Here is a 55,482-nt window from a genome sequence, read left to right as displayed (position 1 = left end):
GCTGTTCGGCCTGGAGGAAATGGCCCGAGTCGACCGCCTCGAACCGCCCGTCCGGCAGCGTCTCGACCCAACGTCGCTGATGTTCGGCGAGAGCGGCATGCTGCTGTTCCCGGCCCTTTGCGGGGCGGGTCGCCGAGAGCAGGACCGTTGGGCACTCCGGGAGGCCGGGCGGCTCGGAGCGGAACTGTGGAATGGCCGCCGCCACGGCCTTGAGCTCCTTCCGCGTCTGCGCGATGCCGTCCGGGACGAAGTCTTCGGCGAGCATGGTCGCGTAGGTGTCCGCAGGGAAGACGCGTCGGACATGTCCGCTGGCCATGCGAGCCAACGGGCGGAACCGGACCAGCGCCTGCGACACCCCCATTGCGCGGTCGACCCTCCCGACGGTCTGATCGAACGTGTCGTACGCGGGCGCGGTCTCCGGCGTCGGATCGAGCAGTACCAACCCCCGCAGCCGCGGCCCCAGACTCTCCACCGCACGCCGGGCGACCAGCCCGCCCATGCTGTGCGCGACAAGCACACACCGGCCGGGGACGACCGCCTCGACCAGCGCGACCAGGTCCGCGGCAAGGTCGTCGATACCCAGCTGTGCCGTCGTCCGTCCGCTGCGGCCGAATCCGGCGCGGTCGTACGCCACCAGTCGCGCCCGCCCCGCGAGCAGCGGCAACACCGAATCCCAGCAGGTGCGCCCCAGGCCCTGGCCCGCTTCGAAGACCACCCAGTCCGGCCCGCTGCCCGACTCCTCGACATAGACGGACCGGCCGTTCACCTGGACCGTCCGCCCCTCTGCCTGGCGCATACGCCCCCCTCTGCTGTTTCCAATTTTGGTAATGGTACCGCTCGTGAAACAGTACAGCCATGGACGCTACCGAACTACTCCTCCACCCCGTGCGCCTGCGCGTGCTGCACGCCCTCGCCGGAGAGCGTGTGCTGACCACCTCTCAGCTGCGTGAGCGCATGCCCGAGGTGCCGAAGGTGACCATGTATCGGCATGTCGCCCTGCTCGCCGAGGCGGGCTTCTTGGAACTGGTCGAGGAGCAGCGGGTACGCGGTGCCGTCGAGCGTCACTACCGGCTCCGCCGGGACCGCCCGGTCATCGACGCCGACGCGGCGTCCGCGATGTCGCTGGACGACCATCGCCGGGGCTTCGCCGCCGCCATGGCCGTGCTGATCGCAGAGTTCAACGCCTATCTCGACCGGCCCGGCGCGGCCCCGGTCGCCGATGCGGTCGCCTATCGCCAGGGCACGCTCTGGCTCAGCCAGGACGAACTCGCCGAGATGAACCACAAGATGCTGGAAATCCTGGGGCCCCTGCTCGCCAACCGGCCCGCGCCGGGCCGCGCCCCGTACCTCCTCAGCCGGATCTTCTTCCCGGCCGAGTGCCCACGCCCAGACGCGGAGGAGTCGTGAAGGGCGACCTTAGGGAGCGGCCTCAGGCAGCGGTCTGAGGGGGCGGCCTGAGGAGCAGCCCTAACGAGACGAGCATGGGGGACTCGGTGATGTTCGCGCCCGCGTCCGCTCGGGTCGCATGGGCATGGGTTTCGTCAAACCGGCCTACTTGCAGGGGGCTTGAACCTGCCCGGTCGCCTCAAGGGTGTTGACGGGCGTCTCGTTGACTGATGTAGTCACCGATCACCTCAGCGAAAGAGAAGCCCGATGAGAATTCCGCGATTCCCCGAGCCCGCCGCCATCGGGTCCGTCACGATCCACGCCACCGCGGCCCAGGCGTACGCGGTCATCAGCGATCCGACGGCCATGGCGCGCTTCGCCGAGGAGACGTACCGCGCCCGCTGGCTGGACGGTGGCACCCGTGCCGTGGTCGGCGCGCGCTTCCAGGGTTGGAACCGTAACGGTCTGCGCCGTTGGGTCACCCGCTGCCGTGTCACCGACGCCGCGGCCTCGCAGCGCTTCGCCTACGAGGTGACCGTGACACCGCTCCATGTGCCCATCTCGCGTTGGCAATATGACATAGTGCCCGCCGAAGAGGGCTGCGTCATCACCGAGACCAACTGGATACGGGTGCCCCTGTGGTTCGTCCCCGTCGCCATTCTCGTCACCGGTGTGCGCAACCGCATGGGGGCCAACGGTGTCCACATCGGTACCACGCTCGAACGCCTCAAGGCCCACCTGGAGGCGGTGCCTTCCCCGCGCCCGTGAGCTGTGGGCGACATGAGGCGGCGGGGTGGCTTGCGGCCGGCAGCCGCAGGGCGTGAGTCAGATCCCGTTGCCGAGCGAGCGAAGCTCGTGGGTCACGTCCGCGCCGGACGGTGCGTGTTCCGGGTCCACCAGCCACTGCAGCATCAGTCCGGTCAGCAACGCGAGCGGTACCGAGCCGCCCAGTCCCTCGCGTCCCTGACGCTGCCCCTCGGCGAGGTGCGCGCGCACCTCCGGTGACCGTTGGGCCTGCACTGCGGCCTCTAGTTGAGCCACCCACAGTGCCCGGTGTGTGGTGAAGCTGTCGATCAGTGCCTGCCAGCGCTCTTCCGGCTTGTCCGCCGGGGCGCGTGAGGCCAGTTCATCGCCGAGTTCGTCCACCGCCTGCACCAGTGCCTGGGTGAGCAGCGCGTCCTTGGAGCCGAAGTGGTAGCCGATGGCGGCATGACTGACTCCGGCGGCTGAGGCGATGTCCCGGACGGTGGTGCGTGCCCAGCCGCGTTCGATCAGGCACCGCTTGGCCCCGGCCAGTAGATCTTCTCGGTTTCCCATGCCGCACAGCATAACGGACGATTGCCCATTTGGTTCATCCAGATGGTTTGACCAAATGGGCAAACCCTGTCTACGGTGCTGCCCATGACGCCGAACGCGAACGCGAACACGAAGACGAAGGTGACGAAGGCGGAGAAGGGGAGGGTTCTGATCTCGGGTGCCAGCGTGGCCGGGCCGGCCCTGGCCTACTTCCTGCGGCGCGACGGTTACGAGGTGACCGTTGTCGAGCGTGCGCCCGATCTCCGGGACACCGGGTACGCGGTCGACTTCCGCGGCGCGGCGTTCGACGCGCTCCAGGAGATGGGCGTCCTCGACGAGGTCCGCGGCCAGGACACGAAGATGCGCGGCACCGCGCTGTTGGACGCGACGGGGGCCGAGATCGGACGGCTGCCGGCCGAAGTGTTCGCCGGCGAGCTCGAAGTGCCCAAGCGGGAACTGACCCGGATCCTGCACCGGCTCACCGCGGCCGACGTGGAGTATGTGTTCGACGACTCCATCAACGCTCTCGCCCAGGACGACAACGGAGTCGAGGTCGGGTTCGAGCGAGCCGCGTCCCGCCGCTTCGACCTCGTCATCGGCGCGGACGGCAACTACTCGAAGGTGCGCCAACTCGCCTTCGGCCCGCACTCCGACGTCATACGGCACCTGGGCATGTCCGGGGCCGGATTCACCGCGCCCAACCACCTCGGCCTCGACCACGGCGGAGTGCTGCAGCAGGGCAGGGGCACGGCGATCTACGCGTTCAGCGCCGCCGACCCGAACAGCCTGATGGTCAGCCTGTCCTTCGCCACCGACTCTCCCGCGCTGGACCGGCGGAGTCGGGACGAGCAGGAGCAGGCGGTGCGGGAGGCGTTCGCCGGCAACGCATGGGAGACGCCCCGCCTCCTGGAGGCCATGACGGCAGCGGATGACTTCTACTTCTCCTCCGCCAGTCAGATCCACCTGGACCGGTGGTCGCACGGCCGGATCACGTTGATCGGCGACGCGGGGTACTGCGCTGCACCCACCAGCGGCATGGGCACCTCGCAGGCACTCATCGGCGCGCGCACGCTGGCCCGTCAGCTGGCCGAGGCGAGCGGCGACCACGTGACGGCGTTCGCCGCATACGAGGCGGAGATGCGGCCCTACGTTGCCGAGAACCAGGCAAAGGGCCGAGAGGGCGCGGCGATGTTCGGTGGCTGAGGCGCGTCGGCTGGTTCACCCATCGACTGCGAGGAACTCCAGTACCGCTGCGGTGAGTTCGGCCGGGGCGTCCTCCTGGACCAGGTGACCGGCGCCGGGGATGAGTCGCAAGATGGCTCCGGGAATGGCGGAGGTGAGCTCCCGGCTCCTGGCCACGGGGATCCATGTGTCGTCCTCGCCCCAACACACCAGCACGGGCAGGGCGATCTCCCCGTACCGATCCTGGATCTCGTCGGTGAAGCGCTGGTCGGCCTGGGCGATCTGCCGGTAGAAGGCGGGTTGGCCTTGTTCGCCCAGCCACGGCGCGACAAGCCTGTCCCTCGTCGCCGGGTGCAGGCCCGGGTGGCTCGCGGAGGCGATGTACTCCTGCACCAGGGCCCTGTGCAGGGCCGGCGGCAACTGTGCGAACACCTCGCTGTGGTCGCCGACGAGTCGGAAGAACGGTGAACCCCAGGGAGCCAGCGCGACAGGGTCCACGAGGACCAGTCGACGGTACCGGGCGTCGTGCAACAGGTGGGCACGCAGCGCGACAGCTCCGCCGAAGTCATGCGCGACGACCAGAGGTTCCGCCAGACCCCAGTGGTCCAGCAGGTCCCGGAAGATCCGGCCCTGGGCGGCCAACGACACGTCCTGTCCTTCGTACTTCTCTGACGATCCATAGCCGGGCATGTCCCACACGAACACGCGAAACCGCTGGGCCAGCGACCGCGCGACTGCACGCCAGACGTACGAGGAGAAGGGCGTGCCGTGCAGGAGCACCACCGGTGGGGCCGACGGATCGCCGAGCGCCTCCCAGCTCACCTTGCCCGAACGACTTGCGAAGGTCCGGCTCAACTGCCAATCCCGCACGGGTTCCCTCTCTCCTGTCATCACCAAATCAGTGCTTTGCACCTTACTGGCGAGGGGAGTGCCGGTCCAGGAGCGGATCGCCGACGAGACGTTCCTCTCGGGGTCGAGAGCCGTGGAATTCCGGAGAACTCGGCCCGTGCCTGGCAACGGCCCGGCCTCCGTTCGGGCGAGGCGCGGAGGCCGGGGCGCCGGGGCGCCGGGCCGACCGGTCGGTCGTCAGGCGCGGCAGCGCAGCATCTCCAGCGGAGGGTTGGCAAGGAAGTCCGCCCAGAAGTCCGCACCGAACTTGCGCATACCGGCGTCGGACACCTCCAACGGGACCCAGGCCAACTCGCTGAATCCGGCGGCCTGCAGACACTCCTCATAGACCTCGCGGCGCGGGCAGGCGGTGACGAACGAGATCGGCGGGTCGAGCAGCGCCGTGATCCGCACTCGCGGCCCGGTCTCGGCCTCCTCGTCCGTCGGCTCGCTGAGGAACCCGTACTTGCCCATGGACGGCCCGTCGAAGCGGTAGTCGGGTGTCTGGTTGAGCATGAAGAACTCGGCGCCGGGTGTCAGGTTGCGGTGCACGTTGCGGCACATCCGCTCCATGGCGGCGACGTCGTCCGCGTAGTTGAGCAGTTGGACCGCCGTGGCGATGTCGAAGCGCCGCCCGAGGGGTCGCAGTACGGACACATCACCCACGTCATAGCGCACACCCAGCGGGTCGCGCTCCTCCAACTCCCGTGCCGCCGCGACCATTTCACCGGAGATGTCGATTCCGAGCACCTCCGTGGCGCCACGCCGCTTGAACTCCCGGCTGTAGAAGCCGGTGCCGGAGGCCAGGTCGAGGACCGACTTGCCGCGCACGTCCCCGACCATGGCCAGGAAGCCGGGCACCTCCGCGTAGTGCGCCAGCGGCAGGGACTTGAAGCCCTCGAACGCCTCACCGATCTCGTCGTACTGCTGCACGCCCATCGTGCGGTCCTCCCGTTTGCCTCGTCATGTCCTTGGCCCCGGCCTCCCGATCCCCGGGACCCGCCGCAGCCTTTGGCGGGCAGTCTTCCCGCACCCCGACAGAGCGTCGTACTGGCAGAAACAACAAAGATGCGGATGTTGTCCCGGCCTCGTGTACGAGGGGGCGTTCGGGCTCGACCGGATGAGGGACGACCGTCCATTGGGACATTCGCCGACCTATTGGGCTCCTGGCGTCGAGGTGTCTGGCGGGGCCGCGTCCGCCGAGCGGAGCGGGGCGGCGCTGTCCGTTGCACAGCCCGATCGGTGGCGGGCGTGTGGCCCTGCGCGACGTCCGTTTCAGAAGGATCTTCAGAAGGTTCCGTGGAAGATGAAGGAGGAGGAGCCATCGTGGGCTTCATGGATCCGGGCAATGTCGTCTGGTTCGAGATCAGGACTGCAGTCGGTCAGGCCGTCAAGGACTTCTACGGCGCGTTGCTCGGCTGGGACTTCGCAGTCGACCCCGACTCGTCGGTGGGCGCAGTCACCTACACGCGGATCATGGCGCCGGGCCTGCCGTTCCCTATGGGAGCGATCTACGACAACGCCGACAGCCCCGAGGAGGCGTTGAACGTCTCGATCGTCTCGGCGGACGTCGGCGCCGACCAGGAGCGGCTGGAGAAGCTGGGCCGGCCCGTGCCCGGCTCCTATGCCTGGTTCGAGGTCGGCACCACCGACGCCGAGGCGACCGCGGACTTCTACCGGCAGGCGTTCGGCTGGCGGTGCACGCTGGACGAATCCGCCGGCGGCAAGCCGTACCACAACGTCTTCACCGGCAACCAGTGGCCGTCGGGCGGGTGGACGACCTGGGTGCGGACGTCGTCGACTACCTGATGCCCGATTTCCTGGTCACCGACGTGCCGGCCGTCACCGCCAGGGCCGTCGAGCTGACATGGACCGGCGTTCGAAGGCGACTTCGACCTGGTCGACATCTGCCTGCCGTCGCCGTTGCACGCCCAGTACGCGCCGCGGGCGCTGGACGTGGGCAAGCACGCGCTGGTCGAGCTGCCGTTGGCCGGGAACATGGACGACGCCCGACGCCCGACGCGTGGCCGAAGCCGCCGGACGCGAGGGCACGCAGGTGTTCGTGGGCATGTTCGAGCAGTTCATCCCGGCCAACCAGGCCCTGTTCGACGCCGTCCGCACGGGCATCTACGGCCGCCTGGAGCAGCTGACACTGTGGAACTGGACCGCCCACCTGTGGCCAGGCGTCTCGCTCGGGCTCAGGACGCTTCCGCTGGAGGACATGCACAGCGACATGGACATCATCACGCGCACCCTCGGCCGGCCGCGCAGCATCGACGTCACCACGGTCGCGCGCGACGGCGACAGTGCCGCGATCGAGGCGATGTTGGGCTTCGACGGAGCGTTCGCCCGCGACTGGGGGCTGCGACCTCCCATGGCGAGGAGACCACGCGACCATTCACGACCTGCTGCACCGGTGCACCAGAGGCTGCCAGTACACGACCTCAGCGACCGGATGCGGGCAGCCTTCCCATCCTGTACAGCAGACGCGACTGGAGAGAGGCGTCGCGAGTGAGCGCACCCTCGGGGGCGGCGAAGAACCGATGGGTCGTTTCAGCAGCGGTGGGCGTTTCCGCCAGGCCGGCATAGATGTCCTCCAGATGCTCATCGATCCAGATGACGAGGCCGGCGTCGAGAGCGTCGTCCAAGTCGACGGCCCGTGCGAGATCCCAAGTGTGGACCGTGGTGTCGGTGGTCCTCACAGCGAGTGCCTGCTGCCCGGTCACCGGGCCCAAGGGATAGTCCAGAACCTGCTGCAGAGCGCCTGCCTGGCCGAACGCCCGGGCCAGCTCCTGGACAGACCGGATGTAGGCGTCCAGCGGATCCGAACCCAGTGCGTCAACGTCCCGTAGCCGCAGGAACTCCGCGCTGTCGCCACCGTGCAGCAGACGCAGGTAATTGCGGTTCCCCCGCGCCACGTGGTTGGTCAACTGACGCACATTCCACTCCGTGCAAGGGGTCGGCCAGGTCCACTGTTCGGCTCGTACGGATCGGAGCTTCCGCTCGAACTCGCGGCTGGACAGGAGGAAGCGATCGATGAGCCCGTCAAAAGCATTGGTCACGCGATCCAGCATGCTGGCCGTAGGCGGTCGAGGCTGGCGGGTAGCGGACGGCGAGGTGAAGCGCTTCGATGTCAGCACCGCCGTGTCGGCACCGATCGGGCCGACTGCCCCATCGTGAAGGCAACCGCAGGTGTGCTGATCGGTGGGTGGCGCTCCCGCCGCGCGTCCAAGGCTCGCCCACACAGACCGCAATCGGCGCAGTGCGCGACTGTCGGCCAACTCAGGCGTCGTGTCATCGCGGCCAAAGCGCCGTCTCGCAGCCGGGCGTGCCAGGATGCGATGGACACGACCGCCAGCACGTCGACGGGCAGGAGTCAGCCATGATCAGTGGTGCGCATGTCATCCTCTACAGCCAGGACGCCGAGGCAGACCGTGTCTTCATCCGTGACGTTCTTGGCTTTCGCGGTGTCGACGCAGGCGGTGGCTGGCTCATCTTCAAGCTGCCCCCGGCGGAGGTGGCCGTGCACCCGACCGAGGGCCCGCCCCAGCACGAGCTCTCTCTGATGTGCGATGACCTCGATTCCCAGCTCCGCGAGTTCCGCGAGCGGGGCGTTGAGATCGCCCGTCCGGTCAGCGAACAGCGCTGGGGCAAACTGACGGCGATCCGGCTCCCCAGCGGGGCCGAACTGCCGCTGTACGAGCCGCTCCATCCCCTCGCTCATAGCCTGTGACCGCACCGCACCGCACCGCACCACATGCATCGCACCGCACCACATGCATCGCACCGCACCACATGCATCGCACCGCATCCGGGCTCCAGCAGCGGTGGTGGGTTTCGGTAGTGGGTTTACCTCGGAGGTAATCGCCGCGAGTCGGAGCGCGCGGCTACCTTCGGGTCGGTCGTCCCTCACGGGGTCGCAGACAACCGGCAAAGGAACCCGCCATGCCCGCATATGGCTTCGCGCATCTGCGCAGCCGCCGCCATCACCCCGACATCGTGGAATACTTGGAGCGTATCCAGGCCACGCTCGACCCCTTCCACGGGCGCTTCGTCATCCACGGTCCGCCGGCCGAGGTGGTGGAGGGTGCCTGGCCCGGCAGTATGGTGCTGATCGAGTTTCCCGACCTGGCCACGGCGCATGCCTGGTATGCGTCCCCCGCCTACCAGGAAATCCTGAGCCTTCGGACCGATCACATCGAAGGGGACGTGCTGCTGATCGAGGGCGTTGGGCCCGGGTACGACCCGCGCGAGCGCGCGGCGAAGCTTCGGGCGGGGGAGGCGCGGCCGGGCGGCGACGGCACGGAAGCGTGAGGTGAACGGAACGCCGCCGGAAGTGCGCCGTGCACCTCAATTCCGCCCGAACGGAACCGCCGCTGCCGGTGCTGCGTGATCATGAAACATGGTCAAAAAAACCGAAGCGTGGCGAATAGCCGTCCATCTTGCCGCGGTGGGAGTAGTGGGCTGCGCCTTGACCGCTGCCCAGTTCCAGGTCGTCCTGGTTGCGTTCTTCGGCGACAGCATGCTCGTGGCGATCGCCGTCTTCATCGTCGTGGCAGCTCTCGTCGTCAGCCTCCTCGCGGGCTTCGCCGTTGCCGCCGCCCCGTTCGTACCGCTCGCCCGCCGGAAGCGCGGTCGCTGGGTCTGGGCAGCGGGCGTCTACGCCTTCGGAACCGTCGCCACCATGGGAGCCGCGGCGCTGGAACCGTCATCGGGCGGGCTCAGTCACAGTCTTCTGCTCTTTCCTTGGGGCGGAGTGTGCTACGCGCTCGCCGCGGCGTTCTTCCTCCCGAGCATTCGCACGCGGCTGGCAACCCTCGGCGTCACCGTCGCCGTGGCCGCCGGCATCGGCTACGACGCCTGGGCCGCCGCGCAACCCCCCACACTCGACGCCTGGCTCACCGCCAACCGCGTGGACCGGGCACTCCTGCGCGTCGGCGAACCGCCCACCGGCTACACCCTGCGCATCGACGGAGCCGGCGAGCACACCTTCGGCACCGGGTACGAACGACCAGGCGCCCCCGGCCTCCACCTGGCCGTGGAACACCCGGGTCAGGACACCCGTCGCACCGACGCCGACGGCTGCCCCGTTCCGATCGGCGAAACGATCCAGTGCACCGACGACGGCAACGGCCGCCAACTCATCACGCACAAAGGCCCCTATGAAAGGCAGGAACTCCGTCTGCGTCAGGCCGGCCTGATCCACACCGTCACCCTCGCAGGCCACCCCGCCGACCTGCCTGCTGCCCGCCGGATCCTCGCGACGCTCCGACCGGCAACCGACGCGGAACTCACCCCGCTTCTCACCCTGCCCATGGGGCGGTGACCACCCCGTCCCCCCCCGTCGGCCCGAGCCCCGTACCCACCAGTCGGTCGCCGGGCATCCATCAGGATGAGTGCGGCGGCCTGCCAAGGGACCGGGCCAGGAGGAAGGGGAAACCAATGGGCACCTTCGAGGCGGGACAGCACCAGGCCGTCGGCGCCGCCCGCGCACAGGTCCTCGCCATGCAACGCTCCGGGCCGTTCGCCGATGCCGGTTCCTGGGCGTCCTGGCGATGGGAGTCGGCCTGGTCCGCCCCGCTCCTGCCGCCCGGTCGCCCAACCCAGTGATGGCCACGGCCGGCAACCGGGCTATGTCTCCCGTCTGATCCATTCGCTGCCGCCCAGCGGGTAGTCGTAGCCGGGGCGTCCGGCGTCGGCGCTGGTGCGGAACGGGGCGCCGTTGTCGTTGATGTGCACGGTGCCGTGGCGGTCGCCGCTGGACCAGTCCAGGGTGAGGTCCCAGCGGACGTCGTGCGCCTTGGTGCGGGCGCTGATGTAGAAGACCTCCGGGTCGGACTCGCTGGTCTTGTAGGGGAAGTTGCGCTGGCCGTTCTTGACGGTGACGGTGGGGCTGCCGTTGTCGAGGTCGATGTCGAATGACTTGGTGTCGACGTTGCCGCCGCATCCGACGCCCATCGAGTAGTCGTTCCACGGGAGCGGGGCGCCCTTCGTGATGACGCGCACATGCAGCGCCTCCAGGACGACGGTCTCCTTCCCGGTGCCCTGCACGGTGAGCGCGACGAGCTGCTGTCCCGAGGAGACCGCACCGTATGCGGTGGCCCACCGGGGCGCGTCCTGTTCGCCGGCGGGCGGGCCCACCTGTGCGGGCTCGCTGTCGACGAGGAAGTGTTGGCCGCACGGGCTGTCGTAGACGTAGGGGCGGGTGGCGACGTGGACCGCCGCGTCGCCGGTGCGCTCGACCGCGCCCCCGCCGCCGTGGGCGGCGGACTTCGATGCCGAGGGGTGGGACGTGGCTTCCGACGCCGAGGCGGAGGGTTCGCCGCTCTTCGCGCTCTGGGACGGGGAAGGGGAGGCCGCCGCGGACGGCCGCTTGTCGTCCGCTCGCACCGAACCGGGACCGATGCCGGCGACCCCGGCGGCCCTCTCGTCACCGCCCCCGCCTGCGGAGGACGACAGATTCACGGCGAGCACGACGGTTCCCAGCACGGCGGCCGCGGCGATGGCGGCGATGAGCGCGGTGCGGCGCCGACGGGGCCGCGGGGGAGCGGACGGGACGGTGCCGCTGACGACCGGTTCGTCGCTTCCGGCGGGTTGGCGGAGCTCGCCGTCCACGGGCGACGACGCGGTCCCGTCCGCTGCCTCGGGCGGCCCGTCACCCGAATCGGCAGTGCTCTGAGGACGGTCCCCGGTGTCGGGTGTGGAGGCGTCAGGCGTCGGCGCTTCCTCGGGCTGTTCGGTCCCCACGCCGCGCGCCGCACGGCCCGGCCCCGATCCCTTACGTCCCCGCGCCGCATCCGCCAGAATCCACTGCCGGTGCAGCTCTACCAGTTCCTCGGGGGTCGCCCGGCACACCCGGGCGAGCCGCTCGACCGGGGCGTAATCGGTCGGCACTGCGCTGCCGTTGCAGTACCGGTGCAGTGTCGACGTGCTCATGTGCAGTCGCTTGGACAGTGCCCCGTAGCTCAGTCCCGAGCGTTCCTTGAGCCCCCGCAGCAGCGCCGCGAACGCGTCCCCGTCCCCGGCGGTCCCCGTCGCTTCCGTGGCCCCTGTCGCCCCTGACACCGCTTCTCCCCTTCCCCATGCGGCCCGGCGCGTCCCATTCCCGCGTTCCAGGCCCCTCACGTTCCCCCTGGTCACAGCCCGTTTCCGTGTTCCAGCGTCCCCAATTGCCCGGCATTCGTGGCGGTTGGGACGGATCACTCCACAAGCTTCTGCCATCCAAGCACCACACCCACCGCATCACCGAAGGGGCTCGGCCACATGTCCAGCATCCGCAACTCCCGCACTCGCCTGTTGACCGCCGCCGCCACCGGCGTGCTCGCCGTCCTCTCCCTGACGGCGTGCAACGACGGCTCGGGCGTCCGCAGGGAGAGCGCGGCCGCGAACGCCTCCGCCACCGCGTCGACTTCCGCCGCCACCTCGTCGGGCTCCTCCTCCCACGACGACGCACGAACCGCGCCCGCCGGTTCGCAGCGGACCGACCACACGCCCGAGCGGAAGACCCCCGCGGCGTCGGGGAACGGCAGGACCGGCACCGTCGGCAAGGCCGTCACGTGCCAGGGCTCCAACACCAAGACGGTCGCGGCCCTCCTCAACCGCCCTGTGAACCACATGCTGCTCACGGTCACCAACACCGGCAGCCGCACCTGCTACCTCTACGGCTATCCGGCCGTCCGCTTCGGCGCGGCCCAGTCAGTGCCGCCGGTCATCGAGGCGTCCCAGCCGCAGGCCGTCGTCACCCTCAAGCCGGGCGAGTCCGGCTACGCCTCGGTGAGCCTGTCGGCGACCGACGGCAGCGGCGCCCACGGCAGGACGGAGAAGTCCCTGGCCGTCTACTTCCACGGCCCCTCCGGCAATGAGAGCGTCGGCGCGGCTGCCCACCCCGCACTGCCCGCCAAGGGGGTCTACATCGACGACTCCCTCAACGCCACCTACTGGCAGCAGTCGATGGACGACGCAGTCCGCTGGTGACACCGCCGCCGACACGGCACACCCGCCCACCGCCACCCACCACCAGGTCAACACACCACCGGTTTCCCGTAGATGGCCGGTGCTCTCGGGTGGGCGACCCCGCCTCAGCTGCGGCATGAGCGTCGGCGCAGCCGCTGCTGAGGCATCCGGCGCCCGGTTCACCCCGTGCGATGTTTGGCCAGTCCAGCCATGCGCGGGCTGGTTCTGCCCCTGCTCAGGACAGTCTCCGTCCCGCCGCCCCCGGGCCGGCGGTCTCAAATGGCCGGTTGACCTGGGAAGTTGCCCTTGTGGGGGCATCGGTGAGTTTGGCCGGATGGTGACCGGTGCGGAGGCTGATCCCTTTCCGGTCGGTGCGGTCGAGGGACGTTTTCAGGGGCTCGGGGGGTGGGTGAGCAGGCCGAAATCCTTCTGTCCGGAGTCCTTTGATTTTCAGATCGATAGGTTCAGGGGCTATAAACAGGGGCCGTAAAGCTGAAGGGCAAGGGTTATGCAGACGTGGGAACCGCCGGCTCGCCCGAGTCGCCTTCCGTCATTGACCGGTATGCGGTTCATCGCGGCCTTCGCCGTGCTGGTCTCGCATCTGGCCGGTCAAATCGCCGGACCGACGCACCCTGACCTGTCGAATCTGCTCACGACCCTCGGGCCGGTCGGAGTGGCCTTCTTCTTCGTCCTCAGCGGGTTCATTCTCACCTGGGTCGCCGATCCGAATGACACCGCCCGACTGTTCTGGCGTCGGCGCCTGGTGAAGATTGTGCCGAACCATGTGACGACTTTCGCGGCCACCGTGGTGTTGATGGCCGTCGCCGGCGTGCCGATCATGGTGATCAACACGATCCCGACGCTGCTGCTGATCGAGCCTTGGATTCCCAATTTTGACGCCCTGGGTGGATTGACCGGCATCAACGTGCCGAGTTGGACCCTCGGCTGTGAGATGGTCTTCTATTTCGCCTTCCCCTGGCTGTTCCATTTCATCAGGCGTATACGCCCCTCACGGTTGTGGTCGTGGGCGATGGTCGTCGGCGCGGCGATCGTCGCTGTCCCGTTCATTGCCCTGTTGTTGCCGGAGCAGCCGGTCACCTCGTGGGACCCGACGGTTCCGGAGCTGCAGTCCTGGTTCGCCTACAGCCTTCCCATCACCCGGATGCTGGAATTCGTGCTCGGCATCCTGATGGCCCGCATCGTGATGACGGGAAAATGGATCCGCCTGGGCATGGCGCCGGCACTCATTCTCACGATCCTCTGTGTGGTGGTCCAATCCCTCCTCCCGGGCGTATTCCGCCTCTGTGCGGGGCCGACCGCGTTCGCGCTCGCCCTGGTGATCGCGGAAGGAGCCGGCGCCGATATGCGCGCCGCGCGAACACTTTTGAGCGGCCGCATGATGGTGTGGCTGGGAGAGATTTCGTTCGCCCTCTATCTGGTGCACTACCTCGTGATCCAGTACGGCCCGATCGATGGCGTGCACGCCACGGGCCAGGCAATGACCGCATCCCTGTCGACGAGACTGATCCATATTCTGCTCACCGTCGTGATCAGCATCGCCCTCGCAGCGGTCCTCTACACGGTGGTCGAACGCCCCGCAGTCCGGCGTTTCAGCCGCCCGACCAGCAGGCACGACGAGCCGACCGCAGCCCCCGACATGGTCGACAGGCAGTGACGTTCCGCCACTCGGCAGGTTGCTGCGACCCATTGATGTGATGCATGTCCCTCCCGTCGGCCTGGAGCTGTCCCACATGACGAACACCCGCGTTTCCCGCGGTACCGAAGTCCTCGAATTCCCGGTCACCCGGCCGGATTCCCGCCCCTTCGACCCCGACGAGACCTACACCCGGCTGCGTGCCGAGGCGCCCGTGACGCCGGTCCGCTGCCCGGCCGGGATGGACGCCTGGCTGGTCAGCCGGTACGACGACATCCGCAGCGTGCTCGCGGATCCGCGGATGAGCTCCCGCGGCGCCGGCTCGATGCACATGTTGCCGTCCTACGACATGCGCGACCCGTTGCCCGGCTCGATGATCCAGCTGGACGGCGAGGAGCACACGCGGCTGCGGCGGTTGCTGATCGGCGAGTTCACCGTGCGGCGGATGGAGGCCCTGCGGCCGTACATCCAAAAGATCGCCGACCAGCAGGTCGACGCGATGCTCGCCGGATCGGGCGCCGACCTGGTGCGGGACTTCGCGTTGCCGATCCCCTCGCTGGTGATCTGCGAGTTGCTCGGTGTGCCCTACGACGATCATGCGGCGTTCCAACGCGACAGCGAGGTCCTGATGGGCTTCGAGGCGGACGCGGCCACCCGCGACGCGGCCAGCCGGCGGCTGGAGCACTACCTCGGCGAGCTGATCGAACAACGGCTCGTCGAGCCACGGGACGACCTGCTGAGCCGTCTGATCGCCCGCGGCAATGCGACCGAACGGCCGCTGACCGTACAGGAGTTGACCGTACTCGGCGTGTTGCTGCTGGTCGCCGGGCATGAGACCACCGCCAACATGATGACGCTGAGCACAGTGGCGCTGTTGCAGAGTCCGGAGCGCAGGGCGGCGCTGCTCGGCGCGCCGGACGCGGCCGGCGCCGCGGTGGAGGAACTGCTGCGCTATGTGTCGGTGATTCAGTTCGGGCTGTTCCGATACGCCACCGAGGACGTCACCGTCGGCGGCACCACGGTGCAGGCGGGGGAGTGGGTGGTCGCCGCGATCCCCTCCGGCAACCGGGACGCGAGCGTGTTCACGGCCCCGGACACCATCGATCTCGGCCGGCAGGCCCGTAGACATCTGGCCTTCGGCTTCGGCGCGCACCAGTGCATCGGTCAGCAGCTGGCCCGGATCCAGTTGCAGGTCGCGCTGACCACGCTGCTGCGCCGCGTTCCCGGGCTGCGGCTGGCGAGGCCGTTGGCACCGTCGGAGTTCAAGCGCAACGACATCGTCTACGGCCTGCGGAGCATGCCGGTCGTCTGGTGAGGACCCGACCGGGCCGGCGCGCAGATGCGCCGGCGCGATGTGCGTGTGATGCACATGTGATGCGCAGCCCCTGCGCCCTGCCCTGTGGGTCGGGGCGCGGCGGGTCTCGGGCCCGGCCCGCTGAGCGTGAACCTGGTGATGCGTCACCCCGCGGTGATCGCCTCGTCGATCGCCACGGTCGCAGGCACCGCCCCCGGCCGCACCATGCTGACCTACGGCGCGGGGGTCACGGCCGTCCGGCTGATGGGCCGAAGCCCCGCAACCGTGGCCCGCCTCGCCGACGCGGTCACCCTGACCAGAGAACTCCTGAGGGGGCGGAGGTGGAGGGGCCGGGCGCCGCGCGACGGGCCCAACTGACCCATGCCGCGCCGGTTCCCGTCTGGCATGCAGCCGGCGGGCCGCGCGCGCTGCGGATGGCCGGGCAGGTGGCGGACGGGGTGTTCGTCAGGGTCGGACGCCACCCGGCGAACCTACGGTCGGCCATCGACGCGGTACGGGCAGGGGCGACCCAGGCGGGCCGGAATCCGGACCAGGTCACGATCGGGGCCATCTTCCACACCGTGCTGGACGACGACCTCGAACGCGCCGCCCTGATCAGCCGTTCCATGGCCGCCGGATACTACGAGTACTCGCCTCGACTGTTCGACCCACCCGGCTTCGAGTGGAACGGACCGCCCGTCGAGGAACTCAAAGCAAAATCGTGGCCGGACTTCCACCACGCCGCGGACCTGCGGCAATCCGGCCAGGTGGTGTCCTTCCTCCCGGACGAGGTGGCCGATGCCTTCGCGCTGTACGGGACGCCCACGATGATCACCGGGCAACTGGAGCGGGTGTTCGGGGACGGCCTGCCGATCTCCGTGGCCGTCACGCATCCGATGCCGGCACCGCTGTCGGGCGGCCCGTCACCGTACCTCGACCGTTTCGCCGCCGAGGTGATCCCGCTCCTCCGCGACCGACTCAGCAGCTGACGGCCCCGGCAGGAACCAGGTACGACGCTGGCCCACCGGCCGGCCGACGCCACCTCGTGGCGCCCGGCCCGGAAGGCCCGCTGGGCGTTGCTACAGGTTGACGCCGCCGGTGACGTCGAGCTTGGTACCGGTGATCCAGCGGGCGTCGTCGGAGGCCAGGAAGGCGACCGCGTCGGCGATGTCCGGGACCTGGCCGATCCGGCCGAGGGCGGTCAGGCCGATGTTGCGCTCCATGTTCGCCGGGTCGGCCAGCACTTCGGCGGTCATGTCGGTGTGGGTGAAGCCGACCGCGACGGAATTGACGGTGATGCCACGGGGGCCGAGGTGCTTGGCCAGGGTGTGACTGAACACCTCCAGCGCGCCCTTGGTGAGCGGATACCCGATGCCGTGGGCCGAGGCGATGCGCGTGGAGACGGAGGAGATGTTGATGATCCGGCCGCCGTCGCGCAGCCGTGGCAGCAGCCGTTGGGTGAGGAAGAACGGTGCCTTGACGTTGACCGCGACCATCTGGTCGAACTCCTCAGGGGTGAGGACCTCGATCGGTCGCCCCATGTGGTTGAGACCCGCGTTGTGAACCAGGACGTCGATCGACGATTCCCCGTGCGCGCGAAGTCCGGCCTCCAGGCCCGCCGTGAGGGTGTCCACGTCGTCGGGAACGCCCAGTTCGGCGCCCACGACGAAGGCCCGGCCGCCGGCCGCGGCGATGGCCGCGGCGGTCTCCTCGGCAGCCGCCTCGTTACGGCCGTAGTGCACGGCGACCAGCGCGCCATCCCGGGCCAGGCGTTCGGCGATGCCGCGACCGATGCCTCGGCTGCTGCCGGTGACGAGTGCGATCTTGCCACTGAGGTTTCCCATGCTCACTCCTTGATGGTGTTCGCGGAGCCATCCGAACAACTAAACTTAGCCTTACCTAAGTTGCGTGTCGTTGTCCAGGGTAGATCGACGGACCCTGCGGGGCGCGCACCGTGGGCGACGACTCGCCGCACGACGTACGAAGGCATCGCCCGATGCTCGATCACGGCCCCATGCCCCGTCTCATGAGCTGTCTGGCGCGCGGTCGGAATCCGGAACCGACGAAGCGATGACGGCGGCCCTCCGAGTTGCCTTGCCCCAGCCGAGGCGATGCCCATGGGGGAGGGGAGGGGAGCCGTCATGCTGGTTGTTCTGCATGTCGGTTGTCCTGTACGGGAGATTCACCGGTCGCTCTGGACGACTTCCTGCCCCCGGGAGCCTCACGCCCCGGTGCGCAGGTGTCTCACGACGGTCCGTGAGGCTCCCGCGCACCGCCGCCGCTGCGGCGAATGCGTACCGCCCCGGCGTCCAGATCCACGCGGAAGGGCGGCTCCTCCGTCGGCCTGACGTTCTTGCGCACCCGCTCTTGTCCCAGGGCCCGCTCGGCCACCTGCGCACCAGGAGTGATCTCTTGCGTGAACTCGAAGCCGATGGGCGACAATTGGCACCCGCAACGCTACGAGTTGGAGACGAGGGCAACGCATGCCTGACCACCTCACTCTTCGGCCTGCCCGAGCCGCCGAGGCGGACGCCATCGCCACGATGTGGGGCGAGGCGACGGCGTGGCTCCGCTCCCGTGGAATCGACCAGTGGCAGTACCCGGCGAACCGCGGAACGATCGTGCGTGACATCGAGCGGGGCAACGCCCATGTGGTGCTCGATGGTGCCGTCTACCTGGGGACGATCACCACCGACGAGTGCGCCGATCCCGAATTCTGGCTACCTGCCGATGCCCCGAACGAGGCGCTGTACGTGCACCGGCTGATCGCCCGCCCCCTCGCCCGAGGCGTTTCCCTGGGCAGCGCGATGCTCAACTGGGCGTCGCGGCAAGCGGCGAGGGCCGGCAAGCGCTGGCTCCGTGTCGATGTGTGGAAGACCAACGCTGACCTTGGCCGCTACTACGAGGCACAGGCGTTCTTGAAGGTCCGCACCGTCGATCTGCCGCACCGCCGGTCAGGTGCGCTCTACCAACGGAGAGCGGGAGCGATCGCCGGCGACGGACCCGTGTTGTTCTGAGCGCGTACCGCTCAACTCCAGCCGGGTGCCGGTGGGAGCGGCCAGGCCGGCGGGGAGGGAAGCGGCCGATCCGGCCGGAGGAGCGTGTCGGACCCGCGGCCGCAGAACCAGGCGAGGAGTGCGTGGCCGGGACCGGTGACGGTGGGTCCGGTCGGGGCGAGGGTCCAGGCGCGGTCGAGATCGGTGGCTTCGACGCGTGCGACGGGGAAAGCGCGTGCGGCCAGGGCGGCGACGGTTTCATCGAGTGCCCAAATGACGTATTGGGCAGGCCAGTTGATGGCGGTGTAGCCGAGGTCCAGATCGACATGATGGGTTTCGAGTTCGCGCCAGGCACGGTGGAGGGTGAACCACGCGGGGTGTCGCCAGCCCGCGAGGGCCGAGACGAGGGTGGGCCAGCGATCGCCGGGCATGGCGCCCGCCTCGTCGAACAGGCAGTTCAGACTGCTACGCAGATCGGCGACGAGTTCGGTGGCATCGCGCTCGGCGCCCTCGCGCAGCGCCCGGTCCAGGGTGGCGGCATCCGCCCGCGGTCCGGGCTCGACGCCGGTGCGGGCCAGCGTGAGCAGCCAATGGTAGGCATCGGCACTGCGGGCGAGGTGGGTGAGGACATGGCCGCGGCTCCAGGTGGGAAGCGCGGAGGGTTCGCGGGCCTTGTGGTCGGTCAACGCATCGAGCGTGGTGGCCAGGCGCGCGGCGGACGCGCGGACGTCGTCGAGAAGTGCGGTGATGCCGGCGCGGTCGATGTCGGTGGTGTGGGTCACGGGCCGGCACTCTACAACTGGCCGGCGAGCGGGTGGACGGCTTCCCCAGGATGCCGTTGACGACAGGATGCCGTTGACGACCTGCGGCGATCTCGCACCGGACGGTTCATCCGCACCGGAGCCGGCAACGGCCCGACCGCCAACCAGGATTCATCGGTCAGCTCATGCCGACGCACCGCGACCAACCCAGTGAGTCGACGAGTTTGCGTCAAGGGTCAGGAAGCCGCCTGCCTCACCTTCCCCGGCCGGGTCCTCAGGGCAGACGGGAGTGCGGGGGTCGGGCGCCGTCCGGAGTGTCGTAGTCGCTGGAGACCAGGAGGAGGACCGCGGCGCGCCTGGTTCCCAGGGAGCGGAGCTTTTGGGGTGTGGTGGCCTTGAAGTAGGCGCAGTCGCCGGGGTCGAGGGCGATGGTGCGCGACGGGAGGATCAGTTCGGCCTGCCCCTCGTGGACGAAGATGAACTCCTCGCCGGGGTGGTCCCGGAACGGGGCGGGGTCGACGGGGCCGCGCGGTACGGTGCGTGCCGCCCGCCCTCGATGACACATCGTGTCCTATAGCGAACAATGCTGCGCCGCGACGTCACCGGCACGCGCCCGGGAGGTCTGACGGCTCGAACTCCCTCCGATCCCTGCACCATCGAGTTCTGTGACGGGAACAGGTGCTGGCCCGGGCGCCGGCCTCTGGGCCGAGGCCGGCTCGCGGGCGTCGCCGGCGGCCGCTCCCGGTGACCGGTTTCTGTACGTCAGAGCTTCGGCGGCGGCTTGATCAGGTAGAGCCGGCGGGCGAGGTCCCGCGCCGTCAGCATCACGTTGGCGCCGTTCCAGCGGTACGGGCGCTGCTGCCCCCACACGGAGCGGTTGCCGCCGCTCGGGTCGGCGGTATGCGCGTCCACGACGACCCCGGAACGATCGTTCCAGTCATGGATCTCCGCCTCGTGGTCGCCCACCGTCCAGTTCTGCCCACCCCGGATGTACTGGGCGATCAGCCCGGGAATCAACTGGAACCGCGACCCTTCGGCCAGGGCTACGGCCAGCCTCTCGACACCGTCCTGCAGTCGGTGGTTGCTCGTGCCGGGGTCGTTGTCGAACAGTTGGCGTACGGCATCCCTCAGGAAACCCCGGCCGACTTGGATGGTGGGGAGGTCGCGATAGGTGACGGGGAAGGGGAAGCGCGACCTTTGGGCGCCCTCGTACACCTCACCCGGGACCATGTCTCTCCCGCCCTCGGTGAACGTGTAGACGATCTGGCGGTCCTCCCCGTGACGCACGTAGAAGCCCAGCAGATAGCTGTCGGACCGGCGGAAGAGACCTCGGACCTGGCGGCCCCCGATGTCGTCGCGCTCGGCGAGCCGTCCGATGTTGATCGACTGGAATGCCAACGTGCTCGGCCCCCTGCTGGAACGCGTCGTGAAGCGAGGGGCGAGCAGCGTGAACGGATCGCTCTGACCGTGACGCACGACCTAGGCGCCGACGATCCCCGCGTCGTGGGCGAGGAGGCCGGCCTGGGTGCGGTTGACGCAGCCCAGTTTGTCCAGCATCCGCGAGACATAGCCCTTGATCGTTGCCTCGGTGAGGTAAAGCCGCGCCGCGATCTGCGCGTTCGACAGGCCCTCGCCGAGACCGGCCAGCACCTGGACCTCCCGTTCGGTCAGCGAGCCGACCAGTTCGCGGGCGCGGTCGCGGGCCGAAAGGTTGTCCGTCGACGCGGCGATGAGCCGGCGGGCGGCAGAGGGCGACAGGACGGTGTGCCCCTGGGCGGCGGTCCGCACCAGACCGATCAGCTCCTCCGGCGGCGTGGACTTCACCAGGAACCCGGTCGCTCCGGCCCGCAGCGCCCGCAGCACGTACTGGTCGGCGTCGAAGGTCGTCAGCACCACGATGTTCGGCGGGTCGGCGAGTTCATGGATGCGCTCGATCGCGGTGAGCCCGTCCATGCCCGGCATACGCAGATCCATCAGGACGACGTCCGGGCGGCTGCGCCGGACCGCCTCGATGCCGGCCGCGCCGTCGTGCGCCTCGTCGACGACCTCGACGTCCGGGGCAGAGCCGAGAATGGTGCGCAGGAACACGCACACCATGGGCTCGTCGTCCACCACCACTACCCGGGCCACGCTCACACCGCCGATTCGGAGGTCGGGACGAACGCGGGCAGCGTCGCCTCGACGCTGAACCCGCCGTCGGAACAGGGTTCGGCACGTAACGTGCCGTGCACAATCTCGATGCGCCGCCGCAGATGCGCGATGCCCAGACCGGAGCCGGTCTCGGCGAGGGCGCTGCGGGGACTGCCGGTCGGCGGCGTGTTGTGGACCATCAAACGCACCTGTGTGTTGTCGTACTTCACTCGCACGTGCACCCTGGCGCCCGGAGCGTGCTTGCGCACATTGGTCAGCGCCTCGCGCAGCACGTGGTAGGCGGTGCGCCCGACCACCGGTGAGGCCAGCGACGGGTCGCCCTCCTCGATCAGCTCGGTCGAGATCCCCACCGCCACGGACTCGGCGACCAGGTCGGCGAAGTCCGCCACCGCCGGTGTCCGGTCGCCCTCCGGTGTGGTCCGCAAGATGCCGACGAGGTCCCGCAGTTCCTCCAGTGCCTGGCAGCCCGCGGTGCGCAACTCCTCCGCCGCTTGCCCGGTCGCCTCGTCCGGTGCGGTCACCTTCAGGGCACCGGCCTGGAGAACCATCAGGCTCACTCGATGGGTGACCACGTCGTGCATCTCGCCGGCGAGCCGGGCACGTTCTTCGGTGCGGGCCTGCTCGGCCACCAGATGACGCTCCCGTTCAGCGCGTTCGGCGCGTTCGACCAGTGCCCGCATCAGCCGGCGGCGGGTGTCGAAGTACAGCGCGAGCAGCGGCCCGACCGCCGTACGCAGCAGCCCGATCGTCATGTTCGTGGTGGACGGGTCCCAGGGGCGCATGACGACGAGGGTGAAGGCGGCGAGCGCGAAGTACGCCGTACGGCGGTTCTGTTGGTAGAGGAGCGGGCCGTAAGCGGCCAGCAGGGTGGAGACAGGGGCCCATACGTTCCCCTGGTGGGCCGATGTCAGCAGGCCCAACGGCGAGTTGAGCAGGGAGATCGCGAGCGTGAACGCGCCGAGCACGCCGACGACCGTCAGCGGGGCGATGCGGCGGACGGCGAGCGAGGCGCAGGCGAGTGCCTGGACGCCCAACATGACCCAGGCAAGGGTGCCGGGGCGGTCGGGCCACCAGGTGGCATCGGCCAGTGTCATACCGGTGTCGAACAGCACGAAGCCGACCGCGATCGTCACGTCCACGGCGAGCCGGTGCCGGCGGTGCCATGGTCGGGCACCCGCCGCTCGGTCGTCCGTCATGACACTCACCGTAGGCCATGCGTCGCGCGGACCTGTGCCGGTGGGTAGCACTGCCTACTTCCGCCTCGGACGGACCCTACGAAAGTTGTATGCCAGGCACGGTGAGCCGGCCTTCGCCGGGTGCGGAACAGGCCGTCCCCGAAGTCGGTCCGCGCTGAGCGGGGCGCGGCGCTCGGACGGGCTTCTCACCAGGCGACGGTCCGCCCCAGGCAGTCGAGGAACTGCCGGCCGGTGCGGCCGTGTTGGGCGTCAACCGTTTGGTGACTGGTGGGAGATGCTCTCGTCGATGATGAGGCGGGCCCAGGCCACGGGACGCCCTGATGAGAAGAACGGTCGTGCGCTCCGACGCCGCGCTCATGCACTACTCCAGGACGGGTGTCGTCTTCTCGTCCGATCCGGACGGGGAGGGGTCCAGGCGGTAGAGCGCCTGGGCATTGGCATGCGCGAGCTTGTGCTGGTCCGCGCGGTCGGGGAGCGTGCCGAGGAAGTCGGCGAGCGTCGCGGCGTCGAGCCGATGGAAGGGGTAGTCGCCGGAGAGCAGGATCCGGTCGATGCTGGTGAAGTCCAACGCGTGACGGAGCAGACGAGGGGTCAGCATGCCGCTGGTCGCGATGTGGATGTTGGTCCGGAAGTACTCGGCGACCCGACGATCGAGGCCGGTTGCGACGTTCGAGAGGCTGTCGACCCGATCAAGGGCGAACAGCAGCATCTCGCCCCAGTGTTCCAGCACGATCTGCAGGTCCGGGTGCCGGTCGAAGGTGCCGCGCAGGATCAGGCGGAGTGCCGCGAGTCCCGCTTCGATGTGCCAACCCCAGCCGAAGGTGGCGAGCGCGAGCTCGACGCTCGGGTCGAACCCGCGATACGAGGCGTCCCTGACCGCATGCGGTGGGATCTGGGGATGGAGGAACACCGGCTGCCCCATGCTGGCGGCGGTCGCGAGCAGTTCGTCGTACGCGGGATCGTCCAACGGGCGGTCGCCGCTGCGGCCGTAGGACATGATCCCGACATGCGCGGGTGCGTTCGCGGTGCGTTGCAGCTCGGCGACGGCGGCATCCGGATCCGACATCGGCAACGTCGTCATCGCCCTCAGGCGCGTCGGATGGCGGTCAACGGCCTCGCTGGCGCGGTCATTTGCCTCGCGGCTCAGCGCGATGGCTTCACGGGGCGGAAGCCCGTGGGTCCCTGGCGGGGCGATGGAGAGGATCTGCAGGTCGATGTCTGCCGCGTCCATCGCCTCGATCCTCTGGTCGCCGATGTCGAGCAGACGCGCGGGGATGTCCCCCCGGTCGTTCAACGCCACGCTCTCGTCGCGCGACCGTGTCGACTGCGCGCGTAAGGCCCGGTCGATTCCCGGAGTGGTCCAGTGTTCCTCGATCGCGATGACTCTCATCATGCTCCTGTGGCGCGTTGCTTCGCCGACTCGTTGGCTCATGTTCTGTTGAGTGAAGTTAGCAGCTTCGCTCAACGGTTGTAGAGTCAATTGCGTGGATGAACCGACGACACGCGCGGCCAAGCGCGCCGCCACCGCCCAACGGATCCTCGAAGCCGCACAGGTCGAGTTCGGCGAACGCGGGCTCGAAGGGACCACCGTGCGCGCCATCGCCCAACGAGCCGGGGTCGACCCCTCCCTCGTCATTCAGCACTACGGCTCCAAGAACGACCTCTTCGCCCTGGCCGCCCGGCTCGACCGCGAAAGCACCGACGACGATGTCGCCGCACACCTCTTCGAGGTCCTCGACGTCCGCCTGGGCGAGCTACCGCCCGAAACCCGGGCCCTCGTACGCTCGATGCTGACCGCGCCGGAGGCGACGAGGGCGATGAAGAACTTCCTCGACGAGCGGGTTGTCAACCTGGCGCGCAGCAGCGACGACGGCGACGCCGAGCTGCGGGCGGCGCTGACCGTCAGCAGCATTCTCGGCCTCACCATCGCGCGGCATTTCCTCGAACTCGACGCACTCGCCGACATTTCCGAGCCGCAGATCGAAACGGTCCTTCGGCCATGGCTCACCGCGGCCCTCGGCGACGACACCGCGCTGCCACCCGCCCCTGATCCACGGACGCGAGCAGAGCCGTAGAGAGATCCTGGAGCCGGGTCGGAGGCAACCCCGGCGACCATATCGACGACGTGGCGCTCGCCCGGCCAACTCGTTGTGGTGGGAGTGGGGTTGCGGTCGGGGGAGGGGGAGGGGGAGGGGGAGGGGGAGGAGGCGTGAGGCGGCAGCGTGGCCAACGTCCGTCGCAGTCGCAGCCGCGCCCCGCCCCGGCCCCTCGTCAGACTCCGGGCGCAGGGCGCACGGTGATCCCGTTCCGCTCGAACAGTGCCGCCGTCACCCCGTCCCCGGGCACCAGCTCGCCGGCGAACGACCCGTCGTACACCGCCCCACGCCCGCACGAGGGACTGCGCGGCATGAGCAGCGCCTCGGTGCAGCCGCCGTTACGCGCCGCCGCGAGTGCGCGGTGTGCCCCGTCGACGAACTGTGCCGTCACATCACGACCCGTGTCCTCGACGACCCTCGCCCTGCCGTCGAGCACGTCGTGCCCGTCGCCGCCCACCAGCTCCGCAGGCCGTCGAGGTGTGGCGAGTCCGCCCGCGACCTCCGGGCAGAAGGAGACGACATCGCGACCTGCCACCGCCTCCTCGATCTCGGACGACGCCTTGTGACGTCCGTCGAACCGGCAGGGCACCCCGCGCAGGCACGCGCTGACCAGGATTGCTTCCATGCCGTCAGGTTAGCCGCCGCGGCACGCCGGCGGCCGATCCGTAGGCGCGCTGGCGGCGGTGTGCTGGCCTCGGGGGTGTCCGATGAATCGCCATGGGCGATGGAGGTCAGGCGTCCTGCGGGTACCAGCGCAGTTCGACGGTGTTGCCGTCCGGGTCCTGTACGTAGAGGGAGAGTGCGGTGCCGCGGGCACCGAAGCGTTCACCGGGGCCGTCCAGCACGGTGAAGACGCCGGAATCGACGACCTGCTGCCAGTCCAGCGGTTCGACCACCAGGCAGATGTGGTCGACGTTGGAGCTGTGCGGTCGTTCGTCGGACGCCTTGATGAGGTCGATGAGGGTGGTGGGGCTCACCCGTACGGACGGGAAGGGGGCCTTGCCGGCGCGCCACTCCTCCACCCGCACCGGTTCCAGCCCCAGCGGACCGGTGTAGAAGGCCAGCGAACGCTCGATGTCGGCGACGTTCAGGACGAGGTGGTCGAAAGCGATCACACGCATGGGTGTCTCCGTGGGTTCGGGCGCCGGGGCGCCGGTGGTGGCATGACGGGTCGACGGTCCCGAACCGCACCAGTCCGGTCCGGGCCGCCGGTGACTGGGCGCTGGTTGCTGGTTGCCGACCGCCCGGTCCGTCGTGGACTTCAGCATCGCCCGGCAGGCAGCCATCGGTCCAACACATGCTCGTCATCAATATCCATCGTGTTTCATCATGGATCCATGGATCTGCAGCAGATGCGCTACGTCATCGCGGTGGCGGAGACCGCGAGCTTCACCCGTGCCGCCGAGCGGTGCCACGTCGTCCAGTCCGCACTCAGCCACCAAGTGGCCCGACTGGAGAAGGAGTTGGGTGCCAGGTTGTTCGAGCGGAGCAGTCGCCGGGTGCGGACGACCACCGCGGGGGAGGCGTTTCTGCCCGCTGCCCGCCAGGCGCTGGAAGCGGCCGAACGGGCTCGTGCGGAAGTGGCGGCGGCCACCGGCGAGATACGGGGCAAGCTGACCGTGGGATCGATACCCACGGTGGCGGCGGTGGACCTCCCGGCGGTGCTGCGGGACTACCGCCTCCGCCACCCCCAGGTACGGATCAGCCTGCGGGCCGGTTCCAGCGAGCAGCTCGTCGAGCGGGTGCGCGAGGGCCGGCTGGACGCGGCGTTTCTCGGCGTACAGCCCGGATTCCGGCCGCAGGGCGTCCACGATCGGGAGCTCGCCCACGGGCAGCACGTCGCCGTGCTCGCCCCGGACCACCCACTGGCCACGCGACACGAGGTGGACCTCAGCCTCCTCGCCGAGGAGGCGTTCGTGGACTTCGCCGACGGCAGTGCCGCCCGTGCCCAGTCGGACCTGGCGTTCGCGGCGGCCGGACTGCGGCGCGAGGTCGCCTTCGAGGTGTCCGGGGTCGAACTCATGGCCCGTATGGTCCGCCACGGACTGGGCATCGCCCTGCTGCCCGCGGCGTTCGCCGCCGAGCTCCACGGCCTGCGGACCGTGCCGATCATCGGCGGGCCGGTCCGCGTGGAGCGCCTGGTCTGGAGCCGCTTCCCCCTCTCACCGGCCGCCTCCGCGTTCCTTGCACTGCTGGACGTCGACCCCCAGCTCTAGGTCGTGTCCGCAAAGTCCCGCCTGCCGTTCGGCGCTCGGCACGCACTCGAAAGGTCAGTGGGGGAGCTGCTCCGGGGAGGGCGGCAGGTGGAGTTCGGCGACGGCCCCGCCGTCGGGGGCGTTGGAGAAGCGGAGGTCGGCTCCGAGGACGTGGGCCTGGCCGGCGGCGATGGTCAGACCGAGACCGTGGCCGGTCCGCCTGCCCTCCTCGGATCCGCCCGACTGGCTCCGGAAGCGCTGGGGACCCTGGTCGAGGAGATAGGCGGGGTAGCCGTCACCGTGGTCGCGCACGGTGATGACCGGGGCGTTGACGGTGACCACGACGGGCGAGCGACCGTGTTTGTGGGCGTTGGTGACGAGGTTTCCCAGGACGCGTTCGAGCCTGCGCCGGTCGGTCTCGACCGGGCCGTCCCGCACGATGCGGACCTCTGTCGTCGTTCCGGTGGCCCGTACCGCGCGCTCGGCCAGCGGGCCCAAGAGGTGGATGTCGAGGTCGGCGCTCTCGACCTGGGCGTCGAGCCGGGAGATCTCCAGCAGATCCTCGGTCAGTCCGCGCAGGGCCTGGACACGGTCGCGCACCATGTCCGTCGGGCGACCGGCCGGCAGCAGCTCGGCCGCGGAGTGGAGCCCGGCGAGCGGGGTGCGCAGCTCGTGGGAGACGTCGGCGGTGAAGCGCTGTTCGCTGTGCAGCCGGGCCTGGAGGCTGGCGGCCATCGCGTCGAGGGCGGTCGCCACGGCGGCGGCCTCGTCCTGGGCCCGGTCGGGGCGCAGGGCACGGGGGTCGTTCACACGGGCGTCGAGATCGCCGGTGCTGATGCGCCGGGCGACGCGGGCGGTGTGGTGCAGTCGGCGGGTGATGCGGGAGACGGAGATCAGGCCGGCGGCCAGGGTGAGCGCGATCGCGGCGGCGGAGGAGCCGATGATGGCCCCGTCCAGGCCGCGCAGGGACGCCGCCTGTTCGCTGTAGTCCAGCCGGAGCGCGAGCACCTTTCCGCCGGTGACGGGGGTGGCGGCCCACATCACGGGGTGGCCCTGGTGCGTGGCGAGCTCGGTTCCGCGCTCGTGCCGCTGTACGACCATCGCGCGCAGCGAAGCGGGGAGGTCCGGCGGATTCACCGAGACGTCGCGGTCGAGGGGGTGCCCGGCGACGTACGCGGACATGCTGCGGTCCAGTTCCGCCAGTGCCGTGTGGCGCGCACGGTCCTGGGTCTGCCGGTCGACCAGGACGTGCACCAGGGTGCCGAGCACCGCGGCGAGCAGGCAGCACATGACGGTGATGAAGACGCTGGCCTTCCAATAGAGCGTCGCCGTCCAGGCATGCAGCCACCGCGGCGGACGCGGCTGGGGAGTGCGCATGACTCACCTGCCCGAAGGGGTTGCGGAGGCCGGGGCGCGTCGGCCGTAGCCCACGTCCTGGATGGTCATGACCTGGTGCCGAGGGTCCCAGGCGTAGACCGTGCGGCTCTCGTAGCCGGGCGCGTCACCGGGCTCGTGGATCACCAGCTTGCGGTCGGCGACCTCCACCGACTGCGGGGAACTGGTGGAACCCAGGATCGAGGTCACCACCCCGTCCTTGACCGTGTAGGCGTAGATGATCAGGAGGTTGCTTCCGCTCTGGACGCCGAGGATCAGCTCGTCCTTCCCGTCACCGGTCAGATCGTGGTACTCGGGGGCTCGCACCGGGCAGGAGGCCGATCCCGGCTTGTCGGCACAGGCGCGGATCTTGCGCTCCTCGTCCTTGTCGAAGGCCGACTGGTCGTGGCGCTTGTCCCAGTCGATCTGTGCCAGGAGGACGGAGCCCGCGGACACCTTGCGGATGTCCCCGGACGGCACTCGCGGCAGCGCGGTCAGCGGCTGCGGTTTCTCTTCGCCTCCCGTGGCCGGCGAAGCCTCCGGCGCGGGTTTACTGCCGGGCCACAACGCTGTCGGACCGGTGATGGGCGCGGCGTGCCCCGCGCTCTTGGGCACACCGGCCCCCGCGCACCCGCCCAGCAGCGCCGCCGAGCCCGCCACCACGACCGCCAGCGCCACCGTCCGTACGGCGGCACGGGGCGTGGGCAGGCCACGGGCAGGGGGCACGGTGCTGCTCCCCGAAGGATCGGAAGGTGCAGGGGCTGAGACGTGAGGAGTCAAACGTTCTCTCCGCGTGGGCTCTGCGACGGTCCGACAAGTCCGAAAACGGTAACCCACGGTTTGGGCGACGGGTCGTGGGGCCCGTCACAGGGCGGTTCCCGGCCCGGGCCGGAAGCGGGCCCGGCGCCTCCGCGCGTCCGGCAGGCGGCACGTTGCGGCGGCCGGCACCCGGCCCGTCGGAACCGCCGGCCATCGCGTCGTTCCGCTGCCGGACGGATGCCCGATGGAAGCCTCAGGGAAGCCCGAAAAGAATTCGGCCGGCGATGTCGAGAACCCGCGACCGGCTCCGTCCCAGGGGTGAACGCGACCACAATGGGTCGCACCAGCACCGAGGAGAAACATCATGGCCAAGTACTTGCTGCTCAAGCACTACCGTGGCGCTCCGGCTCCGGCCAACGACGTGCCCATGGACCAGTGGACGCCGCAGGAGATCTCGGCGCACGTGCAGTACATGCAGGACTTCGCGGCCCGGCTTGAGAAGACCGGGGAGTTCGTCGACGGCCAGGCGCTCGCCCCGGAGGGTGCGTGGGTCCGGTACGACGGCGAGGGGCGCCCGCCGGTCACCGACGGACCGTTCGCCGAGACCAAGGACCTCATCGCCGGCTGGATGGTGATCGACGTCGACTCCTACGAGCGCGCCGTGGAACTGGCCGGAGAGCTGTCGGCCGCTCCGGGGGCGGGCGGCAAGCCGATCCACGAGTGGCTGGAGGTGCGTCCCTTCCTGACCGCGCCGCCCACCATCACGGAGTGACCTCCCCGATGAACGAGGCCCTGCTCCGGAGCCTCACGCCGAGCGTGCTCGGCATCCTCGTCCGCCGCGGAGCCGACTTCGCGGCGGCCGAGGACGCCGTGCAGGACGCGCTGGTCGAGGCGGTCCGTGTCTGGCCCGATGCCCCTTCCTCAAGCTCTCGGCTTCGCTCGAGCAGGGGAGACCCCATTCGCGACCCCAAGGGGTGGCTGACCACCGTGGCCTGGCGCAAGTACCTCGACGCGACCCGGGCGGACGCCGCCCGCCGCCGGCGCGAGGACCACGTCGACCAGGAGCCGGCCCCCGGACCCGCGCCCTCGGTGGACGACACGCTCCAGCTCTACTTCCTGTGCGCCCACCCGGCACTGACACCCGCGTCGGCGGTCGCTCTCACGTTGCGCGCCGTCGGCGGCCTGACCACACGTCAGATCGCCCAGGCGTACCTGGTGCCCGAGGCGACCATGGCGCAGCGCATCAGCCGGGCCAAGCGCACCGTCTCCGGCGTGAGGCTCGACCGGCCCGGCGACGTCGCCACCGTGCTGCGCGTCCTCTACCTGGTCTTCAACGAGGGCTACTCCGGCGACGTGGACCTCGCCGCCGAGGCCATCCGGCTCACCCGGCAGCTCGCCGCCGCGATCGACCACCCGGAGGTGGCCGGGCTGCTCGCGCTGATGCTGCTCCACCACGCCCGACGCGCCGCCCGGACCGCGTCCGACGGCAGCCTGGTACCGCTCGCCGAGCAGGACCGCGGCCGGTGGGACACCCGGGCGATCGCCGAAGGCGTCGAGATCCTGCAGGCGGCCCTCGCCCGCGACCGGCTCGGCGAGTTCCAGGCGCAGGCGGCCATCGCCGCCCTGCACGCCGACGCGCCCACCGCCGAGGAGACCGACTGGGTACAGATCGTCGAGTGGTACGACGAGCTCGTGCGACTGACCGACAGTCCGGTCGTCCGGCTCAACCGCGCGGTCGCCGTCGGCGAGGCCGATGGTCCGCGCGCCGGCCTGGCGGCGCTCGCGACACTGGACGCCACACTGCCCCGGTATGCCGCGGTGGCGGCCTACCTCCACGAGCGCGACGGCGACCTGGCAAGGGCGGCACAGCTGTACGCCGAGGCGGCCCACCAGGCACCCAACCTCGCCGAGCGCGACTACCTGACGCGCCAGGCCGCCCGGCTCAACTCCCGCCGGGCTCGCTGACGCTGACGGGTGGGCTCGTCTGCCGTCTGCCGTCTGCCGCCACGGCACTTGGTGCGGTCGTGGCCGGAGCGGTCGCCCCCCAACGGGCAGGGCCGGGGAGGGCGGAGGTGGAGCCTTGAGAAAACGGATTGCTTCGCGCGGAGAACTCACGTTGGCTGGGCGGCATGACCGAGTTGCTCACCGATCGCCTCATCCTCCGTCGATGGCGTGCCGCCGACCTTGAACCATGGGCGGCCATGAACGCCGACCCCGAGGTTCGTGAGCACTTGGGCGACGTGCTCACCCGTGAGCAGAGCGATGCCTCTGTGGCGCAGTTCCAGGCCGAGTTCGACCAGCGAGGCTATGGATGGTGGGCCGTTGAGGCGCGGGCCACGGGCGAGTTCATCGGCTTCGCGGGTCTGGACCAGGTGGACGACGGGATGCCGTTCACCGGAGTGGAGATCGGCTGGAGGCTCGCCCGATCGGCCTGGGGCCAGGGCTACGCCACCGAGGCCGCGACGGCGGTTCTGGCCTACGGCTTCGACACGCTCGGGCTTCCCGAGATCCTCGCGGTGACCACGGCGACCAACCTCCGTTCCCAGGCGGTGATGCGCCGGATCGGGATGACCCGGGACCCGGCCGACGACTTCGACGACCCCGCCGCGCCCGAAGGGCCACTGCGCCCGAACGTACTGTTTCGCATCGCCCGGGGTGCGGGAGTCTGACGTTCTCGGCCGGGTCGCCCGATGAGGCCGGATCGGCGACCGAACGTCCCCGCCAGTTCACGACGTTGCCGATCACGACGTTGCCTCTCCGGGGCGGCCGATGGCCGCGCCCACTGCCTTGGCCACCGGCCAAGTCGGAGTCGCGGGTGTACCGGGGCCGGGACCAGGACCGGCCGGTCAGCCATGACCCTCAGAATGATCGAGTCGAACTACTACAGGGGCAGCCTTCCTCGACCGTCCCTTCGAGTTCGCGGCACGTGGGCAGCCTGATATGGATGGGGCAGCGGGCTGCGCCCGTCTGCAGGTACGCGCTGGTACCCGTGTCGTGCGGGGGCGGGGGCGGGGGCGGGGGCGGGGGCGGACCGGCACAGGCCGTGGCAGGAACAACGCAAAGCCCCAAGGCCGCCGCGATCCCCGCTACGAGAAGACGAGAAGGCTGCATGTTCGTGTGAACGAAGCCGACTGATCCAGGTCACCGGCGCAGTCTCACACCGCACACCCGAACTGCCCCTTGCCGTACTGGTGGCAGGGTTCCTGAGGGCATTCGTTCTGGTCGATCGGCCTGGCAGGCGGGGCGAAGACAGCTGTTTGAGGCCACCCGCTCGCCGTACTGCACTGCTCCGCTGCGCGGGTCAGCCACCGATGATCGCGAGCACGCCGCTCAAACCGATGAACCCCGCGCAAACGGCAAAGATGGCGCCAGCCACGAGCAGCACACAGAGCACGGTGACCACCACGAGGGTCCACGTACAGCCGACCGCCGACGCGTAATCGGCGTCGTCATCCCAGTCGTGTCCTGTCATGTCCGCCCTCCGGACCGTATCGTACCGAGCGGACATCAGGCTGGTCGGTCGGGCCTGGACGGGGCAATGACCGGAGGGGCCTATCCACGGGCAACGTTGCCCGTCAGGCCGTGCCGCCCTGCTCTCGCCGCTACCTTTTCAGGGCGCGGCCGGCCCGTTGCATCCACCGCATGAACCGCATGAACCGCATCCACCGGCATCCATGCAGCCGGGCTGATCGGCCGAAGGTGTGTGGTGTCGCGCCGGTGGTGTCCGGGGGACCGGAAGGTGTCACACCGGGGCGTGGCGGGCGACTCTGGATGTCACGGTAGAAGGCTGGACTTGCGGCGGTAATGTCTGATTCCGGGCTGAGGGAGGCGGGAGCGTTCCACGATGCTCTGGGGAGCCGGAGCTCACCCAGGTCAACTCGATAGTGCTGTACCAGTGATACCCCCCTTCCCGGGTTCACGGGGGCCCGGGAAGGGGGCACGGCCGGCGCCGGTGCGTCGTGAGCCTCCAGGGCGCGTACGGTGTGCTTCCGCTACGGCGCCAGACCTCGGCACAACGCCACGATGTCCGGACGCACTCGGCCCTCCGCCGCCTGGCACAGCGGTCGCATGTGCTGTCCCGTCCACCGCGGCGGAGTTGACGGCAGCCACGGCGGCTTCGGCGCCGGACGATGGTGAACACCCGTCGGAGTGCGCGGAGTCGCCTGCGGTCGCGGCATCGGTCTGCGGGGATGCGTCGCCGACTGGCCCGTCGTCCGCGCAGCCGGGAGACTGCCGGTGGCCCGCACCGGGCGCTCAACTGCCGGCGCCGTGGCGGCTTGCTCGTCCTCGGGTTTCGGGGAGCCGGCCCGGTCCGACTCCGGTGCCCTGGCCACCCACTCGTGTCCGGGCCCCGGTGTGAACGGTGCCGACCAAGAGGGGGAAGGCACCGGTTCCGGTCCTGGTCCCGGTGCCGTCGTCGGCCGCGCCATGGCAGGCGGCCGTAGTTCCACCGTCGTACACCCACACACCCCGGTGGCCAACACTCCGACCAGGGCCAACCAGCCCACCGTACGCCCAGCAGCGATCATGTACTGACCAACGCCGTGTGGCGCCGGACGTCACTGTCAGGCGCACCGGAAGGCCGACGTCGCGTCGCCGGTCGGAGCAGGGACGTGAACGCAACCCTTCGCCCCAGGTGTTGCGCGCACTGGCGGCGGCCCTGCTGCTGAAGGACGAGGAGGCCGTCCACCTGCGCGCGTTGGTCGACCCGCCACGAGCCGGGCGGCCCCGGCCCGCCCGGGAGTACGCCGGCCCCCAACTCGTGTCCCTGTCGGATGCCTGGGCGGACACACCCGCCTTGGTCTACGGCCGGTACCTCGACCTGCTGGCCGTCAACTCCCTGGGCGAGGCGCTGTTCTCCTGGCTCGGCAGCCAGACCGGTCTGCTCACGGCGATGTTCCTCGACCCCGCAGCCCGGGTCTCCTACCGTGACTGGTACGTCGTGGCACAGGGGTGCGTGGCGGCGCTGCGGGCCGCCAACCCCGACCCGGACGATCAGCTCCTGCAGAAGCTGGTGGGCGAACTGTCGGTGCGCAGCCCCGACTTCGCCCGCATGTGGGCGCAGGCTGCCTTCGGGCGGATCGACGTACTGGTCAACAACGCCGGCTACGGCTACCTCGCCGCCAACGAGGAAGGCGAGGACGACGAGGTGCGCGCCTTGTTCGGCACCAACGTCTTCGTGCTGGTCAACGTCACCACGGCCGTCCTGCCGGCCACGCGCGCCCGCCGCGCCGGCCACATCGTGAACATGTCCTCGCCGGGCGGCCGCGCCGGCACCCTGGCCACCTACGGACACCAGCCCGGCGATCCGGCGCGCGCCGCCCGGGCCGTCATCGACGCCGTCACCGCCCCGAAGCCCCCCCGTTGCGCCTGCTGCTGGGCAAGGCCGCATACGACCTCGCCACCACCAAGCTCGACTCCCTCAAAGCCACCTTCGACGACTGGCGGACGGTGACGCTCGGCGCCGACTTCCCCCCGGAGCGGACCGCAGGCTGACGGCGGGCATCACCGACCTCAGGCGCCGGCCCCGCACCCCCACCCGTCCCGCGCTGACGGACGCGCAACGACTTCAGGGCGGAGAACAATCCTGGTCGCTTTCACAGCCCTGCCCGGCGTTCAGTGACACTCTTGATCCCGGTGCAATGCCTGGATGATGCTGAGCACCGGGAATTGGTGCGGGGCTCGGCGTGTGGACGGGGACAGCCGGGCCGGCCTCCGAGAAGGCGCCCGGAAAACCGGTCGACGCCGATCACTTCGCACCGCAGGCGTCGATACGGATGGGCCTGCGGCAGTCCCTCCGGAAGCCCTGCGGCAAGATCTCGCAGTGGATACACCCGGCAGCGCGCGCATGTAAAGAGCGGGGCACGCACTTAACAGGATGCGGGCGCAGGGACCATCGTCCTATAGCGGAACGACTCTGCGGTCGGCCAAAGTAATGACCACGTCGAGGAAATATGCAGAGGCCATGACGGGAGTGATCGTGTCCGCACAGATAACAATTGATCCTGGCCGTTTCAGCCAGTTCGGTGAACCCACCGGAAGCAGCTTCTGCCTGATCACGAATTCTGAGTTGGTCGACCAGATCGAAGTCGTCGAGACGGCTCCCTACCGGGAGTTCCTCACCATCACGATGGACCGGGGAGACGACTTCGCGGAAATCCTCGACAAGAAGATCCCGGAACCCGCGCACGTGCTGGTGGTGTCTCCCCACAGGTTCTTCGAATCACCGGATCCCGATCTGGTGGGGCAGCGCAAGATCATGGGCATGGCGTGCAACTCGACGCCCACCGGCCTCGACGAGATCCGGCACTTCCTCGGTGTGATGGAGCGGACATCGGCGGCCGACCAGGCGGCGTTCTGCGACACGTTCTTCGAACTGGCCGAGGACTCTGAGCACTTGGTGTACGCGGACCCGGTGCACGGCACCCGCGCCACCCTCGACCACCTGCGCGAGGGCCTGGTGTGGAACCAGCAGGCCGGACCGCTGGACTGGGGCGACCAGCAGATCGTCCCGTCCGGTGAGATCAGCGTGTTGCCGGTCGAGATCAGGGAGTTCGACGAGGCCCTGAAGCTGCCCCTGGAGGGCGAGATCACGCTGCGCGGGTACCCGATCCTGCACAACGGCACGCCCTCCTTCTCACGGACCGACCAGGCCCGCATCCACGCCCAGCTCTGGGCGATGCGCGAGGGTGCCATCAAGGCCACCGTCGAGGACGGCAGGATCACGCACCTGGAGGCGCTGGACGCCGCAGCGGCGCCGGCGGTGGCGATGCTGGAGCAGATGTTCGCCGTGGACTCCCGCTATCGGATCGTGTGGGAGATCGGCCACGCCCTCAACGTCACGCACGACATCCTGCCCGGGAACCACGCCATGAACGAGGTGTACGGCGGTACGGAAGGCTGCCTGCACTTCGGCCTCGGGCTCACTCCGTACACCCAATACCACCTGGACATCATCGTGCCCGACACCCGCGTGCTGACCAGTAATGGAGCCCCGGTGATCGGCAACCCGGACCACCCCACCGTCGAGCGGGTCGTTCCCGCTACCTAGCGGGTAACGACCGCCCGAACCGTCGGGGTGAACGCAAGAAAACAAAACAAACAGGAGGTGACTGCCATGAAGAAGATCAAGGTGCAGAAGAACCGCAACTACCTGGGCACGCTCCTGGGCTGAGTACCGACCCACGGCGGGGCATGAAACATGCCCCGCCGTGGGGTTCTCATTGTCTTTTCTAGGGAGTGCGTCCGTGTCACCGCTGGAATTCACGACAAGCGACTTCGGTCAGTTCGGCGAGCCGGCCGAGACATTCTGCCTGATCACGAGCGAACAGTACCGCGAGCCGCTTTCACTGGTTCCCGGAGACGGGTGCTCCCGCGTGCTCCACCTGAAGCTCCCGCCCGGCGCGCGCCTGGGCGAGCTGATCGCGCGGAGCGTTCCCGCGGACGCGCACGTGCTGGCGGTCTGCCCCGGGCGGTTCCTCGACTCGCCGACCGAGCAGGAGCTGGGCGGGCGCAAGCTGGCCGTGCTGCCGGCCGGATCCACGCCGCTGACCGATGAGCACATCCGCTACTTCCTGCGCACCGCCGCCCGCTCCGACGCCCGCCAACACGCGCGGACGGCCGAGGAGTTCTTCGACCTGGTGGGGGCCAGTGCCCGGCTCACGATCGTTGACGACACCTCCGGCACCGAGGCCGAGTTCGACCACGGACTCGGCGAGTGTGTCTGGAACCAGCAGGCGGGCCTCCTGGAAGCGGGCGACCAGCAGATCTTCCCGCCGGGGAAGCTGAGCGTCACCGCCGCGGAGATCACCACCTTCGCACCGGACGCCAGACTGCTCGGCCTCAACGGGGACCTGACCCTGCGCGGATGGCCCATCGTCCACCGCCACGAGGACCCGGCCGACGGCGCCGAACAGCAGCGGCTGTTCGAAGCGCTCTCGCCGCTCGTCGCCAACCCCGTGACGCTGCACATCACCGCCGGCAGCATCGAGGGCGTCACCCCACAGACGACGGCGGCGACACCGGCCGCCGCGGAGCTGGAAAAGCTCCTCACCGACGACCCGCGCTACCGCGTCATCTGGGAACTCGGGTTCGGGATCAACACCACCACGGAGGTCATTCCGGCGAACTGCGGCCCCAACGAGGTGTACGGCGCGACCGGCGGCGTCGTGAACCTCGGACTGGGCGTCACTCCGGCGACGCGCTTCGCCCTGGCCTTCCTCTGCCCCCGCAGCTCGCTGCTGACATCGGACGGGACCGCCGTGCTCGGCGCCCGCAAGGCGATGCGCCGCGGCCGGATGCAGCGCGTCTCCAGCGCCGGCTGCGGCTGCCACTGACCCCAAGGAGGAATGCACGCCATGACGACCAACCCCGAACTGCGCAAGAAGGTCGACGCGGTCCTCGACACCTTCATCAAGGACTTCTACGAGACGGTCCCGTTCGCCCAGCACCAGAAGAACTCCGCCGAGCTGAACCTCGACTACTACAAGCGCCACAACATCGAGACGATCCTGCGGCTGCGCCGCAAGCGGACCGTGGACGCGCTGGCCATCAAGTACTTCACCAAGGTGGACCCGGTGCAGGCCAAGGCGTGGGCGCACTACACCGACGACGAGATGCTGCACGACCGGCTGTTCGCCGCCGACCTCGCCAAGGTCGGGGTCACCAAGGACCAGATCTACTCCACCGAACCGCTGCTCTCCACCAAGCTGCTCACCGGATACCTCCAGTTCGGCATGGAGTTCGAGGACAGCCCGCTGGCGCTGATCACCAGCGTGTACTTCGTGGAGTACGTCACCACCCGCACCCAGCCCGAGTGGCTGGACAACCTGGGCACGGTGCTCGGCGAGGAGAACGTCAAGGGCGCCCGTGCCCACGTCAACACCGACCTCGACGACGACCACGACGACTTCGTGTGGCGGGTGCTGTCCACGCTCATCAAGTCGGAGGCCGACGAGCAGAAGGTCATCGAGCACCTCAACCACATCTACTGGCTGTGGAAGCTGTACTTCGTGGAGCTGCACCAGCTCACCGTGATCGGCAAGAGCGACGCACAGATCCCGCTGCCCACCGCGGCCGACGTCTGAGCGGGGACGGCGGTGGCTGACGACGACCGTGCCATGCGGCCGGACGGGCGGCGGGGAGTGGAGATACTGACCCTGCCGCCCGGCCGGGACCTGCCGACCGAGACCGAGAAGCGGATCGTGGACGGCCTGGTCCTCGCCATGCCGGGGCTGCGCACCCGCCAGCTCTTCACGCTCCGCCGCGACATGCTGACCCAGGCCGACTACGTCGTCGTCGGGGTGGACCGGGAGCGCGACCGGGTTGTCGCGCTGCTCACCTCGCGGTGGGCGGAGCTGCCGTCGGGGCGGACCTGTCTGCACATCATGATCCAGTTCGTGGGCGACGCGTACCGCAACGGCGCGGTCTTCAAGGAGAGCTGGGCGGCGCACTTCGCCCGGCTGCTCGCCGACGGCCGGCCGTTCCCCGAGGTGATCGCGCTCAAGACCTACAACCCCGTGGTGCACTGCGCGATGTCGGCGTTCAGCGGTCATCCGGACATCAGCATGTACCCGGACCTCGCGGGCAAGGACGACAGCCAGGCGGTCCTGGCGGCCGAGGTGGCCGAGGCGCTCGCACCCGGAGCGGCCTTCGACCCGGCTCGCGGAGTCGTTCCCGGCATCGGCCGCCCGCTCGACCTGTACCGGGAGCGGCCGCTGAGCCATGTGCCCGATGCCAACCGGTACTTCGCCGAGCACACGGAGCCGGGCGACCGGGTGCTGTGCCTGCTGCATGTGCCCACACAGGCGGGGGCGCACGCAATCCTCACGGCCCTCGGGGTGCCGCTGCCCTCCGCGCAGCACTGAGCCCCACTCGGCCGACCGGGCCCGGCGCCCCCCTACGGGGCTCCGGGCCCGTCGGCCGTCCCCATCCACCAGGAACTCCATCCACCAGGAACTCCAGGAACGCGAGGCAGCATGTCAGACGAGACCCCCCTCGACTTCCCCCTCGACTACTCCCGGGCACGCGCGGACTTCCTGGGAGCGGCACAGGAGGCGGGCGCACGCCTGAGGACCTTCGTCCTGCCCGGCCACCGCGGGCCCGACGGCGGCGAACTCGGCGTCGACACCGCCTATCTGGGGCCGGCCGACCCGGTGAAGCTGCTGGTGACGGTGTCCGGGACACACGGCATCGAGGGCTTTTGCGGGTCGGCCTGCCAGACCCGGATCCTGCTGCGGGAAGGCGTCGCGAAGGCCGCCGCGGGGCCCACGACCGGCGTGCTGCTGGTGCACGGCCTCAACCCGTACGGCTTCGCCTATCTGCGGCGCGTCAACGAGGACAACGTCGACCTCAACCGCAACTTCGTCGACCACGACGCCCCACCGCACAACGACGCCTACGACGCCGTGCACGACACGCTGGTGCCGCCCGGGGGCGGCGGGTTCGCCCCCGACGAGTTGGTCGCCGACCTCACCGCGCTGCGCGACCGGCTCGGCCCGCAGCGCCTCCAGGAGGCCGTGACCCGGGGCCAGTACCGCCACCCCGACGGCCTGTTCTACGGCGGGCAGGCGCCGACCTGGTCCCGGCGGGTGTTCGAGACGGTGGTGGCCGAGCAGATGGCCGGCGCGGCCCACGTCGGCTACATCGACTTGCACACCGGGCTCGGCGCACGCGGTGTCGGCGAACCCATCTTCCGCGGCGGTCGCGACGCGGACGCCCACCAGCGGGCCCGGCGCTGGTACGGCGAGGCGCTCACCGCCTCGGAACAGGGCACTTCCTCCTCCACCCCGATCGTCGGCAACACGGCGACCGCCGTGGCGGCCGGCCTCGGCGCGGACAGCCGACTGACCGCGATCACCTTGGAGTTCGGAACCCAGCCGGGGCCCCAGGTGTTGCTGGCGCTGTGCGCCGACGCCTGGCTGCACCGGCACCATGCACCGGCCGACGCCGTGCGCTCGGACCTCAAGCGGCTGATCCGCGACGCGTTCCGCCCCGATGACGCCGACTGGCGCGGGCGGGTGTTCCGGCGGGCGCGGGAGGTCTTCGACCAGGCCCTCGTCGGGCTCGCGGACGAGAAGTAGAGCGCCGACCGGACGGCCCGGTCAGGTCGGGGGGACTGCCCCGATCTGACCGGGCCGTCGGCCGTGTCACTGTCCGGCCCGACCGCGCGGATCGATCACCACCTTGGCCTCGATCTCCCGCACCCGCTTGGTGTCCTGGTCGAGGACGTCCTGGTCGGGGGTGGAGAGCAGCACCCAGCCGAGCGTGGTGAAGAGGTCTTCGGTCTTGGGCACCCGGGAGCCGTTGGGGTAGCGGCAGGACAACTTCTGGAACGAGGACAGCTCACGCGCCGCGTCGAGCACCTCCGCATTGCTCATGGCGCCGCTGTTCGCGGCGGAGAGCCACACCACCCGGGTGGGCTGCACGATCTCGAACCCGGGGGTGAAGGCGGAGTCCAGATGGTGCCGCACGGTGCGGTCGATCTGAGAGTCTCCGGTCGCGAGCCGCGCGGCCTGCTGCGCACAGCCACCGTCCAGGCGCGCCGCGATCTCGATCAGCCGGGGACCGTCGTCGGTCAGCATGATCTCGGTGTGGGTGCATCCCGTACGGATGCCGACCGCATCGGCGACCTGGCGCGTGTAGGACTCCAGAACGCCGACCAGCGGATCGTTGGGCAGCAGGTAGTCCTCCGCGTCGTACACCCCGATGCGGTTCCCCCTGGCCGACTTGCTGTACTGGACCACCGCCACCAACCCCATCTGGCCGTCGACGGAGTAGGTGTCCACGACGAACTCGGTTCCCGAGGCGAACTCCTGTATCAGAATGCTGTCGTTGGTCAGGTCGAACATGTTGATGGAGCCCAGCAGCCGCCGGAAGGAGGGCCGCCAGTCCTCGCCGGCCTCCACCTTGTGCACCCCGTCGGTCCCACCGCTGCACCGGGGCTTGAGCACCAGTGCCCGTCCCTCCAGGCCGTTCTGGCGCAACCAGTCGGCGGCCTCCTCCTCGCTCGCGGTGGCGAACGTGCGAAGGTGCGGAACACCCGCGCTCGCCACGGCCTGGGCCATGGGCCACTTGTCACGGCGTGCCGCGGAAAGCTCGGGTACGTTCCCCGTTCCGGGCGCCAGTTCTTCGATCAGCGCGTCCACGAGCCTGACCGCGCACTCGTTGCCGGGGACGACAGCGACCGGATCGTAGCCGCGCACGATGCCGGCGAGCTTTGCGAAGTCGCCGTCGTAGAAGTGCGTCGAGTAGAACGCCTCCGGCTTCCAGCCGTGCAGATACGATTTCAGAGGTGCCGGTGTGCTGAGCACGGCCACCGGTTCGATCCCCCGCGCCCGAAAGGCGTTGGCGTACTCGGCGGCCTCGGAATAGGGGTCGACCAGGACTACGTGGCGTGGCATCTAATTGCTTCCCCTTCTGCGATTGTTCCCGCTGCTTGCGCGGTCTTCCGTTGGTGCGGATACGGCGCCTGTCCTAAGTTCCCGTACGGATCTCCGCATCGGCCGTTTCGGTATCGCCGGTCTCGCCCCTCTTGTCCTCGCCCCCCTTGTCGCTGTTCCTGTCCTTGTCCGCCGCGTCGGCCGGCGGACGCACCCCGCCCCATGCGGCGGCAGCGGCGATCGTCCCCACGATTCCGCAGCCGATCCAGAGCCCTTCCTGGAAGCGGTTCCAGATCATCACTCCGAAGAACGGGCCGATCGCGCTGCCGAGTCCGTACAGCGCGTTCGAGGCCCCCAGATAGCGTCCGCGCAGTCCGGGCGGGCCCGCCTGCGCGGGGTAGGCGAAGAACAGGGACGGATAGCCGATGATTTCGCCGAGCGACCAGACGAGGGTGGCGATCACGAGTGCGGCCACGCCCCAGGGCAGCGCGTACATGCTCATGCCGACGCCGGTCAGCAGCACACCGGTGATCACGGCGGTGCGGATCTTCCAGCGCTGCACCACCTTGGCGACGAGGAGTTCACAGGCGATGACGAGAAGGCCGTTCAGCGCGATCATCGCGGCGTAGACCTCGACGCCCATGTTCAGGTGCTGCACGGTCAGCGGCAGAGCCGAGATGTGCTGGATGTAGATGACGGAGCTGACGAACATCGCCAGCAGGAACAGCAGATAGCGGCGGTCGGCCAGGACCGACAGATACGAGGCTTTGGGCGCGTCCCCGCCGTCCCCCGCGCCGTCGTCCGCCGGCCCGGTCGTGTCCGGTGCGGCACGGTGCGGCAGGGTGGTCGCGGCGACCGCGGAGAAGATCACCACGGCCAGTGCCTCGCCCCAGAACAGGAAGTCCCAGGAGACCTTGACCAGCGCGGCGCCCAGCAGGGGCGCGGCCGTCGTGCCGAGGTTGATCGCCAGCCGGCCCATGGCGAAGATCATGACGTGCCGCTCGGTCGGCGTGAGGTCGCTGATCACGCTGGTGGAGGCGGGCTGATAGGCCATGCTGGCCGCACCGCTGACGCCGATGACCGCGAGGATGGCCCAGTAGTTGTCCAGATAGAGGACGCAGGGGAGCAGCACGGCCGACCCCAGCAGGGTGGACACGATCGTCAGCCGCGGTCCGAGCTTGTCGGACATCCAGCCCCCGACCAGCGTCCCGAGCACAGCTCCTCCGCCGTACACACCGAGCGCCGCACCTGCCTGGGTGTCGGAGAAGCCACGATGGGTCAGGTACAGCACCATGAAGACCTGCACGAAGCCGCCCAGCCGGTTGATCATGGTGCCGGCGAGCAGGGACTTCACCGCTGTGGGGGACTCGCGCCAGACCTGCCGCACTCCCGCGTGCCGTTTCCCGGCCCCGTCCGACGCTTTCGTCGCGTTGTTCTGTGCCATGCGACTCACTGTGCGGAAGGAGCGGCGAGCGCAACAGTGTCCGCACTGACGAGGAACCCCGAATTCCTGCCACTGCCGTACGGCGCGCCTGGTAGGCGTGGGGGAGCGGGAGCAGGGCGTGCCGCGAATCGTTGTCACGAGCTCCCTCCCCGTGGCGCAGTTCGTCAAGCAGTGGACGATCGCGATGTCGATGCCGTGCTGTTGCTGCCGTGGTGCGAACGGATGGCCGGGATCCACCCTTGCCGACATCGGCAGGGGGAGAATCTTGGCGCTGCGATCGTGATCCGGGCCGCGCTCCCGGACCGTGCAACTGCCGCCGCGGAGTGGACAGATGAAGGGCTTTCACGGCCCCCGGTGCACCGTCGGCCGGCCGCGCCGATCGTTGTTCCACAAGATTGTCGACCGTGACACCAGGGTGATCCAGCCATAGGACCAGAGTCCTATGGCGTGACCGAAATCGACTGTCTACCATGTCCTTCATCCGGTCGAATTCAGCATGATCGGCAATAATTTAGCCGAAGTCAGCTGAGATATTCCATTATGCGTCGTTGTACGCAATATTGTCGATCGACCGGAAATCCAAGTTCTAGCGAATGAAGGCGGGGGCGAACCGTGGAGTCGTTCGGGTGGGGCGGAAATGCGCCAGAGCAGGAACGTATCATCAGCTGGCAGGCCCCGCCGCTGAAATTCGGTGTCGGCGCCAGCCGGGAGATCGGCTACGAACTGCGCAAGGCCGGCATCACCTCGGTGCTGTTGGTGACCGATCCCGTCCTGGCCGGCCTCGGTCTGCCCGCCCGCATCGCCAAGCAGATCGAGCAGGAGGGGATCTCGGTCGCGCTGTTCGACCGGGCCCAGGTGGAACCCACCGACGAGAGCTGCGCCGAGGCGGCCCGTGAACTGGCGGCCCTCCAGGTCGACGGCTACGTCGGACTCGGCGGCGGCAGCTCGATCGACACCGCCAAGATGCTGAACCTGCTGTTGAGTTACCCCGGTCGCCCGGTACGCGACTACCTGAACGCCCCGATCGGCGCCGGATCCCCGATACCCGGCCCGCTCAAGCCGCTGATCGCGGTGCCCACCACGGCCGGCAGTGGAAGCGAGTGCACCGCCATGGTCGCCCTCGGCGTCACGGACCTGAACGTCAAAACCGGGATCAGCGATCCGCGGCTGCTGCCCTCCCTGGCACTGGTCGACCCGGCGAACACCCTGACACTGCCCCCGGCCGTCACCGCCTCGTCCGGGTACGACGTCCTGACGCACGCCTGCGAGTCGTACACCGCACGCGCCTACGACCGGCGCCCGCCCTATCCCACGCCGGCGGACCGCCCCCTGTACATCGGCGCCAACCCGATCAGCGACATCTGGGCGGAACAGGCACTGGAACTGGTGGGCCGCTACCTCAGACGGGCCGTGCTCAACCCCGCCGATCTGGAAGCCCGTACGGGAATGAGCCGGGCCGCGAGCTTCGCGGGCATGGGATTCGGCAACGCCGGAACCCACATTCCGCATGCCTGCGCCTATCCCATCGCCGGACTGGTCCGCGACTACCGGCCGGACGGCTACCAAGTCGACCACGCCATGGTCCCGCACGGAGCCGCAGTCGTCTCCACCGCGGCGGCGGCGTTCGAGTTCACCTATCCGACTTCTCCCGAACGCCACCTGCGTGCTGCGGAGTTGCTCGGTGCGAACCTCAACGGAGTGACCACGGCCAACGGTTCGGACGTGCTGCCGGCGACGCTGCTGAGCATCGTGGCGGACACCGGAGGACCCGCAGGTCTGGGGGACTTCGGCTACAGCGTCAAGGACGTGCCCGAACTCGTCGAGGGCGCCCTCAAGCAGCAGCGGCTGCTGGTGTGCTGCCCGCGTGACGTCGCATCGCGCGATCTCGAAAGGGTCATCGTCGGCTCGATGACGGGCTGACGGCGAAGCAACGCCACCACCCCCCACGTCAAGGAGCTGGATATATCCGTGAGTGAAGCAGGATTACCGGAGCACGCGGCTGTCATCGCGGGGAAGAGAGTGCCCACCCAACGGTGGATCGACGTCCTCGATCCGTCGAACGCCCGCCCCTTCGCACGTGTCGCCCGGTGCGGTCCAGCCGAGGTCCAGTCGGCTGTGGACGCTGCCAGGCACGCATACGAGTCGGTGTGGCGGTTCACGACACCGGTGGAGCGCTCCCAGGTCTGCCGGCGCATCGCCGACGCCCTGCGCGGCGAGCGCGAGGAACTGGCCCGGTTGGAGACCCTCGACACCGGCAAGCCGATCAGCCAGTCGCTGACGGACGTCGACGTCGCCGCGCGGTACTTCGACTTCTACGCCAACGCGATCGAGTCCCTCGGTGGCGAAACGATCCAGCAGCGGCCGGACCGACTGGCCTTCACGCTGCGCGAACCATACGGCGTGTGCGGGCACATCATCCCGTGGAACTACCCGCTGCAGATCGCCGCCAGGACCCTGGCCCCGGCCCTCGCCGCGGGCAACTGCTGTGTCCTCAAGCCCGCCGAGGACGCGCCGTTGACCTCGCTCCGCCTGGCCGACCTCGTCGAAGGGGCGGGACTCCCGGCGGGCGTCCTCAACGTCGTACCGGGCTACGGGGCGGAAGCGGGAGCCGCGCTCGCCGCGCACCCCGACGTGGACCGCATCGCGTTCACCGGCTCGCGGGAGGTCGGCGAGGCCGTCATGGCCGCGGCCGCGCGGAACATCGTGCCCGTCACCCTCGAACTGGGCGGAAAATCACCGCAGTTGGTGCTCCCCGACTACGACGCCGCGCGGGCGGTGCCGCAGATCGTGGAGGCGATCACGGAGCACGCCGGACAGAACTGCAGCGCCGGAAGCCGCCTGCTCGTCCACCGGTCCGTGCACGACGAACTGGTGGCCGCCCTCGCGGAGAGGTTCCGCGCCCTGCGCATCGGCCCGGGCATCGACGATTCCGACATGGGACCGCTCATCTCCGCGAAGCAGCGCGAGCGGGTCCTCGCCCACCTGGCCGAGGGCCGCCGGGACGCCGAGGTCGTCGTCGGCGGCGGAGTGCCCGAAGGGGAGGCGTACGCCGAGGGCTTCTACGTGGAGCCCACCCTCCTCGACCGGGTGACGCCCCGGCACCGTGTCTTCAACGAGGAGATCTTCGGCCCGGTCCTGTGCGTGTCGGCCTTCGACACGCTGGACGAGGCGGTCGCACTGGCGGAACACACCACGTACGGGCTGGCCGCCGGAATCTGGACGTCCGACGTGACCACGGCCCACTGGCTCGCCGGGCGGTTGAGGGTGGGCCAGGTGTTCGTGAACGACTACAGCGCGGCCGGGGGAGTCGAGTTGCCGTTCGGCGGCTACCGGCGCTCTGGAATCGGCGTGGAGAAGGGGCTGGAGGCGCTGCGCGAATACACGCGGTGCAAGACGGTGGCGATCCACACGCGGATTCCCGTCTGACCCGTTCCCCCGACCCGCCCGCACCGTCCCCCGAGCCCCGCGGAGAGGCCCGAGCTTTGCGGAGGAACCCGAGCATTACGGAGAAGCGCGATTCGATCCATCCATATCGGCGGAGGGAGTTCTTCGAATGTCACGTGTTGCGCGAGGGCCCGTTGCGGACTTGAGGGATCAGCGGTGCTGCGAGTTCTGCGGTGCACCGTCGCGGCCCGTGGCCGCCCTGACCGAAGCGGTCGCCGACATGTACAAGGCGCTCGGCGAGGCACAGGATGCGCTCGAAGCCCAGGAGCAGCTGATAGAGAACTTACGGGCGGCCGCGGGGTCGTCCCCCTCCGAGGGGGTCCTCGCGGCCCGGGCGGCGCTCGACCTCCTGACGGCCCGTGAGCGCCAGATTCTGGTGCTCATCTCCCAGGGGAATTCCAATCGCCGCGTCGCCAGGGCGCTCGGAATTTCCGAGAAGACGGTGAAGAACCATTTGTCGGCCGTCTTCACGAAGGCCGGCGTATCCGACCGCACGCAAGCTGTCGTATTGGGAATCCGGGGCGGGATCGTCTCCCTCGACGGGGCCTTCAACGACGCCTCACCACCCATGAGACCCACGAGTTCGACTGCGGGAATCCCCACCGATTCAGGTCCATGCTGAGATTATGAGGGCCGATCCGGCCATGGAACAGCGTGAGGACTGTCAGAACCCCACGCATTACTGCCACATTGGGTCCCATGCTGAAGAACGTAGCCGCCGTCCTGCTCGACAACGTTCATCCATTCGAGCTGGGTGTCATATGCGAAGTGTTCGGGATCGATCGACGGGAGGAGGGGCTGCCCGCGTACGACTTCGCGCTCGTCGCCGCGGAGTCCTCGTCGGTGCGGGCGGTGCCCGGATTCACCATCAGCACGCCCTACGGTCTGGACCGGCTGGAGGACGCCGACCTCATCGCCATCCCGGTCGGCGACGACTTCCACACCAGGGACTTCCCTCCCGCCCTGCTGGAGGCCCTGCGCCAGGCGGTGGCCCGCGGGGTCCGGGTGGTGAGCGTCTGCGTCGGCGCCTTCGTCCTGGGCGCCGCCGGGCTGCTCGACGGACGACGCTGCACCACGCACTGGCGGTACGCCGAGGCACTCGCCGAGCGCTACCCCAAGGCCCAGGTCGAACCGGGAGTGCTCTACGTGGACGAGGACCCGATCCTCACCTCGGCCGGCACGTCGGCGGGCATCGACGCCTGCCTCCATCTGGTGCGCAAGCTCCAGGGCAGCGACGTCGCCAACGCCATCGCCCGGCGGATGGTGGTGCCCCCGCACCGGGAAGGCGGCCAGGCCCAGTACATCGAGCGACCGGTCGCCCACTACGGGGAGGACGGCGTACGCGAGGTGATGGTCTGGGCCGAGCAGCACCTGGACCAGGAGATCAGCGTCGAACAGCTCTCGGCACGGGCCTGTATGTCGCCGCGCACCTTCGCCCGCCGCTTCCGGACGGAGACGGGGACCACCCCCTACCGCTGGCTGCTGGCACAGCGGTTGCTCAACGCCCAGCGGCTGTTGGAGAACACCGACGAGACGATGGAGGTGATCGCGGCCCGTACGGGATTCGCCAACGCGGCGGCCCTGCGGTACCAGTTCGTGCGGTCCCTCAACACCACCCCCAACGCTTACCGGCGTGCCTTCCGGGGGCGGTTGTCCGACATCACCAGACAATGAGCCCCGCGTGGGGCCCAACAGGAGGACGTACATGCTGCGCATCGCGGTAGTGGGGGCCACCGGAGCGGTGGGCCGGGAGTGCCTGGCCCTGCTCGACGGCGGGATCGTGCCGGTGGAACAGGTGGTGCCCGTCGGCTCGGCGCGCAGCCTCGGCCGGGACCTGGGCAACGAACTGGGGCTCTCGCTGCCCATGGCGCAGCTGGTGACGCTCGACGACCTGGACCCCGCCGGCCTGGACGTCGCCGTCTTCTCCGCGGGCGCGGAGATCAGCGCCCGCGAGGCGGAGCGGCTGGCCTCGGCCGGGGTACTGGTCGTCGACAACAGCTCCGCCTTCCGGATGCGCCCCGACGTGCCCCTCGTCGTACCGCAGGTCAACCCCGGTGCGCTCGACGACCGGCCGGGACCGAACCTCGTGGCCAACCCCAACTGCTCGACCATCCAGCTGGTGCGCGCCCTGAAGCCGCTGCACGAACTGGCCGGCCTGGAGGACGTCGTGGTGGCCACCTACCAGGCGGCGTCCGGCGGCGGAGTGCGCGGCCTGCGGGAACTCGCCGAGGGGTCCAGGGCCATCCTGGACGACCCCCGGGCGCAAGGCACCCCCGGTGGACGCTTCGGACAGCCGCTGTCCTTCAACCTCGTGCCCGAGATAGGACTTCAGGACGACACCGGGCTCACGCACGAGGAGCGCAAGCTCGTCCGCGAACCGCGCAAGATCCTCGGCCTGCCGGACCTGCGGGTGAGCGCCACCGCGGTGCGGGTACCGGTCTTCGACTGCCACTCCGAGGCCGTGCACGTCAGACTGCGGGAACCGGTCACGACCGAGTCCGTCGAGGCGGCCCTGGCCGCGACACCCGGCTTACGGTCCTACGGCCGGTCGCAGAGCCCCTCGTACCCCATGCCCCGCACCGTCTTCGCCCGACCCGAGGACCGCGCCCTGGTCCACGTCGGGCGCATCCGCGTCGAGCCGGAGGACGACCGGGCGGCGGCGCTCTGGGTGGTCGCCGACAACCTGTGGGTGGGGGCGGCGCTCAACGCGCTGCAGATCGTCGAACTCGGCCTGAAGAACGGGTGGCTCGGATGACGACCCGCCGCACCTCCGACGGGCGTCCGCTGGTGCTGAAGTTCGGTGGTTCGGCCTTCGCCGACCTCGACGGCTACCACCGGGTGGCCCGGTACGCGGTCCGCCGCGTCACCGAGGAGAAGCGCCCGCTGGTCGTGGTGGCGAGCGCCATGTCCGGGACGACGGGCAGGCTCCAGCAGACCCTGGACGCCCTGGTCGAGGACCCGCCGGCGGACGCCGCCGCGATGCTGCTGACCACCGGCGAGACGGTGAGCGTCGCCCTGCTGGCCGCCGCGCTCGACGCCGAAGGCGTGACGGCCCGCCCCCTCCCGGCGGCGGGCACCGGGCTCCTCGCCGAGGGACCGGGCGACCGGGCCAGACTCGTCTCGGCCACCCCCGGGACGCTGGCCGAGGCCCTGGCCGACTGTCCGGTCGTGGTCGTCCCCGGTGGCCAGGCGGTCGACGCGGACGGACGGACGGTGATGCTGGGCCGCAACAGCTCGGACCTCTCGGCGGTGGCGGCGGCCGCCGCGCTGGGCGCCGACACCTGCGAACTCTTCTCCGACGTGCCCGGCGTGTGCACCGCCGACCCCTACCTGGTCCCGGAGGCCCGCACCCTGTCCCGGATCAGCTATGAGGGAGCGCGCCGGATGTCCCGGCACGGCGCCAAGGTCGTCCATGAGGGCGCCGTGGACTGGGCGGAGCGCGGCGGAGTGCGGCTGCTGTGCCGCCCCTTTCCCTGGTACGAGGGCCCGGACGGCGGAACCGCCGTGGGTACGGGCCCGGAGGCGGCCGCCGTCGTCGTACACAAGAACAGCGACGTGTGGTGCTTCAGGTCCGCGCGGGAACGCCGGGCGGCGGGGGGACGCCTGTGGGCCGATGGCCTGGCCGTCGTGGAGTTCGACACCGCGGGCGAGGCATGTCTGACCGTGCCGACCGCAGTGCGGGGCGTGGCCCGGCACCTGCGGGCCGCGCGCCGTCTCGACGACCTGTGCCTGGTCACCACGCTGTGGCCGGACGGCAGCACGGAGCACACCGTGGTCCCGCGCCCCGAGGCCGCGGCCGAAGCCCGCCGGCGCCACGCCCTGCTCTACCCGGACCCCGGGAACACCCCTGGACCGGCCGTCCCCCCACCGGTCAAGGCCCGCTCCCCGCACAGCGACGTCCTGGTCGGCCCGACCCGGCCACGGCCCACCGAGAACTGCCCACTGACCTGACCTGATCTGACCCGACCTGACCTGGCCTGCGCCGGGCCGGGAGAGCACCGCGCGCCACCGGACGCCACGATGATCTGCGCGGTCGAACTGACGGCGGCGACACGGCGACCTGCGCGCCCGCTACCCGGCCCGGTCAGCCCGGTGACACGAATCCGCACTCGTAGGCGGCGATGACCGCCTGGGTGCGGTCCCGGACGCCCAGCTTGGCCAGCACCCCTGCCACATGCGTCTTGACCGTGGCTGCCCCCACTGTCATCCGCTGGGCGATTTCGGTGTTCGACAGGCCCTGCGCCATCAGGTGCAGCACCTCCACCTCGCGCTCGGAGAGGCGCTCGCGCAGCCGCTCCGCCTCTGCGCGCGAGCCCTGCCGATTGGTGTGCGTATGAGCCAGGGCGCGGATGGCGGTGGGGAACAGGAGCGTGTCGGTGCGGGCCACCAGACGTACGGCCTGGACGAGTTCGTCGGCATGCGCGCGTTTGAGGAGGAAGCCGGAGGCGCCCGCGCGGAGTGCGTCGTATACGTAGCTGTCGTTCTCGAAGGTGGTGAGGACGATGATGCGTGGCGGGTTGTCGGTGCCTGCCAGGATGCACTCGGTGGCGCGGATGCCGTCGATCTGGGGCATGCGCACGTCCATCAGCACGATGTCCGGGCGCAGTTCGCGGACGAGGGGGACTGCTTGGGCGCCGGTGGCGGCCTCGCCGACGACCTCGATGTCCGGTTCGGTGCCGAGGATGGCGCGCAGGGCGGTGCGGACCATCTGCTCGTCGTCGGCCAGGACGATCCGGATCGGCGGTGTGTCCGGCCGGGTCGGGGCGGTCACTGGGCGCTGCCGCTCAGGGGGAGGCGTACGGCCAGTCGCCACACACCGCCGTGCTCGCCGAAGAGGGCTTCGCCGCGCAGCAGTCGGGCTCGTTCGGCGATGCCGGGCAGCCCCCGGCCGCCGCCGCGACGGCGGGGCGCGGGCCCGGTGGTGGGCTCGATCGGGTTTTCCACGTCGATCTCCAATGCGTCGTCGTGCACTGCGATACGCAGTCGGATGGGTGCCTGGTCCGCGTGGCGCAGGGCGTTGCCCAGTCCTTCTTGGACGATGCGGTACGCCTCGCGGGAGACGACCGGTGGTATCCGGTCCAGGGCCGTGGGCGCGTCGAGGGTGAGGGCGGCGCCTGCCGCGCGGGTGCGTTCGAGCAGCGCGTCCAGGCCGGTGAGGGTCGGTGCCGGTGCGGTGTCGGTCGGGCCTTCCTCGCGCAAGAGCCCCAGTACGGTGTCGAGTTCGCCGACCGCCTCGCGGGTCGTGGTCTCGATCGCGGCCAGTGCCTGCCGGACGAACTCCAGGTCGACGTCGAGGACTCTGCGCGCTGCGACTGCCTGTAGCGTCACCGCGCTGAGCGCATGTCCGACGGAGTCGTGCAGTTCCCGCGCCAGTCGGTTGCGCAGCGCCAACTGCATCGCGTGCTGCTCGGCCGCCGCCAGTCGGTCGGCGGCCGTCGGCCCCAACAGGACGGGCGCGCAGCGCGCCAGCAGCGCACCCGCCGCCCAGGACAGGGCCACGACCCCGGCCAGCAGCCCGATGCCGGCCAGCGGCGCCAGCAGCCACCACGACGCTCCCGAGCGCCCCAGGCCCCACGGCATCCGTCCGCCGCCCAGCATCCCGGTGACCGGCACCGCGATCAGCATCAGGGCCAGGGGCGGCACGGCCAGCGACACTCCGCTGACGAGGCCGCCAGTCAGCAGGTGCAGTGTGTACCACAGGGCCGTCCGCCCCCTGGCCGCCCAGGATCTGCTCGGCCCCGTCTCCAGCCCGGCTCCCGGCACCCCGCACAGTGCCCGCGCCGGCCCGCTCACAAGGGGCCGCACCAGCGGGTGGAGTGCGGTGGCGGCGCCGGGTATCAGCGCGAGCGCGAAGGTGGTGAACTGCCAGCCCAGGGAGGTGGAGAGGAAGCCGCCCGACTCCGGCCAGACGACCGCCACCAGGACGTTCGTCACGAGGTAGTACGGCATCAACAGTGCCCCGCCCAGGAGCAGATGCACCCAGCGCAGCCGTGCGCGGCGGCCCAGGGCGGCGGCCACCAGGCCCTGCACGGGTCGTGTCACGAGGTACGCGGGGCGCCGGCCCGCCCGTTGAGGAAGCGGGCACCGGCCGTGAGTACGAGCAGTCCGACGAACATCTGCACAGCGTAAGTGAGGAGCATGAGTGGAGTGGCGGCCCGATCGCCGTGCGAGGGCCCGGTCACCGCCGCAAGCAGCAGCCAACCGCCCCAGCAGCCGGTCGCCGCCGAACCCACCCCCGCGAGCAGCAGCGGTACACGCAAGGCCAGCGCCGCCCCCGCCCGCCGGGCGAGGAGCAGCGCCAGGCCCGCCACGGTGGCACCCGTGTACAGCACATAGGCCGCGTCCTGCACCGCGGAATCGGCGTCGTACTGCGCGGCCAAGGTGTCCGGCAACCCCGTGTGCACACCGCACGCCCACAGCAGGTGCACCGCCATCGGCAGCACCGCCAGACCAGCCGCCACCAGCGCCGCCGGCCGCTGCCCTCGCCCGACCGGCCGGGCACCCACGTCGCCGAGCCGCCCCTGCCACATGTGTCCCCAGCGCTCGCAGGCATACAGCACGAACAGGGCGCCCAGGGCCAACCCCTGGAGGATGAACCCGCCGTACACGAGGTCGAAGACCCAACCCTCCAGGAACGCACCGTTGTCCCCGGACGATCCCGAAGCGGTGCCACCGAGCGCCCCGACCAGCAACTGGGCCGGGAATCCCACCATGATGGGCGTCAGCAGCCCAACCGCGCCCCACATCGGCAGGGCCAACAGCCACGACGGGACGCGCCTGCCCCAGGGCTTGGTGAGGACCAGGGCCAGGACGACGACGGAAACGTCCATCAGCACCGTGGCCGCATTGACCAGCCTGAGCGACGTGCCGTCGCTGAGCAGCGCACTGCCCTCGGGGATGCCGACGGTACTGCCCGCGATCCAGGCGACCTTGAGCGACAGATAGGGCACGCAGGCGGCGATGGCCACCCAGCGCAGGATCCGGCGGACGGCGGCCCGGCCGGTACGGGGAACGGTCTGTGTCATTCGACTCATGCGTCCAGCCTTCCGCGCTGCCGCACCGTGCGCCTCGACTCGCAGGACCAACCCGCTCCGCCGCACGGCGGAAGACCCCTCATCCCCACAGCCGACGAATCTCGTACCGACAGAGGGCAGTTGACCGAGCACGACGCCGGGACGCCCCTCCTGTGCGACGTGGCAACGGCGCTGCCGCCGACATCACCACCGCGCCTTCCCGAACTCATACCGCCGAGGGGAGTCGACCGGGCCGACGATGCGCTCAGTCCGGCGCCGTTGACGATGGCGCCCCGGCTGAAGCCCCCGAGCCGGCCCCTGCAGCTGGAAAGCGAGGCCCGCCTCGAACAGCTCGCCACGTCCGCGTTGCCTTCGCTCCGGCGACGAAGAACTCCTGGCCGCCGGGCGGCTCACGCGCGCCCGACGCGACCAGGAGATCTCTTCAAGACACGCGCCCCGCCTCACACTCCGACGACGTCCCGGACACCCCGCCGACCAACGTGTGCCCGGCCTCCGAACCGGGTCCGCACCGTTTTCTGATCCACGGTGTGCCCGTCACCCAACGTTCGACGCGACCGCTCAGGCTTCGCTGCGAGCGGCCGCCTCGGTGGCGCGCTCCGGAGCGCCGCGTCGCGTGAACGCCCACAGCACGAGCCCCAGGCAGCTGAAGGCGGCCCCCAGCGCGCAGACGGCGCCCCAGCCGGCCGCCGTGTAGAGGGAGGTCGCGGCGATGGCGCCGGTGGCGCTGCCGATCGAGTAGAAGACCATGTATCCGCCGATCAGTCTGCTGCCCGCCTCCGGGTGCAGCGCGTAGATCAGGGTCTGGTTGGTGACATGGACCGCCTGCACGGCGAGGTCGAGGAGGATCACCCCGACGACCAGGGCCCACAGCGAGCTGCGGGTGAAGGCCAGCGGCAACCACGAGGCGGCGAGCAGCGCCAGGGCAATGCCGGTGGTCCGCCGGGAGAGTCCGCGGTCGTTCAGGCGGCCCGCCACGGTCGCGGCCAGGGCGCCGGCGACTCCGATCAGCCCCAACGCCCCGATCGCACTGTGCGGCAGGAAATACGGGGCCTCGCTGAGGGGCAGCGCGATGCTGCTCCACAGGGTGCTGAAGGCGGCGAAGACCAGCAGGCCGAACAGGGCCCGGAGCCGCAGCAGTCGTTCCCGTGCGAACAGGGTGAGGGTGGAGCGCAGGAGCTGCCCGTAGCGCAGGGTTGTCGGCGGAGCGTCACTGTGGCGCGGCAGCACCCGGTACAGGACCAGGGCGAGCACGGCGGTGAACGACGCCGAGGCGAGGTAGACGGAGCGCCAGCCCGCGAGATCGGCCATGAGGCCGGATACGGTGCGGGCGAGCAGGATTCCGATGACCACGCCGCTGGTGACCAGACCGACGACCCGTCCGCGCCCGGCGGGCGGGGCCAGTGACGCCGCGAAGGCCACCAACGTCTGTGTGACGACTGCGAGAAGTCCCGTCGCGGCCATGCCCGCGAGCAGGATCGCCGCAGTGTGGGCGGCGGCCACCACGGCCAACGCCACCACCAGGAGCAGTAACTGGGCCACGATGAGCCGTCTGCGGTCGGTCACGTCGCCCAGCGGCACCAGGAAGAAGAGTCCCAGCCCGTATCCGACTTGCGTGAGGGTCACCACGCTGCCGACAAGCGCCGGGCTCATGGCCAGGTCGTGGCCCATGGTCACCAACAGCGGCTGGGAGAAGTAGACGTTGGCCACCGCGGCCCCGCAGGCGACGGCGAACAGTATGACGACGCCACGGGACAGGACGAATGAGGAACGTCCCCCGCTCGGAGCCTCGGTCTGTTGTGTCACAGCCTCACCATTGCCAGGCATCAGCACTCCTCCGGATATCTGGTTTCAACTTGCTACCAGCGCAGACGGTAGCTTTCTTGGTAGCATGTTGCAACCAATGTGAGAGCGAGGGACGCCATGGTGACCAGGACGCGCTTCGACGACAGTGAATGTCCCGTCGCCCGGTCGGTGGACGCGATCGGCGACTGGTGGTCCC

At 69.8% G+C, this 55,482-nt stretch carries 57 protein-coding genes and 1 pseudogene (2 of these 58 running past the window's edge); 33 read left to right on the top strand and 25 right to left on the bottom strand.

Annotated features, from left to right (window positions below; genetic code table 11):
• Positions 1-796, bottom strand: the 5' portion of a protein-coding gene (locus JNO44_RS33415; protein WP_205367603.1) for an alpha/beta fold hydrolase. 71 nt of this gene lie to the left of the window's left edge; only the first 796 of its 867 coding nucleotides appear in the window; the start codon lies at positions 794-796; its stop codon lies beyond the left edge, outside the window.
• Between the two features lie 59 nt (positions 797-855).
• Here JNO44_RS33415 and JNO44_RS33410 point away from each other — a divergent pair, with 59 nt between their 5' ends.
• Both JNO44_RS33410 and JNO44_RS33405 read left to right on the top strand, forming a co-directional pair.
• Positions 856-1,407: a helix-turn-helix domain-containing protein gene (locus JNO44_RS33410; protein WP_205367602.1), complete on the top strand. Its 552-nt coding sequence runs from the start codon at positions 856-858 to the stop codon at positions 1,405-1,407.
• A gap of 246 nt (positions 1,408-1,653) precedes the next feature.
• The gene (locus JNO44_RS33405; protein WP_205367601.1) at positions 1,654-2,154 is read left to right on the top strand and encodes an SRPBCC family protein; all 501 of its coding nucleotides are present in this window, start codon (positions 1,654-1,656) and stop codon (positions 2,152-2,154) included.
• A gap of 57 nt (positions 2,155-2,211) precedes the next feature.
• Here the strand turns inward: JNO44_RS33405 and JNO44_RS33400 are convergent, their stop codons facing one another.
• Positions 2,212-2,703 carry a TetR/AcrR family transcriptional regulator gene (locus JNO44_RS33400; protein WP_039639882.1) on the bottom strand — a complete coding sequence of 164 codons (492 nt, stop codon included), beginning with the start codon at positions 2,701-2,703 and terminating at the stop codon, positions 2,212-2,214.
• An 84-nt stretch (positions 2,704-2,787) separates the two neighbouring features.
• Here JNO44_RS33400 and JNO44_RS33395 point away from each other — a divergent pair, with 84 nt between their 5' ends.
• Positions 2,788-3,885 (top strand): FAD-dependent monooxygenase, encoded by a 1,098-nt coding sequence (locus JNO44_RS33395; RefSeq protein WP_205367600.1) that lies wholly within the window; start codon positions 2,788-2,790, stop codon positions 3,883-3,885.
• A gap of 15 nt (positions 3,886-3,900) precedes the next feature.
• On the opposite strand, the gene JNO44_RS33390 is transcribed toward JNO44_RS33395, so the two are convergent.
• Both JNO44_RS33390 and JNO44_RS33385 read right to left on the bottom strand, forming a co-directional pair.
• Entirely contained in the window at positions 3,901-4,734 is an 834-nt protein-coding gene (locus JNO44_RS33390) for an alpha/beta fold hydrolase (protein WP_205367599.1), read from the bottom strand.
• 216 nt (positions 4,735-4,950) lie between these two features.
• On the bottom strand, positions 4,951-5,691 hold the full coding sequence (locus JNO44_RS33385) for a class I SAM-dependent methyltransferase (protein ID WP_205367598.1): 741 nt from the start codon (positions 5,689-5,691) through the stop codon (positions 4,951-4,953).
• A gap of 387 nt (positions 5,692-6,078) precedes the next feature.
• Between JNO44_RS33385 and JNO44_RS33380 the strand changes: the two genes are divergently transcribed.
• Together JNO44_RS33380 and JNO44_RS33375 are read left to right on the top strand one after the other, a co-directional pair.
• Positions 6,079-6,561, top strand: a complete 483-nt coding sequence (locus tag JNO44_RS33380; RefSeq protein ID WP_205367597.1) for a VOC family protein — start codon at positions 6,079-6,081, stop codon at positions 6,559-6,561.
• Between the two features lie 214 nt (positions 6,562-6,775).
• Positions 6,776-7,267 carry a hypothetical protein gene (locus JNO44_RS33375; RefSeq protein WP_240167768.1) on the top strand — a complete coding sequence of 164 codons (492 nt, stop codon included), beginning with the start codon at positions 6,776-6,778 and terminating at the stop codon, positions 7,265-7,267.
• Here JNO44_RS33375 and JNO44_RS33370 read toward each other — a convergent pair.
• Positions 7,197-7,814: a TIGR03086 family metal-binding protein gene (locus JNO44_RS33370; RefSeq protein ID WP_240167767.1), complete on the bottom strand. Its 618-nt coding sequence runs from the start codon at positions 7,812-7,814 to the stop codon at positions 7,197-7,199. The genes JNO44_RS33375 and JNO44_RS33370 overlap by 71 nt on opposite strands.
• Before the next feature lie 320 nt (positions 7,815-8,134).
• Between JNO44_RS33370 and JNO44_RS33365 the strand changes: the two genes are divergently transcribed.
• The 4 genes from JNO44_RS33365 to JNO44_RS33350 all read left to right on the top strand — a co-directional run bounded on the left by JNO44_RS33365 (position 8,135) and on the right by JNO44_RS33350 (position 10,362).
• Complete coding sequence (locus JNO44_RS33365; protein ID WP_205367594.1) at positions 8,135-8,485, top strand: VOC family protein; 351 nt, start codon at positions 8,135-8,137, stop codon at positions 8,483-8,485.
• 212 nt (positions 8,486-8,697) lie between these two features.
• Entirely contained in the window at positions 8,698-9,066 is a 369-nt protein-coding gene (locus JNO44_RS33360; RefSeq protein WP_205367593.1) for a DUF1330 domain-containing protein, read from the top strand.
• A gap of 157 nt (positions 9,067-9,223) precedes the next feature.
• On the top strand, positions 9,224-10,078 hold the full coding sequence (locus JNO44_RS33355; RefSeq protein WP_205367592.1) for a hypothetical protein: 855 nt from the start codon (positions 9,224-9,226) through the stop codon (positions 10,076-10,078).
• Positions 10,079-10,194: 116 nt separating this feature from the next.
• On the top strand, positions 10,195-10,362 hold the full coding sequence (locus tag JNO44_RS33350; RefSeq protein WP_205367591.1) for a hypothetical protein: 168 nt from the start codon (positions 10,195-10,197) through the stop codon (positions 10,360-10,362).
• Positions 10,363-10,383: 21 nt separating this feature from the next.
• On the opposite strand, the gene JNO44_RS33345 is transcribed toward JNO44_RS33350, so the two are convergent.
• Complete coding sequence (locus JNO44_RS33345; RefSeq protein ID WP_205367590.1) at positions 10,384-11,817, bottom strand: transcriptional regulator; 1,434 nt, start codon at positions 11,815-11,817, stop codon at positions 10,384-10,386.
• Between the two features lie 198 nt (positions 11,818-12,015).
• Between JNO44_RS33345 and JNO44_RS33340 the strand changes: the two genes are divergently transcribed.
• The 5 genes from JNO44_RS33340 to JNO44_RS33320 all read left to right on the top strand — a co-directional run bounded on the left by JNO44_RS33340 (position 12,016) and on the right by JNO44_RS33320 (position 16,642).
• Positions 12,016-12,726: a DUF4232 domain-containing protein gene (locus JNO44_RS33340; protein ID WP_205367589.1), complete on the top strand. Its 711-nt coding sequence runs from the start codon at positions 12,016-12,018 to the stop codon at positions 12,724-12,726.
• Positions 12,727-13,267: 541 nt separating this feature from the next.
• Entirely contained in the window at positions 13,268-14,380 is a 1,113-nt protein-coding gene (locus JNO44_RS33335; protein ID WP_205367588.1) for an acyltransferase family protein, read from the top strand.
• Between the two features lie 76 nt (positions 14,381-14,456).
• Positions 14,457-15,674 (top strand): cytochrome P450, encoded by a 1,218-nt coding sequence (locus tag JNO44_RS33330; protein ID WP_205367586.1) that lies wholly within the window; start codon positions 14,457-14,459, stop codon positions 15,672-15,674.
• Positions 15,675-15,812: 138 nt separating this feature from the next.
• A complete protein-coding gene (locus JNO44_RS33325) occupies positions 15,813-16,031 on the top strand; it encodes an LLM class flavin-dependent oxidoreductase (RefSeq protein WP_275695817.1) in 219 nt (72 codons plus the stop codon).
• Complete coding sequence (locus JNO44_RS33320; RefSeq protein WP_205367581.1) at positions 15,995-16,642, top strand: LLM class flavin-dependent oxidoreductase; 648 nt, start codon at positions 15,995-15,997, stop codon at positions 16,640-16,642. Before JNO44_RS33325 ends, JNO44_RS33320 begins: the two co-directional genes overlap by 37 nt.
• A 90-nt stretch (positions 16,643-16,732) precedes the next feature.
• Here JNO44_RS33320 and JNO44_RS33315 read toward each other — a convergent pair whose 3' ends face one another.
• Complete coding sequence (locus JNO44_RS33315) at positions 16,733-17,497, bottom strand: SDR family NAD(P)-dependent oxidoreductase (RefSeq protein ID WP_205367579.1); 765 nt, start codon at positions 17,495-17,497, stop codon at positions 16,733-16,735.
• 639 nt (positions 17,498-18,136) lie between these two features.
• On the opposite strand from JNO44_RS33315, the gene JNO44_RS33310 reads away from it, so the two are divergent.
• Entirely contained in the window at positions 18,137-18,670 is a 534-nt protein-coding gene (locus JNO44_RS33310) for a GNAT family N-acetyltransferase (protein WP_205367578.1), read from the top strand.
• 11 nt (positions 18,671-18,681) lie between these two features.
• Here JNO44_RS33310 and JNO44_RS33305 read toward each other — a convergent pair whose 3' ends face one another.
• The 7 genes and pseudogenes from JNO44_RS33305 to JNO44_RS33280 form a co-directional block, all read right to left on the bottom strand.
• The gene (locus tag JNO44_RS33305) at positions 18,682-19,431 is read right to left on the bottom strand and encodes a maleylpyruvate isomerase family mycothiol-dependent enzyme (RefSeq protein WP_205367577.1); all 750 of its coding nucleotides are present in this window, start codon (positions 19,429-19,431) and stop codon (positions 18,682-18,684) included.
• Positions 19,432-19,449: 18 nt separating this feature from the next.
• Positions 19,450-19,643, bottom strand: a pseudogene (locus tag JNO44_RS45270) (hypothetical protein); the annotation flags it as partial.
• 41 nt (positions 19,644-19,684) lie between these two features.
• A complete protein-coding gene (locus tag JNO44_RS33300) occupies positions 19,685-19,975 on the bottom strand; it encodes a cupin domain-containing protein (RefSeq protein ID WP_205367576.1) in 291 nt (96 codons plus the stop codon).
• A gap of 197 nt (positions 19,976-20,172) precedes the next feature.
• A complete protein-coding gene (locus tag JNO44_RS33295) occupies positions 20,173-20,808 on the bottom strand; it encodes a ribosome-inactivating family protein (RefSeq protein ID WP_205367575.1) in 636 nt (211 codons plus the stop codon).
• Positions 20,809-20,889: 81 nt separating this feature from the next.
• Positions 20,890-21,546, bottom strand: coding sequence for a response regulator (locus tag JNO44_RS33290; RefSeq protein ID WP_443033120.1), 657 nt, complete (start codon positions 21,544-21,546; stop codon positions 20,890-20,892).
• Complete coding sequence (locus tag JNO44_RS33285) at positions 21,543-22,757, bottom strand: sensor histidine kinase (protein WP_205367573.1); 1,215 nt, start codon at positions 22,755-22,757, stop codon at positions 21,543-21,545. Before JNO44_RS33285 ends, JNO44_RS33290 begins: the two co-directional genes overlap by 4 nt.
• Positions 22,758-23,118: 361 nt before the next feature.
• A complete protein-coding gene (locus tag JNO44_RS33280) occupies positions 23,119-24,147 on the bottom strand; it encodes an amidohydrolase family protein (RefSeq protein ID WP_205367572.1) in 1,029 nt (342 codons plus the stop codon).
• Positions 24,148-24,241: 94 nt separating this feature from the next.
• Here JNO44_RS33280 and JNO44_RS33275 point away from each other — a divergent pair, with 94 nt between their 5' ends.
• Positions 24,242-24,832 (top strand): TetR/AcrR family transcriptional regulator, encoded by a 591-nt coding sequence (locus tag JNO44_RS33275; RefSeq protein WP_205367571.1) that lies wholly within the window; start codon positions 24,242-24,244, stop codon positions 24,830-24,832.
• 196 nt (positions 24,833-25,028) lie between these two features.
• Here JNO44_RS33275 and JNO44_RS33270 read toward each other — a convergent pair whose 3' ends face one another.
• Positions 25,029-25,478 carry a 2-thiouracil desulfurase family protein gene (locus tag JNO44_RS33270; protein ID WP_205367569.1) on the bottom strand — a complete coding sequence of 150 codons (450 nt, stop codon included), beginning with the start codon at positions 25,476-25,478 and terminating at the stop codon, positions 25,029-25,031.
• Positions 25,479-25,584: 106 nt separating this feature from the next.
• Positions 25,585-25,974, bottom strand: a complete 390-nt coding sequence (locus tag JNO44_RS33265; RefSeq protein WP_189861440.1) for a VOC family protein — start codon at positions 25,972-25,974, stop codon at positions 25,585-25,587.
• A 216-nt stretch (positions 25,975-26,190) separates the two neighbouring features.
• On the opposite strand from JNO44_RS33265, the gene JNO44_RS33260 reads away from it, so the two are divergent.
• Positions 26,191-27,069 (top strand): LysR family transcriptional regulator, encoded by an 879-nt coding sequence (locus tag JNO44_RS33260; protein ID WP_205367567.1) that lies wholly within the window; start codon positions 26,191-26,193, stop codon positions 27,067-27,069.
• 54 nt (positions 27,070-27,123) lie between these two features.
• Here JNO44_RS33260 and JNO44_RS33255 read toward each other — a convergent pair whose 3' ends face one another.
• The gene (locus tag JNO44_RS33255) at positions 27,124-28,425 is read right to left on the bottom strand and encodes a sensor histidine kinase (protein ID WP_205367564.1); all 1,302 of its coding nucleotides are present in this window, start codon (positions 28,423-28,425) and stop codon (positions 27,124-27,126) included.
• A gap of 3 nt (positions 28,426-28,428) precedes the next feature.
• On the bottom strand, positions 28,429-29,148 hold the full coding sequence (locus tag JNO44_RS33250; protein WP_205367562.1) for a hypothetical protein: 720 nt from the start codon (positions 29,146-29,148) through the stop codon (positions 28,429-28,431).
• A 397-nt stretch (positions 29,149-29,545) separates the two neighbouring features.
• On the opposite strand from JNO44_RS33250, the gene JNO44_RS33245 reads away from it, so the two are divergent.
• The 3 genes from JNO44_RS33245 to JNO44_RS33235 all read left to right on the top strand — a co-directional run bounded on the left by JNO44_RS33245 (position 29,546) and on the right by JNO44_RS33235 (position 31,850).
• Positions 29,546-29,953, top strand: coding sequence for a YciI family protein (locus JNO44_RS33245; RefSeq protein ID WP_039628725.1), 408 nt, complete (start codon positions 29,546-29,548; stop codon positions 29,951-29,953).
• Positions 29,954-29,961: 8 nt separating this feature from the next.
• The gene (locus tag JNO44_RS33240) at positions 29,962-31,146 is read left to right on the top strand and encodes an RNA polymerase sigma factor (protein WP_205370975.1); all 1,185 of its coding nucleotides are present in this window, start codon (positions 29,962-29,964) and stop codon (positions 31,144-31,146) included.
• 164 nt (positions 31,147-31,310) lie between these two features.
• A complete protein-coding gene (locus JNO44_RS33235) occupies positions 31,311-31,850 on the top strand; it encodes a GNAT family N-acetyltransferase (RefSeq protein WP_205367560.1) in 540 nt (179 codons plus the stop codon).
• 632 nt (positions 31,851-32,482) lie between these two features.
• Here the strand turns inward: JNO44_RS33235 and JNO44_RS33230 are convergent.
• Entirely contained in the window at positions 32,483-32,653 is a 171-nt protein-coding gene (locus JNO44_RS33230; RefSeq protein ID WP_205367558.1) for a hypothetical protein, read from the bottom strand.
• A gap of 1,164 nt (positions 32,654-33,817) precedes the next feature.
• Between JNO44_RS33230 and JNO44_RS43900 the strand changes: the two genes are divergently transcribed.
• The 6 genes from JNO44_RS43900 (at position 33,818) to JNO44_RS33195 (ending at position 40,262) form a co-directional block, all read left to right on the top strand.
• Positions 33,818-34,636: an SDR family NAD(P)-dependent oxidoreductase gene (locus JNO44_RS43900; RefSeq protein WP_240167766.1), complete on the top strand. Its 819-nt coding sequence runs from the start codon at positions 33,818-33,820 to the stop codon at positions 34,634-34,636.
• Positions 34,637-35,146: 510 nt separating this feature from the next.
• Positions 35,147-36,232 carry a hypothetical protein gene (locus tag JNO44_RS33215; protein ID WP_039628720.1) on the top strand — a complete coding sequence of 362 codons (1,086 nt, stop codon included), beginning with the start codon at positions 35,147-35,149 and terminating at the stop codon, positions 36,230-36,232.
• A 325-nt stretch (positions 36,233-36,557) separates the two neighbouring features.
• Complete coding sequence (locus JNO44_RS33210) at positions 36,558-37,517, top strand: hypothetical protein (RefSeq protein ID WP_205367557.1); 960 nt, start codon at positions 36,558-36,560, stop codon at positions 37,515-37,517.
• A 21-nt stretch (positions 37,518-37,538) separates the two neighbouring features.
• The gene (locus tag JNO44_RS33205; protein ID WP_235095745.1) at positions 37,539-38,267 is read left to right on the top strand and encodes a hypothetical protein; all 729 of its coding nucleotides are present in this window, start codon (positions 37,539-37,541) and stop codon (positions 38,265-38,267) included.
• Between the two features lie 12 nt (positions 38,268-38,279).
• Positions 38,280-39,047 (top strand): hypothetical protein, encoded by a 768-nt coding sequence (locus JNO44_RS33200; RefSeq protein WP_205367555.1) that lies wholly within the window; start codon positions 38,280-38,282, stop codon positions 39,045-39,047.
• 111 nt (positions 39,048-39,158) lie between these two features.
• A complete protein-coding gene (locus tag JNO44_RS33195; RefSeq protein WP_205367554.1) occupies positions 39,159-40,262 on the top strand; it encodes a M14 family metallopeptidase in 1,104 nt (367 codons plus the stop codon).
• Between the two features lie 66 nt (positions 40,263-40,328).
• Here JNO44_RS33195 and JNO44_RS33190 read toward each other — a convergent pair whose 3' ends face one another.
• Together JNO44_RS33190 and JNO44_RS33185 are read right to left on the bottom strand one after the other, a co-directional pair.
• The gene (locus JNO44_RS33190; protein ID WP_205367553.1) at positions 40,329-41,582 is read right to left on the bottom strand and encodes an ATP-grasp domain-containing protein; all 1,254 of its coding nucleotides are present in this window, start codon (positions 41,580-41,582) and stop codon (positions 40,329-40,331) included.
• A 73-nt stretch (positions 41,583-41,655) separates the two neighbouring features.
• Positions 41,656-43,005, bottom strand: a complete 1,350-nt coding sequence (locus JNO44_RS33185; RefSeq protein WP_205367552.1) for an MDR family MFS transporter — start codon at positions 43,003-43,005, stop codon at positions 41,656-41,658.
• A 612-nt stretch (positions 43,006-43,617) separates the two neighbouring features.
• On the opposite strand from JNO44_RS33185, the gene JNO44_RS33180 reads away from it, so the two are divergent.
• The 6 genes from JNO44_RS33180 (at position 43,618) to JNO44_RS33155 (ending at position 50,400) form a co-directional block, all read left to right on the top strand.
• Positions 43,618-44,925 (top strand): hydroxyacid-oxoacid transhydrogenase, encoded by a 1,308-nt coding sequence (locus JNO44_RS33180; RefSeq protein ID WP_205367551.1) that lies wholly within the window; start codon positions 43,618-43,620, stop codon positions 44,923-44,925.
• Between the two features lie 48 nt (positions 44,926-44,973).
• Positions 44,974-46,431, top strand: a complete 1,458-nt coding sequence (locus JNO44_RS33175) for an aldehyde dehydrogenase family protein (RefSeq protein WP_240167765.1) — start codon at positions 44,974-44,976, stop codon at positions 46,429-46,431.
• A gap of 208 nt (positions 46,432-46,639) precedes the next feature.
• The gene (locus JNO44_RS33170; protein ID WP_205367548.1) at positions 46,640-47,071 is read left to right on the top strand and encodes a LuxR C-terminal-related transcriptional regulator; all 432 of its coding nucleotides are present in this window, start codon (positions 46,640-46,642) and stop codon (positions 47,069-47,071) included.
• A gap of 77 nt (positions 47,072-47,148) precedes the next feature.
• Positions 47,149-48,123: a GlxA family transcriptional regulator gene (locus JNO44_RS33165; protein ID WP_205367546.1), complete on the top strand. Its 975-nt coding sequence runs from the start codon at positions 47,149-47,151 to the stop codon at positions 48,121-48,123.
• Positions 48,124-48,154: 31 nt separating this feature from the next.
• Positions 48,155-49,204 carry an aspartate-semialdehyde dehydrogenase gene (locus tag JNO44_RS33160; RefSeq protein WP_205367544.1) on the top strand — a complete coding sequence of 350 codons (1,050 nt, stop codon included), beginning with the start codon at positions 48,155-48,157 and terminating at the stop codon, positions 49,202-49,204.
• Positions 49,201-50,400, top strand: a complete 1,200-nt coding sequence (locus tag JNO44_RS33155; RefSeq protein ID WP_205367543.1) for an amino acid kinase family protein — start codon at positions 49,201-49,203, stop codon at positions 50,398-50,400. The genes JNO44_RS33160 and JNO44_RS33155 overlap by 4 nt, the downstream gene beginning before the upstream one ends.
• 133 nt (positions 50,401-50,533) lie before the next feature.
• Here the strand turns inward: JNO44_RS33155 and JNO44_RS33150 are convergent, their stop codons facing one another.
• From JNO44_RS33150 to JNO44_RS33135, 4 genes are all read right to left on the bottom strand, one after another.
• Positions 50,534-51,220, bottom strand: coding sequence for a response regulator transcription factor (locus JNO44_RS33150; protein WP_275695778.1), 687 nt, complete (start codon positions 51,218-51,220; stop codon positions 50,534-50,536).
• On the bottom strand, positions 51,217-52,491 hold the full coding sequence (locus tag JNO44_RS33145; protein WP_240167764.1) for a sensor histidine kinase: 1,275 nt from the start codon (positions 52,489-52,491) through the stop codon (positions 51,217-51,219). The genes JNO44_RS33150 and JNO44_RS33145 overlap by 4 nt, the downstream gene beginning before the upstream one ends.
• A complete protein-coding gene (locus JNO44_RS33140; RefSeq protein ID WP_240167763.1) occupies positions 52,488-53,483 on the bottom strand; it encodes a hypothetical protein in 996 nt (331 codons plus the stop codon). Before JNO44_RS33140 ends, JNO44_RS33145 begins: the two co-directional genes overlap by 4 nt.
• A 558-nt stretch (positions 53,484-54,041) precedes the next feature.
• Positions 54,042-55,307, bottom strand: a complete 1,266-nt coding sequence (locus JNO44_RS33135) for an MFS transporter (RefSeq protein ID WP_205367542.1) — start codon at positions 55,305-55,307, stop codon at positions 54,042-54,044.
• Between the two features lie 96 nt (positions 55,308-55,403).
• Between JNO44_RS33135 and JNO44_RS33130 the strand changes: the two genes are divergently transcribed.
• Positions 55,404-55,482 carry the 5' portion of a winged helix-turn-helix transcriptional regulator gene (locus tag JNO44_RS33130; protein ID WP_205367541.1) on the top strand. The gene runs 374 nt beyond the window's last position, so the window shows 79 of its 453 coding nt (coding positions 1-79); the start codon lies at positions 55,404-55,406; its stop codon lies off the right edge, out of view.

This window comes from Streptomyces noursei (assembly GCF_016917755.1).
In the GTDB taxonomy this organism is placed as follows: Bacteria; Actinomycetota; Actinomycetes; order Streptomycetales; family Streptomycetaceae; genus Streptomyces; species Streptomyces yunnanensis.
The sequence above is the reverse complement of the archived record's forward strand: the minus strand, read 5'-3'. Positions and strand labels throughout refer to the sequence as shown.

Excerpts from the sequence above, each read along its gene's own strand:
- JNO44_RS33410 (WP_205367602.1), top strand. The coding sequence starts at position 856 with ATGGACGCTACCGAACTACTCCTCCACCCCGTGCGCCTGCGCGTGCTG.
- JNO44_RS33405 (WP_205367601.1), top strand. The coding sequence starts at position 1,654 with ATGAGAATTCCGCGATTCCCCGAGCCCGCCGCCATCGGGTCCGTCACG.
- JNO44_RS33400 (WP_039639882.1), bottom strand. The coding sequence starts at position 2,703 with ATGGGAAACCGAGAAGATCTACTGGCCGGGGCCAAGCGGTGCCTGATC.
- JNO44_RS33395 (WP_205367600.1), top strand. The coding sequence starts at position 2,788 with ATGACGCCGAACGCGAACGCGAACACGAAGACGAAGGTGACGAAGGCG.
- JNO44_RS33385 (WP_205367598.1), bottom strand. The coding sequence starts at position 5,691 with ATGGGCGTGCAGCAGTACGACGAGATCGGTGAGGCGTTCGAGGGCTTC.
- JNO44_RS33365 (WP_205367594.1), top strand. The coding sequence starts at position 8,135 with ATGATCAGTGGTGCGCATGTCATCCTCTACAGCCAGGACGCCGAGGCA.
- JNO44_RS33360 (WP_205367593.1), top strand. The coding sequence starts at position 8,698 with ATGCCCGCATATGGCTTCGCGCATCTGCGCAGCCGCCGCCATCACCCC.
- JNO44_RS33350 (WP_205367591.1), top strand. The coding sequence starts at position 10,195 with ATGGGCACCTTCGAGGCGGGACAGCACCAGGCCGTCGGCGCCGCCCGC.
- JNO44_RS33340 (WP_205367589.1), top strand. The coding sequence starts at position 12,016 with ATGTCCAGCATCCGCAACTCCCGCACTCGCCTGTTGACCGCCGCCGCC.
- JNO44_RS33335 (WP_205367588.1), top strand. The coding sequence starts at position 13,268 with ATGCGGTTCATCGCGGCCTTCGCCGTGCTGGTCTCGCATCTGGCCGGT.
- JNO44_RS33330 (WP_205367586.1), top strand. The coding sequence starts at position 14,457 with ATGACGAACACCCGCGTTTCCCGCGGTACCGAAGTCCTCGAATTCCCG.
- JNO44_RS33325 (WP_275695817.1), top strand. The coding sequence starts at position 15,813 with ATGCGTCACCCCGCGGTGATCGCCTCGTCGATCGCCACGGTCGCAGGC.
- JNO44_RS33315 (WP_205367579.1), bottom strand. The coding sequence starts at position 17,497 with ATGGGAAACCTCAGTGGCAAGATCGCACTCGTCACCGGCAGCAGCCGA.
- JNO44_RS33310 (WP_205367578.1), top strand. The coding sequence starts at position 18,137 with ATGCCTGACCACCTCACTCTTCGGCCTGCCCGAGCCGCCGAGGCGGAC.
- JNO44_RS33300 (WP_205367576.1), bottom strand. The coding sequence starts at position 19,975 with ATGTGTCATCGAGGGCGGGCGGCACGCACCGTACCGCGCGGCCCCGTC.
- JNO44_RS33285 (WP_205367573.1), bottom strand. The coding sequence starts at position 22,757 with ATGACGGACGACCGAGCGGCGGGTGCCCGACCATGGCACCGCCGGCAC.
- JNO44_RS33280 (WP_205367572.1), bottom strand. The coding sequence starts at position 24,147 with ATGAGAGTCATCGCGATCGAGGAACACTGGACCACTCCGGGAATCGAC.
- JNO44_RS33270 (WP_205367569.1), bottom strand. The coding sequence starts at position 25,478 with ATGGAAGCAATCCTGGTCAGCGCGTGCCTGCGCGGGGTGCCCTGCCGG.
- JNO44_RS33265 (WP_189861440.1), bottom strand. The coding sequence starts at position 25,974 with ATGCGTGTGATCGCTTTCGACCACCTCGTCCTGAACGTCGCCGACATC.
- JNO44_RS33260 (WP_205367567.1), top strand. The coding sequence starts at position 26,191 with ATGGATCTGCAGCAGATGCGCTACGTCATCGCGGTGGCGGAGACCGCG.
- JNO44_RS33255 (WP_205367564.1), bottom strand. The coding sequence starts at position 28,425 with ATGCGCACTCCCCAGCCGCGTCCGCCGCGGTGGCTGCATGCCTGGACG.
- JNO44_RS33245 (WP_039628725.1), top strand. The coding sequence starts at position 29,546 with ATGGCCAAGTACTTGCTGCTCAAGCACTACCGTGGCGCTCCGGCTCCG.
- JNO44_RS33240 (WP_205370975.1), top strand. The coding sequence starts at position 29,962 with ATGAACGAGGCCCTGCTCCGGAGCCTCACGCCGAGCGTGCTCGGCATC.
- JNO44_RS33235 (WP_205367560.1), top strand. The coding sequence starts at position 31,311 with ATGACCGAGTTGCTCACCGATCGCCTCATCCTCCGTCGATGGCGTGCC.
- JNO44_RS33230 (WP_205367558.1), bottom strand. The coding sequence starts at position 32,653 with ATGACAGGACACGACTGGGATGACGACGCCGATTACGCGTCGGCGGTC.
- JNO44_RS33215 (WP_039628720.1), top strand. The coding sequence starts at position 35,147 with ATGACGGGAGTGATCGTGTCCGCACAGATAACAATTGATCCTGGCCGT.
- JNO44_RS33205 (WP_235095745.1), top strand. The coding sequence starts at position 37,539 with ATGACGACCAACCCCGAACTGCGCAAGAAGGTCGACGCGGTCCTCGAC.
- JNO44_RS33195 (WP_205367554.1), top strand. The coding sequence starts at position 39,159 with ATGTCAGACGAGACCCCCCTCGACTTCCCCCTCGACTACTCCCGGGCA.
- JNO44_RS33190 (WP_205367553.1), bottom strand. The coding sequence starts at position 41,582 with ATGCCACGCCACGTAGTCCTGGTCGACCCCTATTCCGAGGCCGCCGAG.
- JNO44_RS33185 (WP_205367552.1), bottom strand. The coding sequence starts at position 43,005 with ATGGCACAGAACAACGCGACGAAAGCGTCGGACGGGGCCGGGAAACGG.
- JNO44_RS33165 (WP_205367546.1), top strand. The coding sequence starts at position 47,149 with ATGCTGAAGAACGTAGCCGCCGTCCTGCTCGACAACGTTCATCCATTC.
- JNO44_RS33160 (WP_205367544.1), top strand. The coding sequence starts at position 48,155 with ATGCTGCGCATCGCGGTAGTGGGGGCCACCGGAGCGGTGGGCCGGGAG.
- JNO44_RS33155 (WP_205367543.1), top strand. The coding sequence starts at position 49,201 with ATGACGACCCGCCGCACCTCCGACGGGCGTCCGCTGGTGCTGAAGTTC.
- JNO44_RS33140 (WP_240167763.1), bottom strand. The coding sequence starts at position 53,483 with ATGAGTCGAATGACACAGACCGTTCCCCGTACCGGCCGGGCCGCCGTC.
- JNO44_RS33135 (WP_205367542.1), bottom strand. The coding sequence starts at position 55,307 with ATGCCTGGCAATGGTGAGGCTGTGACACAACAGACCGAGGCTCCGAGC.